Raw genomic sequence first — 57,112 nt, forward strand, 5'->3', positions numbered from 1 at the left:
ATCCGGGCATGAGCAAACCTGCCTCAGCCCGCTACAAGACAACAAACTGGGCGAGTATGATGCCGCGCTCAAAGCAGTATTCTGATGGCGTGAATAGTTCAGACGGCGCAGATGCAAACGCTGCATGTCCCTTCCAACACGCTGCTCTCAGCGTATTTCAGACAAAAGCATCAGGCACGCTAGAAACGAAAATCGGCCTAGCATTCCAATGCTGCGAAGTGCTGCCGTACCCATTGCTCACAGCGTTCCCATAGCGCAGGTGCCCCCCGCTGGATGGTGGGGCCGTAGCGTTCCAGTACCTGCTCCAGAGTGACGTTATTTTCTGTCCAGGTTCCCCCGCCGGTGCGGACATTGATCAATAGTGGCTGCACCCGATCCAGTGCCTTGGCAAATTTCGCATCGGCAGAGATGCCTTGCTCGAACTCCCGCCACAGTGCCAACAGCTCAGGTCCCTGCGCCCCCGGGATCATGCCGAACAGCCGCTTGGCCGCCAGCTCTTCCTGCGCGGCCTGTAACGTAGCCGAAGGCATCTGGTGGATAGGCATGTCGCCAACGTCAACCTCGACAATGTCGTGGATCAACAGCATCTGGATCACCCGCGACAGGTCGGCCTGCTCGTCTGCATAGTCCTTCAACAGCAAGGCATACATCGCCAGGTGCCAGGAGTGCTCGGCACTGTTCTCCTTGCGGCGACCATCCAGCAGCGGCGACTGGCGGATCACGTTCTTCAGTTGATCAATCTCGCACAGGAAGGCGAGTTGCTGGTCCAAGCGGCTGGTGGGCATGTGTGGTTTCAAGTTATTGAGATGAAAACGGACAGCCCTATGCCTTCAACCTCTGGCTAACCGGCAGGTCATCGTGCGAGGCGCGGTCGTATCGCTCCACGCGAACAACCTCAAGCTCGGTGGCGGCCCCGTGGCGCTTTTGCATGATGGGTGCCATCGCCTTGGCGAAGCGATGGGCTAGCAACTCGTTGGACAGAAATGCTCCCTTCTCGCAGCCACAGATCCGCGTCGACGCCGACAGGTACGCCGCTCCTTGCATCAGCAGGGCGGCGGCAGGGCCACGTGGGTTCGGCGTATGGATGGCGACCATCCAACCAAGCAGACGGCGGGTCGGCATCCGTCTAGCGCCCCGGCAGCGCGGCGGCCACGTCGCGAAAGGCAGCCAGCGCGGCCTCCAGGTGTTCGATGATTTCCTGCTGCAACACGTCGGGCGGCGGCAGGTCATCGAGGTTGTCCAGGCTATCATCCTTCAGCCAGAAGACATCCAGGCTCGCCTTGTCGCGGGCAACCAGCTCATCGTAGCTGTAGTACTTGAAGCGCTCGGTCTCGTGACGCTCATGGCGGTTGGCCGGGTGGTAGCACGCGATGAAGTCCTGCAGGTCGTCAAACTTGAGCGGACGCGTCTTCAGCGTGAAGTGCTTGTTGGTGCGCAGGTCGTAGAACCAGACCCCCTTGGTGTGCACATGGCCATCCTTGGGCGCGTTGTCGAAGAACACCACATTGGCCTTGACCCCTTGCGCGTAGAAGATGCCGGTCGGCAGGCGCAAGATGGTGTGCACATCGCAGGTTTCCAGCAGCTTGCGGCGGATCTTCTCGCCGGCCCCCCCTTCAAACAGCACGTTGTCGGGCAACACCACGGCTGCCTGGCCGTTCACCTTCAGCATGCTGACGATGTGCTGCAGGAAGTTAAGCTGCTTGTTTGACGTGGTCTCCCAGAAGTCCTGCCGCTGGTAGACCAGTGCTTCTTTGTCCTCTTCACCCTCTTCGTTGGTGATGAGCATGCTGCTTTTCTTGCCGAAAGGCGGGTTGGCCAGCACGTAATCGACCTTGCGCGCAGGCTCGGCAATCAACGCGTCCGAACGCTCCACCGAAGGCTCGCCCTCCAGTTCTCCGATGTTGTGCAGGAACAGGTTCATCAGGCACAGCCGGCGCGTATTGGGAACGATCTCGTTGCCGTAGAAGGTCTGGTCGCGCAGGAATTCCTTCTGCCGTTTGTCGAGGCGGGTACCGGGGCGGGTCAGCCAGTGGTACGCCCCCAGGAAAAAGCCGCCGGTCCCGCAAGCCGGGTCGGCGATGGTCTTCATCGGCTCGGGCTGTACGCAGGTTACCATCGCCTCGATCAGCGGACGCGGGGTGAAGTACTGGCCGGCGCCGCTCTTGGTGTCTTCGGCGTTCTTCTGCAGCAGCCCCTCGTACAGGTCGCCCTTGGTGTCCGCGTCCAGGCTGATCCAGTTTTCGGCGTCGATCATCTGCACCAGCCGGTGCAGCTTGGCCGGGTCCTGGATCTTGTTCTGCGCCTTGAAGAAGATCGCGCCCAGCATGCCATCCTGCTGGCCGAGCTGATAGAGGGTCGCCAGGTAGTGCGCCTCCAGCGGCTCACCGGAGCGGGCCACCAGGTTGGGCCAATCGTAGCCGGCCGGAATGCGGGTATTGCGGCTGTACGGCGGCTGGGCGTATTCGTGCGCCAGCTTCAGGAACAGCAGGTAGGTCAGCTGCTCCAGATAGTCGCCGTAACCGACACCGTCGTCGCGCAGGGTGTGGCAGAAGTTCCAGACTTTCTGGACCAGGGAAGAGGTATTCATGGGGTCATCCTGAATTTTGGGTGAACGCGGTCACCTGCTTGCCCGTCACCGGCCGGCGACGGACACACGCAGCAATTTTTAGGCGGTCTTGGCCCTGCGCCCGCGCGGCTTCTTCACTGCCGCCTGTTCGGCGCGCACGGCACGGATGCGCGCCAACAACACGCTGGCAGGCTCGTCGTTCGGGTCCTGCGGCACCAGTTCGCCGGCGAAGGCAGCACGCAGGATGTTTTGGCGTTGGGCGGAGGCTTGCTTGATGGAAATCTCCGCCGCCTGAACTTGATCCGCTGCCGCGCTAAGTTGCTCCTCCAGCAACTCAGAAATGACATGTTGTTCAGCTTCTGGAGGTAGGGGAACTGGAGTCCGTTTAACGTCCTGTTGATTAATGCTGGCTTGATTAACAGCCCATTTGGAATCACGAATTAGCCTGTTACGCCCAACATCTGATCCTAAGTAGTGAGAAACGTAACCTCCAGAGACTGAGCTAGCCAAGCTAAATCGCATCATATTAGACTCAAAAAGAACACCATTAAGAACCTTCCCAACCAGCAAAGATTTACCAAGGTGCGTCATGCTGTTCACACGGTTGATGACTAGATCGCCAGCAACTAGTGAGTAAGTATTTTTTGTTTCTTCATCGGCATCAACGAGATTCAGATCAGATTTATTGCGACACCAACCTATCTGGTAATCGTCGATACGTAGGATTGGCACTCCAAAACCATAGCGGCTTGCGGGTAAGTACAAACCATTTTGAGGACCATCACTGATCAAAGAATCTAAGCTCGCCCACACCCACCCTTCCGGCAGCGCCGGCAGGCCGGTGGTGTCCGGGGTGACGGGTTCGGGGTACTTCTGTTGCCAGTTCTTGGGTGGGGTCTTGCCTTGCTCGGCAAACTTGGCCAATTGCCTGGCTTCCCAACGGGCGCGGCGCTCGCTGAGGATGCGCGCCAGCAGTTGCTCGCCGCTCTCGCTGACCGTGTGCTGCGCTCGCCAGTCGGCGGTGAGCGCCCCTTCGACGGCCGCCTTGAGCAGCGACTGGCGGTATTGCGCCAACTTCTGCTGCGCGGCCTTGAGCTCGGCCACGCCGGCGTCGAGGTCGGACAGCAGCTCTTCGAGCTTGGCGACGATGCGGGTTTGTTCTGGCAAGGGACACAGTCGCGCCTTGAGAGTTCGTATCTTCGTGAGATTGACGCGAGGTCGTGTCGTGCCTTTGGTTTGCCCCTTAAACTGTTCAACCATGTATTCGGCATTGATCTGATAGCAAAGGTAATCACGATCAATCCACGGATGCGTCAGGCGGGCACGAACAACGTCTGCAACCAGAACGCCTCTCGGAATGCTACTCGGAGCAAGGCACGCTTTTCCAAGTGGGTCGCCCAGCTTCGTGATGAGGATGTCGCCCGGTGCAAATGTATGGCGAGCCAACTCCTCAGCCTTGTGGTCGGTTACATACTGAATGTTTTTGGCGATGAACCGATTCCGATCAATGTTTTGCAGCCGCGCAATTGGAATACCCGCAGAGACATACTCGCTTGCCTTGAGGTTCGAGCCAAATGGGCCATCAACGATGTCGTCGCCGGGCTGCGAGAACAAATCCCCGAACTCCAGCTCAATCCATCCGTGTGGCAATTCTTGATTCTCACTCACGCGACCAACTCCATATTCATTTCATTCATTAGCGTATCCAGTTCTGTGCCGAACAGTCCCCACGCCTTCTGCAAGCCGCCCTTGTCCGCCAGTTCGGCGTAATCAAAATCGTCTCGGCTGATGCTGCAACTGCTGGCGATATGGTCTTTCATGCTGCGCAGCCAGTCGGTCTGCTCCGGTGTGAACGAAGTGCCGCGCTGCGCGTTGTGGCGGAAGATCCACGCCTGGAAGCGGCGGTCTACCTCGTCGGCAAACGGTTTCAATTCGCCGTCAAGCCCTAGCGCGAAGCGCACCAGCGACACCAGGTCGGTCAGCTGGCGCTTGCGGTCGGCGCCTTTCACCTGCGCGGCCTGCACCCGGGCGTACGCGCTCCACAGCCGTTCGCTGGTGAGCATCAGCGGGGGTTTGCTCAGGTGTTCGTGCAGCGCTTCGAGCATGTCGAAGGTGAGTGCACGGCGCTGGTAGGGCTGCTGGTAGAAAAAGCCGAGTGCGGCGATTTCGTCCTTGTGCTGTTGCAGAGTGTCGGCGAACTGCTGGATCGTGGCGCGGGCCTGCGCTTCGGCCTGCTGGGAGAACCCCGAGAAGGTTAACGTATCGGGGTTGGTATGGTCGATGATCTGCTCGCGCTCACGGCGAGCATTTTCAATCTCTTCACGCAGTTGCGGCGCGTCGAACGGCTCGCATGCCGCCGCGACCCGCTCGGCACGGGCGGTGGCAATTTCTTCCGGCAACAAGGTGTCTTCGCTGCGGCTGATGCCCTGCGCTTTGGCGGTGGCCAGCGCAGTCTCAATGATGGCGTCCGGGTTGAGCGCGCTGATCAGCCCCTTGCCCAGTTCGGCAACCGGAATGCCCTGGCTCGCCTGTGCGATCCGGGCCTGCGCCTTGGCGTCCAACTGCTTGGCCAGCCTGATCAAGCGGTTGCCCAGGCTCAGCACAGTGTCGTCGTCGCGGCTGCCCATGGCGACGCCTTGCAGAAGGTCTTTCAGCGCCACGCCAGGTTTTTTCTCCAGCGGGCGACTTTCGGTCTTCAGCGATTTCTCCACACCTACCGCGTCAATCAGCACGAAACGGGTCTTGGCACCGTCCGCCTTGCCGCTGACACGCTTCAAGCCATCTGCGTCCAGGCTGCGCACTCCGCGCCCCTTCATCTGTTCGTAGTAGCCCCTGGAGCGCACGTCGCGCATGAACAGCAGCACTTCCAGCGGTTTGACGTCGGTGCCAGTGGCGATCATGTCCACCGTCACCGCGATGCGCGGGTGGTAGTCGTTACGGAAACTGGCCAGCACGCCGTCGGCGTCTTTTTCGCTGTACGTCACCTTGCGGCAGAAGGCGTTACCCTGGCTGTAGACCTCGCGCACGATGTTGATGATGTCGTCTGCGTGACTATCTGTCTTGGCGAAGATCAGGGTCTTGGGTACTTCGTTGTCGCGTGCCGGGAAGATCTGCGTTTCCACCGCCGTTTTCATGGCCTGGATCACCTGCCGGATCTGGCTTGGGTTGACCACCGAACGGTCCAGCTCCTTGCCGCTGTAGACGACGTCTTCGTCGACTTCTGCCCAGCGCTTCTTGCGGGTAGCGCGGTCGCGATGATCCACCCATTCGCGGGCCTTGAGTTCGGCGCCCTTACGGGTGACCTCGGTTTCGATCTCCCACACGTCGTAACCGACGTTGACACCATCCACCACCGATTGCTCGTAGGTGTATTCAGCGACGATGTTTTCGTTGAAGAAGCCGTAGGTGCGCTTGTCCGGCGTTGCCGTCAGCCCGATCAGCTTGGCGTCGAAGTAGTCGAGCACCTGCTTCCACAGGTTGTAAATGCTGCGGTGGCACTCGTCGATCACGATGAAGTCGAATGTCTCCACCGGTACCGCCGGGTTGTATCGGACGAACTTTTCCTGCTTGGCTGTTTGCTGCACTTCGTTGAGCGACATATCTTCGGCCGACTCGTCGATCGGCTCGCCACTCAGAATGGCGTACATACGCTGGATGGTGCTGATGCACACTTGCGCGTGTGGGTCGATGTTGGGGGAAGCCAGTTGCTGCACGGCGTAGAGCTCGGTGAACTTGCGATGGTCGTCCGGTGGGGTGTACGCCATGAACTCCTGATGCGCCTGCTTGCCCAGGTTGCGGGTATCGACCAGGAACAGGATGCGCTTGGCACCGGCGAACTTGAGTAGGCGGTACACCGCGGTGATGGCGGTGAAGGTCTTGCCGGCCCCCGTGGCCATATGCACCAACGCGCGGGGCTTGTTCTGCGCCAGCGATTTCTCCAGGCCGGTGACCGCGCTGATCTGGCAATCGCGCAGCTTGCTGGTGGGCAAGGCCGGCATCTGCTCGGCCAAGCGGCGACGCAAGGTTTGAGCTTGCCGTAGCCACCCCTGTAGCGTTTCAGGCTTGAAGAAATGAAACAGCTCGCGTGAGCGCGGGAGCGGGTCGGCGTTATCGGTAAAGCGAATGACCTGGCCCGTTGCCTCGAACAGGAAGCGCAAAGGGGTATCGTCCTTGCGCCATTTCAGGCTGGACGCCGCGTAGCGCTCTGTCTGGCTCTCGGTCGCCGTCAGGTTCTCGCCAGCCGTATCCTTCTTGGCCTCGATGACCCCCACGGCTTCACGGCCCACAAACAGCACGTAGTCAGCCGGCCCGCTGTCGGTCGGGTACTCGCGAATGGCGACGCCTACACCGGCAGACAGGTTGAATTCCTTCATGTCCTGGATGACCCAGCCGGCTTGTTGCAGCCGCTCGTCAATGTACTGCCGTGCTTTGGCTTCAGGCGTCACGCGATGACCTTTCCGTGCTGAATGCCACACAGTCAGAGTGAACGGGTGGCCGCGATGATGTAACCAATCTAGGGTCATAGATGGTACCTCAAGATGGACATCATCAATAATGACATTGGTTTTTTCGTCGTCGACTTAACGCAAGGAAAATCCACATGAGGGCAGTGATACTCAGCCTGTGCACCGAACTGGCCTGGCTGCTGCTCGGCGCGCTTCCATTCCTGCTGACTGCCTGGTGGATCTACGGGCCAGACCCGCTCGACGTTCTGCTGGGCAGCTTTGTGCTGATGATGTTGCTCTTAATGCCATTGCTGGCGCTGCTCGCCCTCAGCAGTCTGCTGGGCTGCATCTTTGCACGGCAGGTGCACGGGTTAGGGCAGTGGTGATGAAAGCCATTCTTTCCTTATTACAGTTCTGTGCAAGGCTTAAAGCCTGGGCGCTTTTAAGCGGCCGTCGTCATCGCGACACACTCTAGTCGCCACTTTGCAGAGGCAGCGCAGCCTTGATTTTTGCTACTGCGGCTAGGCTCACGCTTCGGGTGGCTTTGAGAAATTGTCGAGGTATGATGCCTATGCTGCCCCTTGTAGCGTAATGCGTTAACCTAGTGAAGTCGCCATGCAGAGTAGGAAGGAATCGATTGATGTTGCCACCTGATACGCCACGAACTAACGAACAAATCGAAGTTGAGATTGCTAAATTACAGGCCGAGTTGAGGGAGCGAAAACAAAAGGAAAGGAAAGACGCGCTTGTGATGATCAAACCGTTGATCGTCCAATACCAATTCACTCTCAAAGAGCTTGGGCTGGACTCTGGTGAAGCTCCTGCGGCCATGAAGACAAAGGCTACTCCAGGGATGACTTACCAAAACCCTAAGAATCCAGATCAAATTTGGAAAGGCCATGGTCGTCAGCCAAAGTGGATAAAAGATGAACTCTCAGCAGGCAAGACGATGAAAGATTTGGAGGCGAAGCAGTCATAACTGTCCACCTCTTCATCTTAGATTAGTTAGGCCCGGCTGGCACCAAATCCATGGCTTCCATCCCCATAGACTTTGGTGTCTGCCTTGCAGAGATAGCTGGTTCTGTAGAAAAAATCTGCCTGGCTGTCTCTATCATCACGTCGCAGCCTATAACAGGCATTACGTGGTATCTCTACCAGTCCTCTCACTTCCCCTACGTGCAAGCACAATGCACTTGCCCAAGCCTCTTCTAGCCTATGGAACATGTTTCTGCTTTCAGAGCAGAAGTTTCCTAATGTGCAGAATGCGTCATTGTTCAGCAGAATTGCTATGTGGTAATGCGGATTTCTCTCCTCGCTAAACTCTCTTGCCCAGACGTATCTTACGTTGCTGTCATGAGCGTATGGACGCTCCTGACGTACCTTGTGTCGATTGTGTCGTATCTTTGCTTTGAACGATTCGATAAATCGTTCCATTACAATGTTGGTCAGAAATGAATTGTGAATTAGAATTCCTGTCGGAAGTCTTAAGTCAACCCGAAAGGCAAATGTACGAGGATGTTGATTGATAGAGTTGACCATTGTCTGGTATAGGCGTTCCAGATAGTTGCGTATGAATGGTCCTTTTTCTGTCTGGATAGGAAGTCCCTTGTAAGCGTGCTCGTAATGAAGAATCAGATTTGTGTTGTGTGGGTGGCGAATCATGTTTGTACTCCAGTGGTGATGTTCATATGTTCACCTAGCTGGGTAATTTTTGACTGATAACGATAGGTGTAGTTTTTGTTTCTAGAATGTAATCGATAATCCATTTAGTAGTGTTGTTTAGTGCCGTGAGTATGTCTTGTGTCTATATATTACCAATACAGAAAGAAAGCGTATTGCGGTCTTGGTTATTTGTACTTGAATAGTTCGGTAGGACTTCAGATTTTTCTGTTGTTTCTGGTCTGGAAAATTATCATTGCCGGTTGGTAATCGATCGTGACGATTAGGCAGGGTAATGGGTTGTAAATGTAATGGTGTTGTTTCATTTGTTTCTTTCATTGGTTATGTGGTTGAGTCCCTTTCTTCAACTTTTCTCATGATCCAATCCAGAATTTCGCTCTCCAGCCAACCGACACAGCGATCACCTAGTGGAATTGGCTTTGGAAACGTTCCTTGTGAAATGAACTTGTAGATGGTAGATCGTGCCAGGCCTGTAGCATTCATTACCTGATCTAAGCGATAGATTTTCATGGCAAGCTCCTTACGTTGAGTCATGTAAGGTGGGGGGGTGATATTTTTTAAACTTTAATGGCTCGGAACGTTAGTCTTCTTTCATCTGGTGACAAAAAGAATAAGTGAGCAAGAGGCCTTGTGGTCTTCCGCTATTTGGTAGCTATGTGAGAGGTAAGATCACATCGTTTCTATCGAGGTGAATGATCTGTTTGAGGGGCGCTTTGGTGGCTCGGCAGCGGGAGAGCACTGCTTGAAGGTTGGCGATAGTTCACCCTGGGGTTGACTCAAGGCGGGCATCGCCTGATGGTCTGCCGTGTGTCCGCGCTGTAAACCTTGCAAGGTCATGTGGCATCGTGGGGGTTATCGCCGTGCTGAGCCTGCCACAGCGCAAATTTCCTGTACTAGGAAGCATGTAAAACCATGTACAAATGCATCAGTATTTAGTGTAGATTTCTACTAGAAGTACTCGTGTTATCATTTGCATGTTGTGATAACTAAATGCGGAGTATGTTTAATTAACTGGGACGGGTATGGCTGTTAATTTCTCTAAAGATGCGTTGTCTAAAGTCTTGCAAGAAACGGCACGTAGCAAGCGCCTTGATACGTGGTTGTGGTTCTACTTGGAATGTCGTGGTGCGAATCTAGATCAGGGCTATTTTTACGCTTCTGGAATGAGGGATTATATGGCAGCTCGCATCACTAGTATGCCAGGGATGGCTGATGAAATTAATGGTATGTTAGGTATTAATTTCTTGCCTAGAGAGATGCTGGAATGGATAGGTGAAAGTGAAAGGCAGTGTCAGTGGTTGGTGTCATTTTTGAGTAGTCATAAAAGTAATTTGTTGACGAATCCTCCTGTTCGTTTGCTAAATAGGGATTTGGTTGTAGCAATGATTGATATGTTGGGATTGGATGTTTTAAGCAAAAAAACGGTTGTTGATTTGATGAGGTGTGCTTGGGTTGAGCACATAAAAAATGATGGTGCTTTGCTTTGGTTTAAAGGTGACAGTGAAGAGGATAAGTGTGAGTTGGCCTCGAGATGGATCATGAAAAATGATGGGGATGGCTCAGCGTTTCAGATTAATCCAATTCGAACTCATCAAGAGTTATTGATGTATTTTGACCGGTTTAAGTTTAGCGATGATAGGAAGTTGCTTTGTCTTTCTGCAGTTAAAAAGAGTTGGAGTCAGAAGAAGTATCGAGGGAATTTAAATGGTAAAAAGCAACACAATTTTATTTTGACGGACAAGGCTATTAATCGTCTTGATAAGTTGGCAAAAAAGCATGACTTAAAGCGGGTGGATGTTCTTGAGATTCTTCTGCAAATGGAGTCTGAAAAGAATTTGTACATAGCAGAAAAGATGAAAATTTTTAAAGGGCTAGAGGAGTTGTGATTATTTGTGAATAATGCCTGTATGCTGGCTTCAAATCTTTTCGAGAACTGTAATAATGCTTGTTGGTATGTGAAGTATTGTAAATTATTGAACGATAAATTGGAGTGTGGCTCTCTCGAAAACAATCAGACATGAAGCAATTTAAGGTGAAGTTTTTCTCATAATTTTAAGATGTTTTCAACAATTAATTGATAGATTTTAGTGTGCTGCATTGTGCTATATTGTCGATCGTTTCTGTTTTGCGTAAATAATTTTAAATCACGGTTATTGCTGGAAGATATCGGCACGGTGCAATGCGGAGTGAGGCTATTTTTTGAAAGAATCTGAGTGGGTTTTGCGCGAAGTAATTGTGGGTTTTTGGCAGAAAGTAGAGAGGTAATTCGTGGGGCTTTGCGGCGTTAAGTTGCGGAATTAATTGGCATTTCGAAAGCCTTTTGTTGACCAGTCCTGACTGAGATGCGCTGATTGATTAGCCTGTTTTTTTCCGAAGCTTGGCGAGCTAGTTGTCCAAGATGTACGACACAATCGGTTGCTTTTGCACGCTTTTGATAGCTGGCATTATCAATGCTGCCTTGCCTTAGGGATTGGTGCAGACGTAGTGCGAACGAGCTGAGAATGCCAGACCATGAATGGTGCTGCAGATCCAGGGGAATTGTTAGGAACGATGCAGGTGCATAAGGCTACCGACACCAAATGGACGAGAATGGCAAGCAGACCTTCGACTGTAAGCATTCGGTGTTGACTAACTGCCGTTATAAGCTGATCCGCACCGTGCTTGTCAGCCCGGCCAACGAAGACGACCTGCCCTATCAACGAGTAGGGGCTCGACCGGAGCGATGCGATACCAGCCGGGATCTGTATGCGACCGTGACTACTCCACGTGGGACATCCCCAATGTGTGCGGTTGGCGGGAACACATCCAGCGCAGCGCAAAGCCGAAGCAGGCATTACTGACCTACAACCACAAGCGGATATGCAGACGGAAGGACAGTAGGGTGACCGATTCCTGATGCACAAAGAGTGTCCGCAGCCTGCGAAATACGGGCTTTAGAGGCAATGCTGCAGCTTCTTGGGCGATAGCGGCGTCAGATTGTTGCCTGCTGATAGAATTATTAAACCGGGTATGTAGTCGGGTTTTTTTATGCTTTGTATAATTTAATGCATTGATAAATAAGGTAAATATCAACATTTTCCTGTTCAACGTCTAAGCCGCGCCGCTTGGCGGGCCACGCAAGAACCACCCTCACGGGTGGTTTTTTCGTATCTGCATGTCGCGTTTGACCGGGTTCGGGTGCTGGAGGGCGCACGGTCGTTTTGTTATATTTCGCTTTCGCAAATATTTGCGACTGCAAATAACTAACAGATATAAAGATATGACCATGAAACGACTGATTCCCATCCTGCTCTCCGCCTTGCTGGCCGGCCAGACCCTCGCCGCCGACCTGATCGACACCGTCCGCCAGCGGGGCACGCTGAAGATCGCGCTGGAAGGTACCTACCCGCCGTTCAACTACCGCGAAGGCAAGACGCTGACCGGCTTCGAGGTCGAACTCGGCCAGGAACTCGCGCGCCGGCTCGGTGTGCGTCCCGAATTCGTCACCGGCGAATGGAGCGGCCTGCTCGCCGGCCTGCAAGGCGGCAAGTTCGACGTGGTGATGAACCAGGTCGCGGTCAACGAGGCGCGAGCGCGCGTGTTCGACTTCAGCCGCCCGTACACCATCTCCAGCGCGCAACTGGTGGTGCGTAAAAACGAAACGCGCACTCTATCGGGTGCCAACCTCAAGGGCACCAAGGTCGGCGTCGGCCAGGGCAGCAACTACGCGGACCTTGCACGCAGGCTGGACGGGGTCGAGGTCAAGGTCTACCCGGGCGCGCCCGAGTACCTGCAGGATCTGGCCAGCGGCCGCATCGACGCCGCGCTCAACGACAGCCTGCTGATCCCGTTCGCGATCCGCGAGTCGCGCCTGCCGCTGAAGGCCGGCGCGCCGGTCGGCAGCACGGCGACGATGGCGATCCCGTTCGCCAAGGGCAACCCGGGCTTCAAGCGCGCGATCGACCAGGCGCTGTTGGCGATGCAGCAGGACGGCAGTTTCGCCCGCATCTCGAACAAGTGGTTCGGCCAGGACGTATCGCAGCCGCCGGCCGCGCGCAAGGCCGACTAATCTCAAAGCGCCCGGGCCCTGACGAAAGGATGCGTGGATGCCCCTGACCGAACTCATGGAACTGGCGTGGCCGATGCTGTTGCAAGGCACGTTCTACACGCTTGTTTTCGCCTTCTCGAGCATGGTGCTCGGCCTTGCGCTGGGCTTCTTGGTCGCCTTGCTGCGCGTCGCGCGCGTGCCGGTACTGGGGGCGGTCGCGACCTTCTACGTCAGCCTGATGCGCGGCACGCCGCTCTTGGTGCAGATCTTCGTGATCTACTACGGCCTGCCGTCGGCCGGCGTCGAGTTCGACCCGGTGACGGCGGGGGTACTGGCGCTGACGCTGAACGTCGCCGCCTACCTGTCCGAGAGCATGCGCGGCGCGATCGCCGGCGTCGGCGCCGGGCAGTGGGCGGCCGCCCGTTCGCTGGGGTTCACCTGGTGGCAGGGCATGCGCTTCATCATCGCGCCGCAGGCGCTGCGGCTGGCGGTGCCTAGCCTGTCCAACAGCCTGATCTCGCTGATCAAGGATACCTCGCTGGTCTCGGTGATCACCGTCAGCGAGCTGATGCTGTCGACCAAGGAGCTGATCGCGCAGACCTTCGAGCCGCTGCCGCTCTACCTGATGGCCGCGCTGATCTACTGGGCGCTGTGCGGCGCGTTCGAGCTGGCGCAGCGCTACCTCGAGCGGCGGCTCGCCTTGCCCGGCCACCGTCAGTGATGGCACAGATTGGGCAATGACCATGCTATAGGCATTGTTTTTGGCGTTAGAATGTCGGCTCGAACGACTTTCTGCGCCGCCCATGCGTCCGTTGACCCGCCGCGTCTTCCTGTCTGCCCCGCTCGCCCTCGCGACGGCCGCGTGCGCGCGGCCGCAACCGCCGCTGGTGGTCGCGACCAACCGCTGGATCGGCTACGAACCCTTCTACATTGCCCGCGAACTTGAAGCCTACCCTGGACGGGCGCCGCACTTGGTCGAGTACGGCTCGGCGTCCGAGGTGGTGCGTGCGCTCGCCAGCGGGGTGATCGACGCGGGTGCGCTGACGCTGGACGAAGCGCTGCAGCTGATGCAGCACAACCCGGATTTCGCGGTCGGCCTGGTCCTCGACGAATCGTTCGGCGCCGACGCGCTGGTCGCCTCCGGCGGCCTGAAGTCGCCCGCCGCACTGCGCGGTCGGCGCGTCGGCGCCGACAGCCTGGCGCTCGGCGCCTTCATGCTGGGGCGCGCGCTGCAATACGGCGGCCTCGCGCCATCCGACGTGAAGCTCGTCCATGTCTCCTACGAAGCACAACTCGAGGCGCTGGATGCCGGCGAGGTCGACGCGCTGGTGACTTTCGAGCCGGTGCTGGGGCAGCTGACGGCGCGCGGCGCGCGCGTGCTGTTCGACAGCAGCGACATTCCCGGCGAAGTCGTCGACGTGCTGGTGGTCCGCCAGCAGGCGCTGGCCGACCGCGACGGGCGGCTGGCCGCCTTGCTGCAGGGCTGGTTTGCCGGGCGTGACGCGCTATTGGGCAGCGAGCCTGCCGCGCTGGCGGCAGTCAGCGCGCGCCAGCAGATCGCGCCCGACGAGGTCAAGCCGGCCTTGCAGCAGTTGCGCTTTCCCAGCCTGCAAGAAAACCGGCACCGCTTCGCCGAAAAGACCACGCTGCTTGAATCGATGCGCCGCATGCACGCGCTGCTGGCAGGCTTCGGCCTGGTGGAGGGCGCGCCGCCGGGCGCTCGGCAGATCGTGTCGTTGCCGGAGGTCCTTGCATGAGCCGCTGGCTGACCCGTTTTCCGTTGCGGCTGGCGATGCCGGTCGCGCTGCTGTTGCTCGGTACGCTGCTGCTGGGCGGCTTCTGGTGGATGCACTGGCAGCAGAGCCGTGATGACGAACTGGCGCATGCACGCACGCAGGCGGGGCGCAGCGTCGAGCAGGTGCAGGGCATCGTCGCCGAGGAGTTGGCGCGCGGCGCCTTGCCGCAGGTGCAAAGGCTGATCGCCGCGGTCAGCGTCGACCCCGGCGTGCGCCGCCTCCTGCTGGTGACCCCGCAAGGGGAGGTGCTCGCGGCCAACCGGCTCGCCTGGGTCGGCCGGCCGCTGGCCGGACTTGGCGGGATGGCCGGCGTGCTGGACTCCGCCGCGGCACGCTCGGCGCTCAGCGCGCAGCGCCTGGAATATGGCCAGGCAGGGGACGGGGTGATCCGCGTGCTCGCCGGCGTGCTGCAGAGCGCGACCCCCGGGCAGCTACGCTCGGCCAAACCTGCCTTGCTAGTCTACGAACTGGACATCTCCGACCGCCTTGCGGCGTCCCGCGCGCTGGCGTTTGAGCGTGCGCTGGAGAGCTTCCTGTTGTTGGCCTTGGCGGCAGCGGCACTCCATTACGCATTTTTCCGTACGCTGGCGCGGCGCAGCCACGCGCTGGACCGGGTGCTGCAGCGCATCGCGGACGGCGAATTCGGCTTGCAGCCCGAGCTTTCCGGCCGCGACGAGTTTGCCACGTTGGCGCGTCGCGTCGGCTGGCTGTCGACCCGGCTCGCCACGATGCGCGACGCGGTGGATGAGCGCGAGCAGGCGCTACGCGCAGCATCGGCCAGCTACCGCGCGCTGTTCGACAACAGCCCGGACGGGCTGGTCGCCTTCAGGCGTGACGGCAGCGCGGTACTGGCCAACCAGGTTGCGACCCGCCTGCTGGGCGGCATGGCGGCGCCGGCGATCCGGTTTGACGCGCTTGGCTTGCCGGGCGAGGTGTGGGACGCGTTCTGTGCCGGGCCCGGCGGTGTCCGCGAGTTGGAGAGCCGGCTTGCGACGGGTTGCGAAGTCGAGCTGACGCTGATCAACGCGCTCGCGGGCGAGGCGGCGGTGCTCTGGTGCCGCCTGCACGACTTGACCGCCGAGCGCGCCGCGCAGACCGGGCAGCGCCTGGCGCGGCGGGTGTTCGAGGACGCGGGAGAGGGCATCTTCATCGCCGACGCGACCGGGCAGCTGATCGACGCCAACCCCTCGTTCGCGGCGATGGCCGGCTGCGCGCCCGCCTTGCTGCACGGGGAGATGCTGGATGCGCTGTTCGACCCGGCCGGCCTGGCCGCGCGCGTCGACGGCAGCGGGCATTGGCACGGCCAGGTCTCACTCAGGCACGGCGGCGGCCGGCCGACGCCTCCCTTGCACCTGTCGCTGGCGGCAAGCCTGGACGCGCAGGGGCGGCTGACCCACTACATCGGCCTCGCCAGCGACATCACCGAGCAGGTGGCGGCCGAGCGGCGATTGCAGCAGATCGCCGACCACGACGCGCTGACCGGCCTGCTCAGCCGCCCGGCGTTCAAGCGCGAGCTCGACCTGCGCCTCGCCCGTTCCGCGCACGGGCGGATCGCCTTTGTCGACCTCAACCGCTTCAAGCAGATCAACGACGCGCTCGGCCACTCGGTCGGCGACGCGGTGTTGCGCGAAGTCGCGCAGCGCCTGCGCGACGCCTTGCCCGCCGGTGGGCTGGCCGCACGGCAGGGCGGTGACGAGTTCCTGCTCGCCCTGCCCGAGTTCGACGACGAGGACGGCAGCCGCTGGGCCGGAGCGCTCGCGCATGCGCTGGAGGCGGTCATCCACGTCGAGGGGCGTTACCACCTGAACCTGTCGTGCAGCGTCGGCTTCGCGCGCTGGCCGGAAGACGGCACCGACGCCGATACGCTGATCCGCCACGCCGACATCACCATGTATTTCGCCAAGGCGGCCGGCCCCGGCCGTTACGAGGTGTTCGCGCCAGAGATGCGCGCGCAGATGGAACGCCGCGCGCGGGTCGAGGCCGCCCTGCACGAGGCGCTGGCTGCCGGCCAGTTCTCGCTGTTCGTGCAGCCGCAGCGCGCGCTGGGCAGCGGACGCACCTGCGGGGCCGAGCTGTTGCTGCGCTGGCAGCACCCCGAGCTCGGGCAGGTCAGCCCGGCGGAGTTCATCCCGCTGGCCGAGGACAGCGGCCTGATCACGGTGATCGGCGCGTGGGTGCTGCAGCAGGGCTGCCAGCTGGCGGCCGCCTGGCGCGAGCAGGGCTGGCGCGGCAGCGTGTCGGTCAACGTGTCGGCCCTGCAGCTGCGCAGCGCGCCGCTGATCGAGCAGGTCGACCGTGCGCTGCTCGCCAGCGCCCTGCCGGCCGAGGCGCTGACCATCGAGCTGACCGAATCGGTGCTGATGGACGACGTCGACGCGACGGCCGACGTGCTCGCCGCGCTGGCGCGCCGCGGCGTGCGCATCGCGATCGACGACTTCGGCACCGGCTACTCCAGCCTCGCCTACCTGCAGCGGCTGCCCTTGCACGAACTGAAGATCGACCGGGCCTTCGTCTGTGGCATCGGCGTCGACGGGCACAGCGAGGCGATCATCGAGACGGTGCTGGCGATGGCCGGCACGCTGGGAATGGAGACGGTCGCGGAGGGGGTGGAAACGGCCGCGCAGGCGGCCTTCCTAGCCAAACTGGGCTGCGACGCGATCCAGGGTTACTGGCTGGCGCGGCCGATGCCGGTCGCCGAGTTCCCGCGCTGGCTGGCTGCGGCGCCGGCATACAGCACTTAGACAATCCGCCGGTTTTTTGCCATTTTTCAGACGAAAACTTGATAATAAGCAAATTATTTAATAGCTAACTTCTGCATAGTAGGGGCCGACCCCAAGGCAGCGCACACCGTTGCGTTGCCGTGCACGTCATTCGAACCGAGTTAACCTCATGGAGAGAAGCATGCGTAAGTTGGCATTTGCAGTCAGTCTGGCCCTCGGCAGTGTTGCCGCCCACGCCGCCACCGTTTACACCGGCGACAAGGTACAGGGCGTTCCCGTCATTTCCCAACTCGACATTGCCGACCTCGCGCCGGGCAAGACGCACCGCTTCATGTTCCAGGGCACGACCGACGGCATCGGCCAGCACTTCTACGTGCCGGTTGTCGTCGCCAAGGGAGCCAAGGCCGGCCCCAAGCTGGTGCTCAACAGCGGCAACCACGGTGACGAAGTGAACGGCATCCGCGCCGTGCAGAAGGTGATGGCAGGCCTCGACGCCGCCAAGCTCTCCGGTACCGTCGTCGCGGTGACCGGCTCCAACCCCAACTCGATCAACCGCGTGACCCGTGAGTGGGCGACCTACAACGACGGCGGCGCGTCGACCAACTTCAACCGCGTCTTCCCAGGCAAGGAAAAGGGCACTGCGCCCGAGCAGCACGCGTGGCTGATGTGGAACAAGCTGTGGCAGGGTAACGTCGACTACGTGCTCGACTTCCACACCCAGTCGACCGGCACCGACTTCCCGTTCTTCATCTACGCCGACTACCGCGACCCGCGCATCGAGCGCATCGCCGAGCTGTTCCCGGCCGACCAGATCAAGAAGGACCCGGGCGAGAAGGGCTCGACCGAGACGACCTTCGTCGATAACAAGATCCCGGCGGTGACGCTGGAACTGGGTTCGCCGCGCAAGTACGACAAGGACATGATCGACCGTGGCGTGGAAGGCACCCGCAACGTGATGGTCGACCTGAAGATGATCGACGGCAAGATTGGCCGCACCGCCAAGACCGCCAAGACCTTCGTCGGCAACGACATGACGACCGTCCGCGCCGAGCAGGGCGGCTACGCCGAGATCCTGGTCAAGCTGGGCGACATGGTGAAGAAGGACCAGGTGGTGGCACGCCAGCTCAACGTATTCGGCGACACCGTCAAGGAGTACAAGGCGCCGGCAGACGGCAAGGTGCTCTCCACCGGTACCGACGCGGTGCGTGAACCGCGCGCGACCCTGGTCCGCCTGCTGATCCAGAACCCGGACGCCCAGTGCGCCAAGGGCTGCTAAGCCTTTACCTCTGAAAGAAAGCCCGCCGTCAGGCGGGCTTTTTGCTTTTCGGACGCGCCATCTAGACTGAAAGGACTTTCAGACAAGGAGAGGGCGATGGGACTTCTGGATCAACTGGCCGGTGCGGCGGGCGCAGGCGAAGGTGAAGGTGAAGGTGGGGGGCAGGGGATGGCCGGCGTGCTCGGTTCCTTGCTCGAACAAAGCGGCGGTCTCTCCGGCCTGCTCGACAAGTTTGGCCAGCAGGGGCTGGGCGATGCGGCCGCGTCGTGGGTCTCAACCGGCGAGAACCAGCCGGTCAGCGCCGAGCAGATCGAGTCGGTGCTGGGCGGCTCCCAACTGGGCGAGTTGGCCGGGCGCTTCGGGCTCGATAGCGGTACCCTCGCTCAGGGGCTTTCTACAGCACTGCCGCTCTTGGTCGACAAGCTGACGCCCGACGGGCAGGTGCCGCAGGGCGGCGACCTGCTCTCGCAGGGCGTTGGCCTGCTCAAGGGTCTGCTCGGGCGCTAGGAGGACGCGATGAAGTGCTTCGACCGTTTGGGAGAACTGAGCAACGGCGAGCCGCGCCACGACGCGGCGATGCGCGCGCTGGCGGCGCTGGTCGACGACCACGGGGGGCTGGCCGGCCTCGGCCAGCGCTTTCGCGATATCGGCCTGGGTACCGAGCTTGACTCGTGGCTCGCCAGCGGCGAGAACCTGCCGATCACCGCTGCCGACGTCTATGTCGCGCTGGGCGAGGGCGCGGTCGAACAGTTTGCAGACATGACCGAGACCACCTCGCTGGCTGCGGCGCGGCTGATGGCCGAGTCGCTGCCCGAGCTCTTCGACCGGCTGACGCCGGGCGGTGTGCTACCGGACTCGGACGACGCGATCACCCGCTGGTTTTCCGCGCTGGGCGTACTGTTCGAGCGCTAGGCGGGGTTACAATCTCAGCAGGACCCGACACGGCCCATCCGGGCCGTGTTTTTATTTTCGGAAAGATTGCATGACTTCCAGCAGCAGACCCCGAGCGGTGGTGATCGGCGGCGGCCCGGCCGGGCTGATGGCCGCCGAGCGCATCGCCGCGGCCGGTTTCGAGTGCGCGGTGTACGACGCGATGCCGTCGGTCGGCCGCAAGTTCCTGCTCGCCGGCGTCGGCGGGCTCAACATCACCCACAGCGAGCCGTGGCCGGCCTTCGTCGCGCGCTACGGCGAGCGTGCCGGCGTGCTGCGGCCCTGGCTGGACGCCTTCGACAACCGGATGCTCTGCGACTGGGTGCACGGGCTGGGCGTCGACACCTTCGTCGGCAGCTCGGGCAAGGTGTTCCCCAGCCAGATGAAGGCGGCGCCGCTGTTGCGCGCGTGGCTCGCCCGCCTGCGCGGCGCCGGGGTGACCTTCCACCCGCGCGCGCGCTGGCAGGGCTGGGCGGACGACGGCACATTGCTCTTTGATGCGCCGGATGGCCGGCAGACGGTGGTGGCCGACGCGGTGGTGCTGGCGCTGGGCGGCGGCAGCTGGAAGAAGCTGGGTTCGGACGGCGCGTGGGTGGGGCTGCTCGAGCAGGCCGGCGTCGCGGTGGCACCGCTTGCGCCGGCCAACTGCGGCTTCGAGCGGCGCTGGTCGGACTTCCTGCTCGAGCGTTTCGCCGGCGAGGCGGTCAAGTCGGTCGGCTTGGCGGTGGCTGACGCGGACGGCAAGCTGGCGTTCCGCCGCGCGGGCTTCGTGATCAGCCGCTACGGGGTCGAGGGCGGCGGCGTGTACGCGCTGTCGGCGCGCCTGCGCGACGCGATCGCGCGGGACGGCCACGCGACGCTGTGGGTCGACTTGCTGCCCGACTTTTTGCCCGAGCGGGTGGCGGCCGAGGTGGCGCGCCCGCGTGGCGCGCGTTCGCTCGCCAGCCACCTGCAAAGCAGGCTGGGCCTCAAGGGCGCACGCATGGCGCTGGTGCACGAGTGTCTGGACAAGGCGGCCATCGCCGACCCGGCGAGGCTCGCCGCCGCGCTCAAGGCGCTGCCCGTTACCCTTGACGCACCGCGTCCGCTGGACGAGGCGATCAGCAGCGCGGGTGGCGTGCGTTTTGAGGAGCTTGACGGACAGTTGATGCTGAGAAAGCGCCCCGGCGTGTTCTGCGCGGGCGAGATGCTCGACTGGGAAGCGCCGACCGGCGGCTATTTGCTCACCGCTTGCTTTGCCACCGGCCGCGCCGCCGGCGATGGCGCCGCGCGTTATCTTGAGGGGCAGGCCTAGTTCAGGTAGCGCAGCGGGTCGACCGCTTGGCCACGCACGCGCACTTCGAAGTGCAGCTTGACGCGGTCGGCGCCGCTCGAACCCGCGGTCGCGATCTGCTGGCCGCGGCGCACCGTCTGCCCTTCGCCGACCAGTAGGCGTTGGTTGTGCGCGTATGCAGTCAGGTGGTGTTCGTCGTGCTTGATGATCAGCAGGTTGCCGTAGGCGCGGATGCCTTGCCCCGCGTAGACGACCTTGCCTGGTGCCGCCACGCGCACCGGCTCGCCGAGCTTGGCGCCGATGTCGACCCCCTTGTTGCGTCCCGAGAAGCGGGCAAGCAAGGGCCCTTTCAGCGGCCAGTCGAGCCTGATGGCCGGGCGTGCCGGGGCGGGCTTGGCGGGCGGCTTGGGCGGGGCCACCGGGCGGCTGGTGTTTGGGTGCTTGGGCGGGGTGGTGGCTGACGGTGTGCCCGCGTAGGTCGGCGGCGGGATCACCCGCAGCACCTGGCCCGCGTTCAGCGCCGCCGGGTTGGCGATGCGGTTCCAGCGGGTGAGTTCGGCGACGCTGCGCCCGTGGCGGCGTGCGATGCTGTACAAGGTGTCGCCGGGCTGCACCCGGTAATGGCCGGCGCTGATGGGCGGGTACGCGCTCGTGCCCGCGCAGGCGGTGAGCAGTGCAGCGAGCGAGAGCGGGACGAGGCGAAGCAGGGCAGGACGGAACAGCATTGGCCGATTCTACACTGAGCCACCTTCCAAACGGACAAGGCGCCGGGGAAACCGGCGCCTTGCTTGCTCAGGATCAAGCCAGCGGGCGAAGGCCCGCCAGCCCGTCCGGTCTTACCACACCTGCAGGTAGGCGAGCATGCCCTCGGCGGCCTGGCGGCCTTCGAACACCGCGCGTACCACCAGGTCGGCGCCGCGCACCATGTCGCCGCCGGCGAACACCTTGGGGTTGCTGGTCTGATGCTTGAACGCGGCGCGCGCCGGCGCGACGGTGCGGCCGCGCTCGTCGGTGACGATGTTGGCCGACTCGAACCAGTTCGCCGCTTCGGCCTGGAAGCCGAAGGCGACGATCACGTGGTCGCACGCGAGTTGCGTCTCGCTGCCCGGCACCACCTCGGCGCTGCGCCGGCCCTTGGCGTCCGGTGCACCCAGCCGCGTCTCGGCCAGCGTCAGCACGAGGCTGCCGTCATCCGCCGCGGCAACGCCCACCGGCTGGCGGTTCCACAGGAACTCGACGCCTTCCTCGCGCGCGTTGGTCACTTCGCGCTTGGAGCCCGGCATGTTCGCCTCGTCGCGGCGGTACGCGCAGACCACCTGGCGCGCGCCCTGACGGATCGAGGTGCGGTTGCAGTCCATCGCGGTGTCGCCGCCGCCGAGCACGATGACGCGCTTGCCGGCCATGTTGACGGCTGCCTCGTCGCCCAGCGTGCCCATGCCCTGGCGCACGTTGTTGATCAGGAAGGGCAGCGCCTCGAGCACGCCCGGGGTGTCTTCGCCGGCGAAGCCGCCCTTCATGTACTTGTACGCGCCCATGCCCATGAACACCGCGTCATAGTCGGCGAGCAGGGTGTCGATGGCGATATCGCGGCCGATCTCGGTGTTCAGGCGGAACTCGACGCCCATCCCCTCCATGATCTCGCGCCGGCGCTGAACCACGCTCTTTTCCAGCTTGAATTCGGGGATGCCGAAGGTCAGCAGGCCGCCGATCTCCTCGTAGCGGTCGAACACCACCGCGCGCACGCCGTTGCGTGCCAGCACGTCGGCGCAGGCGAGGCCGGCCGGGCCCGCGCCGATCACCGCGACCTTCTTGTCGGTCCACACCACCTGGCTCATGTCGGGGCGCCAGCCGGCCTTGTACGCCTCGTCGGTAATGTATTTCTCGACGCTGCCGATGGTGACCGCGCCGAAGCCGCCCTGCTCGAGCGTGCACGCGCCTTCGCAGAGGCGGTCCTGCGGGCAGACGCGGCCGCAGATCTCCGGCAGCGAGTTGGTCTTGTGCGACATTTCGGCCGCCTCGAAGAGGCGTCCTTCCTTCACCAGCTTCAGCCAGTTCGGGATGTAGTTGTGGACCGGGCACTCCCACTCGCAGTAGGGATTGCCGCAGGCGAGGCAGCGCCCGGCCTGGTCCGCCGCGTCCACCGGATGCAGCGGCGCGTAGATTTCCTTGAACTCGACCTTGCGCACCGCGGCTTCGACCTTGTCGCCGGGGTTGCGGCTGAGCTTCATGAACTGGAAGACATCGTTTGCCATGTTCTTTTCCTTGCCGGCGCCTGCGGCAGGCGGGCGCCGTCCGCGGTCAGTCTTTCAACAGGGATTCCAGCTTCGCCGCCTTGGGCTTGACGAGCCAGAAGTAGTCGACATAGTCGTCGAAGTTCTCCAGCATCGCGCGGCCGGTCTCGGAACCGGTCAGCTCGACATGCTTGGCGATCTTCTCCAGCAGGAAGGCGCGGTACATGCCCATCGCCTCCCCGTTGATCAGGTGGATGTCGACCAGTTCGTTGTTGTAGCGGTACGGGAAGCGCTCGTTCCTGTCGTAGACGAAGGCGAAGCCGCCGGTCATGCCCGCGCCGAAGTTGTAGCCGGTCTCGCCCAGCACGACGACGGTGCCGCCGGTCATGTACTCGCAGCAGTGGTCGCCCGCGCCTTCGATCACCGCCAGTGCGCCCGAATTGCGCACGGCGAAGCGCTCGCCCGCGACGCCGGCCGCAAACAGCTGGCCGCCGGTCGCGCCGTACAGGCAGGTGTTGCCGATGATGATGGACTCGCTCGCCTTGTAGCTTGCATTTTTAGGCGGGTAGATCACCACGCGGCCACCGGCCATGCCCTTGCCGACGTAGTCGTTGGCATCCCCTTCGAGCTCGAGGTGCAAGCCCGGCGCGTTCCACACGCCCAAGCTTTGCCCGGCCGAGCCGGTCAGCTTGACCTTCAGGCAGCCGAACGGCAGGCCTTCTGCGCCGTGCACACGGGCGATCTCGCCGGAGAGGCGCGCGCCGATCGAGCGGTGGATGTTCTCGACCGGGTACTCGAGCTGCAGCATCTGCTTGGCCGCGATCGCGCCTTGCGCGTCGGCCAGCATCTGCTGCGCGAGCTCGCCCTTGTCGAACGAGGGGTTGGACTCGCTGACGCAGAAGCGCGGCTCGCTGTCCGGCACCTGGCCCAGGCTGATCAGCGGGGTGAGGTCGAGCTTCTGCTGCTTGGCGGTCTCGCCCTCGGCAAGCTCGAGCAGGTCCATGCGGCCGATCAGCTCTTCCATGGTGCGCACGCCAAGCTTGGCCATCCACTCGCGCGTCTCGCGGGCGATGAACAGGAAATAGTTCATCACCATCTCGGGCAGGCCGATGAAGTACTTTGAGCGCAGTTTCACTTCCTGGGTGGCGACGCCGGTCGCGCAGTTGTTCAGGTGGCAGATGCGCAGGTACTTGCAGCCGAGCGCGACCATCGGGCCGGTGCCGAAGCCGAAGCTCTCGGCGCCGAGCGCGGCCGCCTTGACCACGTCGAGGCCGGTCTTCAGGCCGCCGTCGGTCTGCACGCGCACGCGGCCGCGCAGGCCGTTGGCGCGCAGCACCTGCTGCGCCTCGGACAGGCCCAGCTCCCATGGCGTGCCGGCGTACTTGACCGAGGTGAGCGGGCTCGCGCCGGTACCGCCGTCGTAGCCGGAGATGGTGATCAGGTCGGCGTAGGCCTTGGCCACGCCGGCGGCGACGGTGCCGACGCCCGGCTCGGCGACCAGCTTGACCGACACCAGCGCCGACGGGTTGACTTCCTTCAGGTCGAAGATCAGCTGCGCCAGGTCCTCGATCGAGTAGATGTCGTGGTGCGGCGGCGGCGAGATCAGGCTGACGCCTTCCTTGGCGTGGCGCAGGCGGGCGATCAGGCCAGAGACCTTGTCGCCAGGCAACTGGCCGCCTTCGCCGGGCTTGGCGCCCTGCGCGACCTTGATCTGCAGCACCTCGGCGTTGACCAGGTAGTGCGGGGTGACGCCGAAGCGGCCGGAGGCCACCTGCTTGATCTTCGACATCTTCTCGGTGCCGTAGCGCGCCGCGTCCTCGCCGCCTTCGCCGCTGTTCGAGCGGCCGCCCAGGCGGTTCATCGCGATCGCCAGCGCCTCGTGCGCCTCGGGCGAGAGCGCGCCCAGCGACATGCCGGCGGAGTCGAAGCGCTTGAGGATGGCCTCGATCGGCTCGACTTCGTCCAGCGGGATCGGCGTCGGCGCGAGCTTGAGCTGCATCAGGTCGCGGAACATGGCGACCGGACGGGTGTTCACCAGGTGCGCGTAAGTCTGGTACGCGTCGTAGTCGTCGTTCTGTACCGCCTTTTGCAGCATGGTGACGACGTCCGGGTTGTACGCGTGGTACTCCTCGCCGTGCACGTACTTGAGCAGGCCACCCTGCGTCAGCGGACGCATCGGGTTGAACGCGTAGCGGGAGAGCTTCTTCTGGTCGTCCTCGAAGTCGTCGAAGCTGGCGCCGCCGATGCGCGAGACGGTGCCCTTCAGGCACAGCTCGACCACGTCGCCGTGCACGCCGACCGCTTCGAACAGCTGGGCGCCGCGGTAGGACGCGATGGTCGAGATGCCCATCTTGGATAGCACCTTCAACAGGCCCTTGTTGATGCCCTTGCGGTAGTGCTGCAGCGCCTCGTTGACCTTGCACTTGACCTCGCCGCTTTGCACCAGCTCGATGATGCTCTGGTAGGCGAGGTAGGGGTAGACCGCGGTCGCGCCGTAGCCGATCAGGCACGCCATCTGGTGCGCGTCGCGCACGGTGCCGGTCTCGACCACGATATTGGTCTTGCAGCGCAGGCCGGCGTCGATCAGCGCGTGGTGTACCGCGCCGGTCGCGAACAGCGCGTGGATCGGCAGGCGGTTCGCGCTGAGGTTGCGGTCGGACAGCACGACGACCACGGTGCCTTCGCGCACCGCGTCGGTCACGTGCTGGGCGAGGCGGCGCAGCGCGTCTTCCAGCGCGCCTTCGGCCGGGTCGTAGCACAGATCAAAGCTGGTCGACTTGAGGTAGGCCTCGGGGCGGGTGGTCACCCGCACAAACTTCTCGTGGCTGAGCACCGGGCTGCGCACTTCGAGGCGCTTGGCGTGCTCGGCGCTCTCCTCGAACATATTGCGCTCGGGGCCGAACACCGAGTTGAGCGACATCACCACCGCCTCGCGGATCGGGTCGATCGGCGGGTTGGTCACCTGCGCGAACTGCTGGCGCAGGTAGTCGTACGGCGAACGCACCTTTTCGCTAAGCACCGCCATCGGGGTGTCGTCGCCCATCGAGCCGACCGCCTCCTGGCCGTCCTCGGCGAGCACGCGCAGGATCTGGTCGCGTTCCTCGAAGCTCAGGTTGAACAGTTTCTGCAGCGTCAGCAGCTGCTGCTTGGGCATCGCCTCGAGCTGGCTGTCGTCCTCGATCGACAGCTCGAGGTACTGCGCGGATTCCTTGATCCACTGGCGGTACGGCTTGGCGCTCTTGAGCTGGGCGTCGATCTGTTCGGGCAGCAACAGCTCGCCGGTGGCGAGGTCGGCCGCGAACAGCTGGCCGGGCTTGACCCGGCCCTTCCTGACCACGTCCTCGGGCTTGTAGTCCCACACGCCGACTTCGGAGGCGATGGTCAGCACATTGTCGCGGGTCAGCACCCAGCGCGCCGGGCGCAGGCCGTTGCGGTCGAGCATGCACGCCGCGTAGCGGCCGTCGGTCAGCACGATGCCGGCCGGGCCGTCCCACGGCTCCATGTGCATCGAGTTGAATTCGTAGAACGCGCGCAGGTCCTTGTCGGTCGAGTCGACGTTCTGCCACGCCGGCGGCACCAGCAGGCGCAGCGCGCGGAACAGCGGGATGCCGCCCATCAGCAGGCCTTCGAGCATGTTGTCGAGGCTCATCGAGTCGGAGCCGTCGGTCTGCACGATGGGGCGCACCGCGTCCATGTCGAGGTGCTCGGACGCCATGATGCGTTCGCGCGCGCGCGCCCAGTTGCGGTTGCCCTGCACGGTGTTGATCTCGCCGTTGTGCGCGAGGAAGCGGAACGGCTGCGCGAGCTTCCATTGCGGCCAGGTATTGGTCGAGAAGCGCTGGTGGAACACCGCGAGGCTGGACTCGAAGCGCGGATCCTTCAGGTCGAGGTAGAACTCGGGCAGGTTGTCCGGCGTGACCAGACCCTTGTACGACAGGGTGTGCGGCGACAGCGTCGGCAGGTAGAAGTAGGCGTCGTCCGCCTTGTTCGCCTTCTCGGCCATGCGGCGCGCCATATACAGGCGGCGCTGGAAGGTCGGCTCGTCCATGCCGAACGGGCAGTTGACGAAAACCTGGACCATCCCGGGCAGGGTCTCCAGCGCGACCTTGCCGCAGGCGTCGGTGTTGACCGGCACCGTACGGAAGCCGGCGACCTCGAGCGACTGCTCCTCGAGGTATTCCTTGAGGCGGCGCAGGCTCTTCTGGCCGGCAGCCTCGTCAGGGTGGTGGAACACCAGCCCCGCGGCGTACACTGCCTTCAGCGAGAGCCCCGCTTCCTGCGCGACCGCGCGCAGGAAGCCGTCCGGTTTACGGAAGAGGAGGCCGCAGCCGTCGCCCGACTTGCCGTCGGCGGCGACCGCGCCGCGGTGCGTCAGTTTGGCGAGCGAGGAGATCGCGGTGCCGACCAGCCAGTGGCTGGGCTTGTCGTCCAGCTGGGCGATCAGGCCGAAACCGCAGCTGTCCTGCTCGAAGTCCGGGCGATACAACGTGCCCGCTAGCCAGCGCTGTCTGTCCATGTGGTTTGCCTGCTATTAATGTGAAACGAATGACTTGATTCTAAAGTCATAAGTGGCAAGGCCGCAACACGTATTTGTGCGGTGCGAAACCCAATATAAAACAAATACTTGTGCGTGTTTTACGGGGTTTCCCTAGGGCGCGTTGCCGCAGTTGCATTTGTGTTTTTGAGACGCCAGATTTAATTAAGGCGACGGTTTGACCGGGCGCAGTGACGCCTGTCATCAATTGTGTTTTGCATATTGTTCGACATGAAAACTCCCGATCCCGCCGTGGGCATGGCCGGCCGCGCACTCGCCGAGCAGGCGCTGTCGCGCGCAGCCGGCACGCCTCTGCTCGGCGGTAACCAGGCGCGCCTGCTGTACGACAGCGGCGAGAACTTCCCGGCCTGGCTCGCGGCGATCCGCGAGGCCCGCGCGAGCGTCTACATCGAGATGTATTTGTTCGCCGACGACGCGTTCGGGCGTACCCTGCGCGACGCGCTGGCCGAGCGCGCGCGCGCCGGCGTCGACGTGCGCCTGCTGGTCGACTGGTTCGGCTGCGCGCGCGAGTGCCTGGGCGGGTTTTTCCGGCCGCTGCAGGCGGCGGGTGCTCAGGTGCGCTACTACAACCCGCCGTCCCTGTCGGTCGGGCTCGGCTTTGTCGGGCGCAACCACCGAAAGCAGATCATCGTCGACACCGATCGGGTGTTCGTCGGCGGCCTGTGCGCGAGCAGCCGCTGGGAAGGAAACCCGGACGCCGGCGTCGAGCCGTGGCGCGACACCGGCGTGGTGCTGGCAGGGCCGGTGCTCGCCGAGGCGCTCGCCGCGTTTTCGGACAGCTGGGCAAGTTGCGGCGGCGAGCCGCTACCGGCGGCCAGCGCGCCGGCGGCACAAGGCGGCGTCGCCGCGCGGCTGATCGCGACGACGCCCAGCCGCGCCAACCTGATGCGGCTCGACCTGATGATCGCGGCGTTCGCCCGCGAGACGTTGTGGATCACCGACGCCTACTTCATGGCGACCGGCACCTACCTCTCTGCGCTGCAGAACGCCGCGCGCGACGGCGTCGACGTGCGCCTGCTGGTGCCGCGCTCGAGCGATATCGGCTGGATCGCGACGGTGTCGCGTACCCAGTACCGGCCGCTCCTGGAGGCCGGCGTGCGGGTGTTCGAGTGGAACGGCCCGATGATCCACGCCAAGACCGCCGTCGCCGACGCGCGCTGGGCCCGCATCGGCTCGAGCAACCTCAACGTGTCGAGCTGGCTGGCCAACCGCGAGCTCGACGTGTCGATCGAGGACGCGGCGCTCGCCGGCGAACTCGCCGCGCGTTTCTACCAGGACCTAGACCACGCGACCGAGGTGGTGCTCGGCGGCAAGCGCGGCCGTCCGGTGCTGTCGCAACCCAGGCGCGGTGACGGGGTGCCTTTGCTCAGCCCGGCGGCGGGTGCGGTGCGCGCGCGCGCGACCGCCCGCGCCGCCGCGCGCCAAGCCGTGCGCATCGGCGACACGCTGGGCGCGGTGGTGCGCGGCACGCGCGAGCTGGAGGCGAGCGAGGCGTCGGCCTTGCTGACGCTGGGCGCGTCGCTCCTGCTGGTGGCGATCGCGGTCGGCTTCTTCCCCTGGCTGGCTGCCGCGCCGCTGGTGCTGCTGCTTGCTTTGGGCGGGGTGACCATTGTTGCGCGTTCGCTACAACTTTACCGGCAGCGGCGCGCGCGCGCCGACGCCGCTGCGGGCGGCAAGAATGCTGCGGTGCAGGGCGGAATGCCGGCCAAAACAGGCGGCGGGGAGACCTTCGCCGGCGAAGCTGCCGCCCCTGCTGCGGATCAGGTCTTTACACGGGACGACACGCGTCTATAATGCGCGCCCACAGGGTTATTCGAAGGCGAGCCGCAAGGCCTGCCCTAAGCCGGCAGACGTGTGAGATGGCTAGCCATCCGGGGCGGACCGCGGTGCAAAGCTCCCAAATGAACCGGCGTGGTAGCGCCGGAATTTGACGTGACAACGCGCCTCAAGGCCAGCCTTCCCGGGCGGCGGCTCCGCAAGGAGCGCTCGTACAGAACTGTGCCCCAACGCGCACCGAGTGACACTTCTGGCGTCTACGCCGAAGGCCGCAAGGCGTTACAGGTGCCCGGCCCCGACCCCGCCCGCCGGCGGGGGACGACCCCATCCTTGCCGTAGTGCGACTTCGCCCGACGCCAAGTGTCCTGGATTGACTCCCAAGGGGACCCAGGCATGCGTTTTCGTTTTCCCATCGTCGTCATCGACGAAGACTTCCGTTCCGAGAACACCAGCGGTTCCGGCATCCGCGAGCTCGCCTCCGCGATTGAAGAGCGCGGCATGGAGGTGGTCGGTTACACCAGTTACGGCGACCTGACCGCGTTTGCGCAGCAGCAAAGCCGCGCCGCCGGCTTCATCCTCTCCATCGACGACGAGGAATTCCAGACCCAGGACAGTACCGACGCCGCGCTGGGCAAGCTGTACGGCTTCGTCGCCGAGATCCGCCGCCGCAACCCGGACATCCCGCTCTACCTGTACGGCGAGACGCGTACCGCACGCCACATCCCGAACGACATCCTGCGCGAGCTGCACGGCTTCATCCACATGCACGAGGACACGCCGGACTTCGTCGCCCGCCACATCATCCGCGAGGCCAAGTCCTACCTCGATAGCCTGGCGCCGCCGTTCTTCCGCGCGCTGGTCGACTACGCGAACGACGGCTCGTACTCGTGGCACTGCCCGGGCCACTCCGGCGGCGTCGCCTTCCTGAAGAGCCCGGTCGGCCAGATGTTCCACCAGTTCTTCGGCGAGAACATGCTGCGCGCCGACGTGTGCAACGCGGTCGACGAACTGGGCCAGCTGCTCGACCACACCGGCCCCGTGGCGGCATCCGAGCACAACGCCGCGCGCATCTTCAGCTGCGACCACCTGTTCTTCGTCACCAACGGCACCTCGACGTCGAACAAGATCGTCTGGCACAGCACCGTCGCCGCCGGCGACATCGTGCTGGTCGACCGCAACTGCCACAAGTCCAACCTGCACGCGATCATGATGACCGGCGCGATCCCGGTGTTCCTGATGCCGACGCGCAACCACTACGGCATCATCGGCCCGATCCCGAAGAGCGAATTCTCGCTGGAGAACGTCCGCCGCAAGATCCTGGCCAACCCGTTCGCCCGCGAGGCGCTCGAGAAGAACCCGGACGCCAAGCCGCGCATCCTGACCATCACCCAGTCGACCTACGACGGCATCCTGTACAACGTCGAGGAGATCAAGGGCCTGCTCGACGGCGAAGTCGACACCCTGCACTTCGACGAAGCCTGGCTGCCGCACGCGAGCTTCCACGACTTCTACGGCGACTTCCACGCCATCGGCGAGGACCGCCCGCGCTGCAAGGAGTCGATGATCTTCTCGACCCAGTCGACGCACAAGCTGCTGGCCGGTTTGAGCCAGGCGTCGCAGATCCTGGTGCAGGACCCGCAGAACCGCCAGCTCGACGTGCCTTCGTTCAACGAGGCCTACCTGATGCACACCTCGACCAGCCCGCAGTACGCGATCATCGCCAGCTGCGACGTCGCCGCGGCGATGATGGAGCAGCCGGGCGGGCGGGCGCTGGTGGAAGAGTCGCTGGTCGAGGCGCTCGACTTCCGCCGCGCGATGCGCAAGGTGGACGAGGAGTACGGCAGCGACTGGTGGTTCCGCGTGTGGGGGCCGCAGGCGCTGTCGGACGACGGCATCTGCGACCCGGCCGAATGGCAGCTCAAGCCCGACGAGCGCTGGCACGGCTTCGCCGGCATCGAGGAAGGCTTCAACCTGCTCGACCCGATCAAGGCGACCCTGCTCACCCCAGGCCTGGACGTCGACGGCAGCTTCGAGGAGATGGGCATCCCGGCGGCCATCGTCACCAAGTACCTGACCGAGCACGGCGTGGTGGTCGAGAAGACCGGCCTCTACAGCTTCTTCATCATGTTCACCATCGGCATCACCAAGGGCCGCTGGAACACGCTGATCTCGCTGCTGCAGCAGTTCAAGGACGACTTCGACAAGAACCAGCCGATGTGGCGGATCATGCCCGAGTTCGTCGCCAAGCACCCGCAGTACGAGCGGGTCGGTCTGCGCGACCTGTGCCAGAAGATCCACCAGCTGTACGCGCGCCACGACATCGCGCGGCTGACCACCGAGATCTACCTGTCCGAGATGGAGCCGGCGATGAAGCCGTCCGACGCGTTCTCGCGCATGGCGCACCGTGACATCGAACGGGTGCCGGTCGACGAACTGCTCGGCCGCGTCACCGCCGTGCTGCTGACCCCCTACCCGCCGGGCATCCCGCTCCTGATCCCGGGCGAGCGCTTCAACAGCACCATCGTCGACTACCTGAAGTTCGTGCAGGACTTCAACCACGAGCTGCCGGGCTTCGAGACCGACGTGCACGGCCTGGTGCCGACCGAGGTCGACGGGCGCAAGGTGTACTGCGTCGACTGCGTGCGCTGAGTCCGCGCTGCAAATAGCCGTTAAAAAGGGTGGCCGGAAGGCCACCCTTTTTTGCGTGCGCGGCGTTGCCTTGGCACGGCACCGGCGAAGGCGGACGTGTAGCGTCGGGCGCACGGGCATGGCCGGAAGCGGAACGTCCCGTCGGGCGGCCAGGCGTGTGGGCGGGGAGGAGGGCTCGCGATAGCCGGCAGCAGAGGGTGGCACCCGCAATGAGGACCAGCGGCGGAAAAAACAAAACCCCGCCAAAGTTTGGCGGGGTTTGCGGGCCGGCTTGGCTGACTTAGGCCGGGTGGTGCTGGAACAGGCGCTCGATCAGCGCGCTGCAGCGCTGGGCGATCACCTTGCGGCGCAGCTTGAGGGTGGGGGCCAGCTCGCCCGCGTCGACACACCAGGCGCGGTCGACCAGCGCGACCTTCTTCACATGCTCCCAGCTGCCGAAGTAGCGGTTGAAGCGCTTCACCTCGCGCTCGATCAGCGCCTGCACCTTGGGGTTGCGCGCCATCTCGGCGTCGCTGGTGTAGGCGATGCCTTGCTGGCTGCACCATTCCTTGATCTTCTCGAAGAGGGGTACGATCAGCGCGGCGGCGTACTTCTGGCCGTCGCCAACCACCATCACCTGGTCGATGAACGCCGATTCCTTCAGCTTGTTCTCGATCACCTGCGGCGCGATGTACTTGCCGTTCGACGTCTTGAACATTTCCTTCTTACGGTCGGTAATGGTCAGCACGCCGTCTTCGAGCTTGCCGATGTCTCCGGTGTGCAGCCAGCCGTCGATGATGGTCTCGGCGGTCTGTTCGGGCTCCTTGTAGTAGCCGACCATCACGTTCGGGCCACGCACCAGGATCTCGCCGTCCTCGGCGATCTTCACTTCGCAGTGCGGCATCGGCACGCCGACCGAGCCGATGCGGACACGAGCAGGGTCGAAAAGGTCGGCGGAGATCACCGGCGAGCATTCGGTCATGCCGTAGCCTTCGGCGACCATGATGCCGGCCGCCCATAGCAGACGGGCCAGGCGAGGCTGCAACGCGGCCGAGCCGACGTTGACCCACTTGAGCTCGCCGCCCATCGCCGCGCGCCACTTGCTGAAGATCATCTTGTCGGCGAAGGCGAGCTGCGCCTTCTGCCACAGGCCAAGCTTGGCGTTCGGGTCGTAGTTTTCGGCCAGCTCCAGCGCCCACTTGTACAGTTTCTGCTTGGAGCCGGTCAGCTCGGTGGCCTTGCCGGCCAGCTTGTCGTGCAGCTTTTCCAGCACGCGCGGTACCGCACTGAAGGTGTGCGGGCGTACTTCCTGCATCGCGCTGGAGAGCTGTTCGACGCCGGCGAAGTAGACGCCGGTGCACGAGGACATGTAGTAGTACACGCCAGCGCGCTCGAAGATGTGCGACAGCGGCAGGAAGGACAACGCGCGCAGCGTGCCGACCGGCAGTTTGGTATGCTCGGCGATGGCAACCACGGTGCTGACCAGGTTGCGGTGCGACAGCATCACGCCCTTGGAGCGGCCGGTGGTGCCCGAGGTGTAGATGATGGTGAACACCTCGTCGGCGCGGATGCTGTCGCGCAGCGCGGCGAGCATCACGTCGTCGCCGCCGTCGCCCAGCAGCTCGATTTCGCGCCACGAGCGCACACCGTCGATGTCGGTGAACGAGTAGATCGGGCTGCTCATGCGGCCCAGCGCCTCGTGGACTTTGCTGTGCTGCGAGGCGTTGCCGACGAAGGCCATCTTCACGTCGGCGTGCATCAGGATGTAGCTGGCGTCCTCGACGGTGACCGTCGGGTAGATCGGCACGCTGATGGCGCCAATCTGCTGCAGGGCGAGGTCGACCAGCACCCACTCGATGCTGTTGTCGGCCATGATCGCGACGCGGTCGCCTCGGCCGATGCCGAGACGGAGGAAACCATGACTGACGCGGTTGATCGTTTCCACTACCTCTGGCGTAGACAGCTTGACCCACTGCTTGCCCTTGCGGGCGCTCAGACAGTCGGCACGGGGATGGCTTTCCAGTTGGCGGTAGAGGATGTCAAAGGCGCGTTCAAGCTTCATGTTCTGTCGGGTTCGAATGCGAAAGGACGCACCTTAGCCCCATTCGCAGGGGCTGTAAAGCCTTGATCCGGCTTGGGTTTGTTCAATATCAACTTGGAATTAGCCGCCTGCTGGCGTTAGAAAGATACCATTGGGTATCGATTAAAAGGCGGTCTGCTGGCGGTTGCCGATTCGTCCATATCAAACGTTTGTCTTAAAAATCTGAGGCTTAAGATGAAGTTTTCCACTCGTGCCGTCCACGCAGGCTATGACCTTCACGGCCACCGCAACGCGGTGATGCCGCCGATCTACCAGACTTCGGTGTTCGCCTTCGACGAGATCGGCGAGGCACGCGATTTTTCCTACGCGCGTAGCGGAACGCCGACCCGCGCGGCGCTGGAGGGGGCGCTGGCCAGCCTGGAAAACGCCCGCCACGGCATGGCGTTTGCCAGCGGGATGGCGGCGATCGACGCGGTGCTGCGTGCGTGCCTCAAGCCCGGCGACGAGGTGGTCGCGGTGGCCGACCTGTATGGTGGCGCCTGGCGGCTGCTGACCCGGGTGATGGTGCCGTGGGGCGTCAAGGTGAGCTTCGTCGACCTGACCGACCCGGCGCGGCTGGAGGCGGCGCTGAACCCGGCCGTGAAGCTGGTCTGGCTCGAGTCGCCAACCAACCCGCTCCTTAATCTGGTCGACATCGGCGCGTTGTCGGCGATCGCCCGCGCGCACGGCGTGCCGGTCGCCGTCGACAACACCTTCGCGACGCCCTACCTGCAGAACCCGCTCGACCTGGGCGCCGACATCGTCGTCCATTCGGCGACCAAATACCTCGGCGGCCACTCCGACGTGCTGCTGGGGCTGGTCGCGGTCAACGACGACAAGCTGTTCCAGGCGATCCGTTTCGTGCAGAACTCGGCCGGCAACGTGCCCGGCCCGCAAGATTGCTTCCTTTGCCTGCGCGGCATCAAGACGCTGGCGCTGCGCATGCAACGCCACTGCGAAAATGCGCAGCAGGCCGCGCGCTTCCTTAAAGAACATCCGGCGGTCGAGAAAGTGTTCTACCCGGGGCTCTCCGACCACCCGCAGCACGCGCTGGCGGCCCGGCAGATGCGTGCGTTCGGCGGCATCGTGTCGATCTATCTAAAGGAAGACACGCGCGAGGCGGCCAACCGTGTCGCCACATCCTTAAAGCTGTTCGCGCTGGCCGAGTCGCTGGGCGGGGTCGAGTCGCTGGTCAACCATAGCTGGACGATGTCGCACGGCTCGCTGCCGGTGGCGGACAAACAGGCGCTGGGCCTGCGCGAAGGCGGCCTGCGCCTGTCGCTCGGCATCGAGGACATCGACGATATCCTCGCGGACCTGGCGCGAGCTTTGGGCTGAGGCGGAGAGCGGGGCAGGGCTTGTGCTGGCGCAAGCCTGCCCCGACAATGGTTAAACCTGAGTAAATCACTAACGAATAGCCATGAGTGCACCCGCCGCAGAATCCTTCACCCGCGAAACCGTGCTGTGGCGCCAGCGCTGGAGCGACAAGCTGTTCAGCTTCCGCATCAGCCGGCCGGACAACTGGCGCTTCACGGCCGGCCAGTTTGCCCGCATCGGCCTGGAAGACGGCACGGGCAAGCTCTGGCGCGCGTATTCGATGGTGAATGCCGAATGGGACGACTACCTCGAGTTCTACTCGATCGTCGTCCCCGACGGCCAGCTGACGCCGCGCCTGTCCCGGCTGGAAGTCGGCGACACGCTGCTGCTCGACGCGCGCGCCAACGGCTTCTTCACCGCCGACCGCCTGCCTGACGGTGAGGTGCTATGGCTGCTCGCCACCGGCACCGGCCTTGCACCCTACCTCTCCATCCTGCAGCAACCCGCGATCTGGCAACGCTTCGGCGCGATCCGCCTGGTGCACGGCGTGCGCGATGCGTCTGATCTTAACTATCAGGGCTTCATCGCCCAACTGCCGAACCACCCGCTGTGGCAGGCGCACGCGTACAAGTTCGGTTACCTGCCGGTGGTCACCCGCGACGTGCCGCCGGGCGTGCTGTCGGCACGCCTGCCTGAGTTGATCGCAAACGGTGAACTCGCCCGAGCGGCAGGTGTGCCGCTGGAGCCCGCAGGGGGCAGGGTGATGATCTGCGGCAACCCGAAGATGGTCGCCGACACCTTCCGCACGCTGGTCGGGCAGGGTTTCAAACTGTCGCGCCTGCGCGAGCCTGCGCAGGTGGTGTTGGAGAACGGGTGGTGAGTACCTGGCTGGCAATCAATAGTGGTAGCGGCACATCAGGATATGCAGGGTGCCATCCTGCACGGCGTAAACGAGGCGATGCTCGTCGTCGATCCTGCGTGACCACAGCCCCGCGTACTGGTACTTCAGCGGTTCTGGTTTGCCGATGCCTTCAAACGGGCTGCGCTGGATGTCCTTGATCAGGGCGTTGATCCGCCTGAGTAGCGTCTTGCTGTTGGCTTGCCAGTACAAGTATTCCTCCCACGCGCCTTCATCAAACCGGATCTGCATCGCTGTCCTCGGCCAGTTCGCGGGGGACGGTCTGGCCGGTGCGCAGGTTGCGTACGGCGGCATCCAGCCGGCGGGCGTTTTCTGGCGAGCGTGTCAGGTAGGCGGTTTCTTCCAGCGCGTTGTAGTCATCGAGTGACATGATGACGACAGGCTTGCCGCGCTGGCTGGTGACAATCACCGGTGCCCGGTCATCGTTGACCTGGCGCATCAGTTCGGCCAAGTGTTGGCGGGTATAGCTGTAGGTAACGGCGTCCATGGTGGGCTTTCGCTGAGGATAAGAATGTACAAAACATTGTACACATGATTGCGGTCGCCCATCTGTCAAACTGAGTCGGATCATCCGGCGAAGCAGTCCTGCTTGCCTTGTCTATAGTGCTTGGGCGGTCGATGTGACCGGTTGATAAGGAGCAGCACCATGTACCAGAAACTGGCCGCTTTGCTCGGCGCACTCTTGCTGTCCGCCTCGGCGCTGGCCGCCGTCAACCTCAATAGCGCGAGCCAGGCTGAACTCGAGTCGCTCGATGGCATCGGCCCCGCCAAGGCCAAGGCCATCGTCGACTACCGCACGAAGAACGGCCCGTTCAAGAGCGTCGACGACCTCAACAAGGTGCCGGGCATCGGCGACAAGACCATGGAAGCGCTGCGCAAGGACGTGACGGTCGGCGGCGGGATGGCCAAACCGGCGGCCCCACCGGCCGCCAAGCCACCTGCGGCGGCGGCGGGCGGCAAACCGGCGGCGCCTAAGCCCTGAACGCAAAACCGGCCCGGATGGGCCGGTTTATTATTACTAGTGTATTGCCGTCCTTGATGCAGGAATGAGAGTAATGCCCTAGAATTGTTAGGCTTTCAATTCTAAATTCATATTAATTCGACTATTTTTGGATGTTTATATGCTGTTGACGATTTTCTTTTGTTCGTTGTTGGCTTCTCTGTTGGTCGGCATCCTGCTGATCCGTACCCAGCACCTGCACGCCAAACTGTCGATGGACCACGACCTAGGCGGCGTGCAGAAATTCCACGCCACCCCCACCCCGCGCATCGGCGGCGTGCCGATGCTGGGCGGTTTGCTGGCGGGTGGCGCCGTGCTGATGTGGGTAGCGCCGGCTGAGCGCGCGCTGTTCTGGGGCGTGCTGCTGGCCGCCGCGCCGGTGTTTGTCGCCGGCCTGGTTGAAGACCTGACCAAGAAGGTGAGCCCGCTGGTACGCCTGTTGGCCGCCTTTGCATCGGCGGCGATCGCGCTGTTCAGCGTGGACGGCGTTTTGCCTGGATTTGGTGTGCCCGGCTTGGATCAATTGCTTGCCATGCTGCCTCTGCTGGCGATGGTGTTGACGGTGTTTGCCGTGGGTGGGGTGTGCCATTCGGTGAACATCATCGACGGCTACAACGGGTTGATGGGCGGCGTGGCGCTGTTGGCCTTCTCTGCGATTGCCTATGTCTCGCTGGCCGTGCAGGACTTGCCGCTCTTGGCGTTGAGCCTGTCTGCAGCGGCTGCCGTATTGGGGTTTCTGGTCTGGAATTTCCCGCGCGGGATGATTTTTGCCGGCGATGCCGGCGCGTATCTGGTCGGTTTCCTGCTGGCCGAACTGGCCGTGCTGCTGGTGGCGCGCCACCCAGGCGTGGTGTCGCCGTGGTTCCCACTGCTGCTGCTGATCTACCCGGTGTTCGAAACGGTGTTTTCGATCTGGCGGCGCAAGAAGCGCAAGGCTGCCGCCGGCTTGCCGGACAGCATGCATTTTCACCAGATGGTGTACAAGCGGCTGGTGCGCTGGATGGTCGGCAGCAAGGAAGCCCACCAACTGACCCGCCGCAACAGCCTGACCGCGCCTTACCTGTGGGGCGTCTCGCTGTTCTCGATCATGCCGGCCCTGCTGTTCTGGAAGGTGGAGTGGGCACTGCAGCTATGCGCGCTGCTGTTCGTGGCGGGCTACGTGTGGGCGTACCGCCGGCTGGTGACCTTCCGCGCACCGCGCGTGCTGGTGCTGCGCAAGGCCCGCCCGCACGCCAAGCCTGTGCTGGTCAAACACAACAAGGCAGCTTGAGACCGAAGCCGTGGGATGGGATAGCCGCTGACCGAGCGCGGAAAGCGAAGCGGCGCGAGGGAATGGGCGGCGTATCCCATCATCTCGCGCAACTGTCGGTAATCCCTTCTCCCGCCTGCGGATCAAAGGCACCGCGCAGCGCCGGATGAGGGGCACCCGCCGGGCCGGGGTGTCAGTAGCCCCTGCCCTGCAGCAGTTGGCGCCAACGCCTGTACAGCACCAGCATGTCGCCGGCAGCCATCACCGCCTGCTGCAGGTTAGCCCAGCAGCCGGCGACATCATCCGGGTATTCGTGTGCAAGGCGGTTGCACAAGTCCCACCACATCAGCCACTGGATCGCGTCCAGATAGCCCAGTTTTTCCAGCCGGCTGAGCCTGTCCTGCATCGGCCAGCCCTCGTACGGTTCGGCCAGCATGCCGAGCGTCGCCGGGATCAGCCGCAGGCCGAGTGCGTCCTGTAGGTTCATCAGGCGGAACCGGATCTGGTCCGCCAGCCGCTTGAGTGCCTTGTCGGCTGCAAGCTGCGCCAGGCTGTCCACCGGCTGGGTGGCTTGCCAGTCGGCCAACGCCTCTTCCAGTGCCGCCTGATGGGCGTCGGCCTCGTGCAGGGCCGCCCGCAGGCGGGCTTCCAGCAGTGTGCTCATGCCAGTTTCACGCCATTGCGGCGTGCCTCCTCAATGATTAGCCGGTCGTCCGCCTCTCCCGCCGCGGAAAACACCACGTCGATGCGTTGCCTGCCAACCTGTTGCCAGATTGCCGCGACAAAACGGCTGCACAAGGCTGCCAGCGCCAATGCGTCGAGCGGGGAGGGAAGTTCCAGCCACAGGTCGATGTCGCCGCCACGCCGCGTATCGTCGACCCGCGAGCCGAACAGGTAGACATGGCTTCCTTCAGGCAGCAAGCGGGCAGCGTGGTGGATGGCGGACAGGGTGGTTTCAGGCAGGCGCATGGGGCGGATGTTCGCACGGCATGGTTGCAGGGCCGACGCCCGCACCCGTAGATGGGACACCCGCCGCCAGGCGGTGAATAGGCGAATGCCCTGGCGGCATCCACGCCACTTTGCCCACCCAATCAGTGCATCGGAAACCAGTGCTCGCTGTCGCCGGTAATCCCTTCTCCCCGCGGGGAGAAGGTGGCGCGAATGCGCCGGATGAGGGGGCTACCCCACCAGCGCCGCGCAGCGTTTGGCCAGATAATCCTTGAAGCCCGCGCCTACTTCGTGGTGCTTGAGCGCGAAGTCGACGGTGGCCTGCAGGTAGCCAAGCTTGGAGCCGCAATCGTAGCGGCGTCCGGAGAGCGGCAGCGCCAGCACCGGCTCTTCCTTCAGCAGCGCGGCGATGCCGTCGGTGAGCTGGATCTCGCCGCCGGCGCCGGGCTGGGTGGTCAGCAGCTTGTCGAAGATACGCGGGGTGAGGATGTAGCGGCCGATCACCGCCAGGGTGGAAGGCGCCACGTCCGGGTGCGGCTTCTCGACGATGTTGGTCACCCGCTGCTGGCCGTTATCCTCGGAGACTTCAACAATCCCGTAGAAAGATGTCTGCGCGCGCGGCACGTCTTCCACGCCGAGCACCGACGCGCCGGTTTGCCGGTACACGTCGACCATCTGCGCGATCGCGCCAGGCTCGCTGTCCATCAGGTCGTCCGCCAGGATCACCGCGAACGGCGCGTTGCCCACCGCCGGGCGGGCGCACAGCACTGCGTGGCCCAGCCCAAGCGCCTCGGCCTGGCGGATGTACTGGCAGCTGACCGTCGGCGGCAGGATGCCCTGCACCGATTCGAGCAGCGCCTTCTTGTTGCGGTACTCCAGTTCGGTTTCCAGCTCGTACGCCTTGTCGAAGTGGTCTTCGATCGCCCGCTTGTTGCGGCCGGTGACGAAGATCAGCTCGGTGATGCCGGCGGCGACCGCCTCTTCCACCGCGTACTGGATCAGCGGCTTGTCGACGATAGGCAGCATCTCCTTGGGGCTGGCCTTGGTGGCCGGCAGAAAACGGGTGCCCATCCCGGCGACCGGGAAGACGGCTTTGCTGATTCTTACCTGGTTTGTGTAACCGTTCTTTCAGAGGCGCTGAGGGGCTGACAGTGTATGGACGATTTGCGAGGCTGCTGATTCAACCGAGAACTTCTCGTGCAGCAAGCGGCGGGCTTGCTCGCCCTGCCGCCTGCGCAGCTTAGGTTCTGTCATCAAGCGCGCTGCCGCAGCCAGCAGCGCATCGTCTGCGCCGTTTTCCAGTGCAGTACCGGCATCTGCAGCGTTGATGACCGCCATCAGGTCGTTGCCCGGGTTGACGCTGCCGAGGATGGGTAGGCCGTTGACCATATACCCCAGCAGCTTGCCCGGAAAATTGTGTGCCTTGTGCGAGCGGGCGAGGCTGAACAGGCCGACGTCCACTTCGCACAGCACCTTCTTGAACGCCTCCTGTGGAATGGAAGGCAACAGGGTGGTATTGCCCAGCCCATGTTCGCGGATATAGCGCTCAACCAGCTCGTATTCGTCGCCCTGCCCGATAAACAGGAAGTGTGCGTCCGGGTGGTGCTGCATGCTCTTGGCTAGCCGCATCAGGTTGGCCATGTCCTGTGCGTGGCCGATATTGCCGCCGTAGAAATAAATCACCTTGCCCTGCAGGCCCAGTTGCTTGCGCAGGCTTTCTTTCTCGGATGGCGCAGCAGCCGGGGCAGGGCTGGCCCAGTTGTACAGAACCCCGGTCTTGGACAGATGGGGGTTCATCTGCCGGAATACGTCCAGGTTTTTTTGCGACATCAGGCCGATGTGGTCGGCCGCCCGATAGCTTTTCTGTTCGAAGTAGTGGAAGTAACGCGCAATGGGCGAACCCTCGCGGATCATTCCTTCGTCGATCACCCATTGCGGGAACAGGTCGCGCAGGATCAGGTAGGCGGGGCAGCCCCACAGTTGCTTTATGCGGCGCACCAGCGGGCCGAAGAAAATGGATGGGGAGTAGTACACCACCCCGTCGATCTTGCGGCTGCGCAGGGTCGGCGCCAACGCCCGCCATGCGCGTGCCGAAAGCAGCGATTCGTTGATGGCCCGTTTGGCCTTGGGGATATCCTTCAGCGGGCCACTGCGAAAGCGCAGGATGGGGATGCCGTCCATCCTGTCTTCCACCAGCAACGCCTGCTGGCCATCGACGCCGGGGGTCAGCACGAAAGGTTCGTGCCCTTGCCGTTTAAGCTCGACGGCCAGTTCGTGCATCATCTTCGGACTGACGCGGGTGCTGTGCGGCAGGTAGTCGTCGATGATCAGTGCCAGACGCATCAGTACTGCCTCCACACCACGCGGCGCACGTAGTCGGTGTAACTGTGGAGGATGCGTACCACCTTGTCGCTGACGTTCGGCATGCTGTAATCGGCGACTAGCCGCAGCCCCCGCGCGTCACCCCGCGGTTGCGAGGCCAGGATGGCCAAGCCCTGACGCACCCGGTCGGCTTCCAGTCCGACCATCATCACTGCCGCTTCTTCCATGCCTTCCGGCCGCTCATGCGCTTCGCGCAGGTTGAGCGCGGGGAAGTTCAGGATCGACGATTCTTCGTTGATGGTACCGCTGTCCGAGAGGACGGCCTTGGCGTTCATCTGCAGGTTCACGTAGTCGTGAAAGCCCAGCGGCTTCATCAGGCGGACTTGCGGGTGGAAGCGGGCATCGGTCATATCGACACGCTTCTGGGTGCGCGGGTGGGTCGAGACCACCACCGGCAGCCCGTGCTCCTCGGCCACCATGTTGAGGATGCCCACCAGCTTGCCGAAGCAGCGCTCGGACTCGATGTTTTCTTCGCGGTGAGCGCTGACCACGAAGTACTGCTGTGCATTCAACTCCAGACGCGCGAGCGCGTCGCTCGCCTTGATTTGCGGCAGGTAGTGGTGCAGTACCTCAAACATCGGGCTGCCGGTCTTGATCACCTGATCCGGCGGCAAGCCCTCGCGTAACAGGTAGTCGCGCGCGATGGTGCTGTAAGTCAGGTTGATATCCGACGTGTGGTCGACGATGCGGCGGTTGGTTTCTTCCGGCACCCGCATGTCGAAACAGCGGTTGCCCGCCTCCATGTGGAAGATCGGGATCTTGCGGCGCTTGGCGGGGATGACCGACAGGCAACTGTTGGTGTCACCCAGCACCAGCATCGCCTCCGGCTGCACTTGCGCCAGCACGCCATCGACCGCCGTGATCAGGTTGCCGATCGTATGCGCCGCGCTGCTGCTGCCTTCGGCGCTGTTCAGGAAGAAGTCAGGCTTGCGTACGCCCAGGTCGTCGAAAAAGACCTGGTTGAGTTCGTAGTCGTAGTTCTGGCCGGTGTGTACCAGCACGTGATCGCAGTGCTGATCCAGTGCGGCTAGCACGCGGGAAAGACGGATGATTTCTGGCCGTGTCCCGACCACCGACATGACTTTGAGTTTCTTCATTTTCAAACCTTGCTGCTGATCGTATCCGGGCGTTCCCGGTCAAAATTTTCGTTGGCCCACAGCATGACCACCATTTCGTCATCGCCGACATTGGTGATGTCGTGCGACCAGCCCGGGATGGTGTCGACTACCTGCGGCGCCTCACCGCTAGTGCGCAACTCGAACAACTCGTCAGTCAGCAAATGGCGGAAGCGGAACAGGGCCTGCCCCTTGATCACCAGGAATTTTTCCGTCTTGGTGTGGTGGTAATGGCCGCCACGGGTGATGCCGGGGTGGGCGGTAAAGTAGCTGAACTGGCCGCAGTCCGGCGTTTTCAGCATTTCGACAAACACGCCGCGCGGGTCTTCATGCTTGGTAAGCGGATAGGTAAACCGCTCGTTGGGCAGGTAGCTGACGTAAGTGGCGTAAAGCGCGCGTGTGAAGCCGGTGCCGACCCGTTCGCTCAGCAAACTGCTACGGCACGCAGCAAACGCTTCAATCTGTGCGGCCAGTTCGCCAAGCGTCGTGCTGTACTCGGGCTGCACCACGCCTTGCGCAACACCGGGCAGCGGCTTGTCCAGCGCGGCAATCAGCGCGGATACCACGTCGTCGACGTAGGCCAGTTGCAGGGTGGTAGCCGGGTTGTTGATCTGGATCGGCAAGCCGCGGGCCAGATTGTGGCAGAAGGTGGCCACCACCGAGTTGTAGTTGGGCCTGCACCACTTGCCGAACACCCCGGGTAGGCGGAACACCACCACCGGATTGCCGGTCTCTGCTGCCAGCAAACGCACCGCCTGTTCAGCCGCCAGCTTGCTGTGGCCGTAGGGGTTGTCCTGCACGGCCTGGGTAGAAGAAGCCAGCAGCAGCGGAATCGAGCGGCCAGTGGCGCGGATGGCGTTACACAGGGCGACGGTCAGCCCGGTATTGACCTCGGCAAACGCCGACACATCCTGCGGGCGGTTTTCCCCGGCCAGATGCACGACTGCGTCAACATCAGCCAATCTCTCGGGAAGGGTCGCAGGCGCGTCGTCCCGGTCAAATTCGCTCACAACAACGTTGGGCAATTCTCGCAAACGGGTGACCAAATTCTTGCCGATGAAGCCTTGTGCGCCGGTGACCAGAATAGTGCGCTGGGTTTGAGTCATCGCATTACTCCTCCGCTTCCACCTGCTCGCCACGCACGATGGCCTGCATGAAGCGCAGTTTCATCAACAGGGCCTGCATGCCCGCTTTGTCCAGCCGCTCGGTATTGTGCGAGTTGTAGTCGATGGCTTCGGAGATGCCGACTTCACCCTGTTCGACGTACTTGCCGTAGTTCAGGTCGCGCAGGTCTGGCGGAACGCGGTAGTAGCCACCCAGATCCTGTGCGGCCACCATTTCCTCGCGGCTCAACAACGCCTCATACAGCTTTTCGCCATGGCGGGTGCCGATGATGTTGATCGGGTGGTCTGGGACGCCCAGCAGGTCGGTCAGCGCGCGGGCCAGCGTCTCGATGGTGGCGGCCGGCGCCTTCTGCACGAAGATGTCGCCCGGGTTGCCGTGCTCGAACGCATACAGCACCAGGTCGACCGCGTCGTCCAGCGTCATCATGAAGCGGGTCATGGCTGGGTCGGTAATAGTCAGCGCTTGGCCGGCGCGGATCTGCTGGGTAAACAGCGGAATCACCGACCCGCGCGACGCCATCACGTTGCCGTAACGCGTCGCGCAGATCACCGTATTGCTGCTGGAGCGGGATTTGGCGACCACCACCTTTTCCATCATCGCCTTGGAAATGCCCATCGCGTTGATCGGGTATACCGCCTTATCGGTACTCAGGCAGACCACGCGCGACACGCCGCAGTTGATCGCCGCTTCCAGCACGTTCTCGGTACCCAACACGTTGGTCTTGACCGCTTCCATCGGGTGAAATTCGCAGGAGGGTACCTGCTTGAGCGCGGCAGCATGGTAGATAAAGTCGACCCCACGGACAGCATTCAAGACAGACTGGTAATCGCGTACATCCCCGATATAGAACTTGAGCTTCGGGTTGTTGTAGCGCTTGCGCATGTCGTCCTGTTTCTTTTCGTCCCGGCTGAGGATGCGAATTTCAGCCAGGTCAGAATCCAGGAAGCGGCGCAGTACGGCATTTCCGAAAGAGCCAGTCCCACCTGTAATAATTAATTTTTTATGTTCAAACATGTAAATTTCCGATTTAATTTATTTGGAGTGTTTGTTGATATTTCGTGAACTGTTGAATATTTCAAGTATGTATGAAAAAGTCTCTTGACTGCAGCGATCCCATGAAAACCTATCCGAAATTTCTTTGGCATCCTGGGCGAGCTTTTTCCCATATGAAGGGTCTTTTAATATGCATTCGATTGCAGATGCTATTGATTTTGGATTTTCTGGATCGAAAAACACTCCTGCCGCCCCCAGTATTTCTGGCATCGGTCCTCTATTAGAACTCACAATTGGTAGCGTCGATGCCATTCCTTCTATTAGGGTGTTCGGCATGTTTTCGCAACTGGATGCATAGATGAAAATATCTGCCTTAGCAAGGAGTTTAGGGATTTCCTCATGTGGAGTTGCTTTGATTGCGCGTGCAAAATTGCCATTTGGATCATGCCGGGCTATGGCATCGTTCATTTTTTTTAGCCCTAGACCACTCCCACCGCCTATAAAATCGATAGTTATAGGGTGTCCATTTTTTCGAAGCAATGCAATTGCCTCTGTGACATGCCACTGATGCTTGTAAAGGTCAGCGTTAGATATGTACACACATTTTATTTTTTTTCGTGCTCCATCCCAGTATCCCGGCGCGGGTTCTTGTCTGAAATTGTCACTAATACCATGCGGTATTACTCTAAAATTTTTTGTACTCCCAGTAAAGGTTTGTAATGCATTTTTTGCATAATGAGTAAGAAATATAACGGCAGTAGAATTTCTTAGTGCGTATATCTGTAGGTGTTTAATTAGTAATAGTCTTAGGCGTGATTTTGAAAAAAACGGGTAGCGTTCCATCTCGCCGGGTTCAAAAGATAGCATATCTCTACACATTGTGATGGATGGCTTGAACCTGCAAAAGGTAGCAGCTCCAGTGTTGAGTATTATGTTGCAGCCAAAATTATTAGCCTCAATGTGTAATTTATTGAATTGCCACCAGATTTGATTGAAAATACCTAATTCAAGTTCTGGGGGGCTATGCTTTATGAGCCAAGGTTCGTCTGGAAGAGCGGAAATTAATTCCGGATAGGACCATACATGAACCTCTTTTATTCCAAATTTAGCAGGGTTAAGTGACCTTAATAGGCCAATTAAATGGGCTTTTGCGCCTCCAGATCGATTTCTAGATGCGTCAATGCCAATTGAGATCCCGTAGTAATTTTTTTTATTGGCCATGATATAAGTTATGTTGATTTGTTTGGCTTTACTGTGTTTAGGGGTGGTTGCCAATTCTAGAAATAAAATTTAAGAATAGTTTTTCTATGGATGGTGCGGTGAAATTGTGTTGAATTTTACTTAAACAATACATTCGCATGGATGCCAGATGGTCGGTGTTGATGGAATCCAAGGCGCATACTAAATCTTCTTCTAGCTTGTCAATTCTAACAATAATTGAATCTTGCATGTGTGTGGCGATGTGGCCTATGTCGCCAACCTTGTTCAAAATAATGGGACACCCCATAGACCAACTCTCGACGGCCTTGGTGGGAAATCCTGCATGCGCATAACGTTTTTCTTCTCGAAATAAAATGGAAAAATCTGCTTTTTCATAAAGCGCCGGGATTTCGTCATTTCTTATTCGGCCGTGGCAGTGTACGTATTCTAAATATGCATCTGGATTTAATCCGGATGACTTAATTTGCTGTGCTAGATCATCCCATGTTGAGCCAGCAATATCCAGTCTTACTTTTTTATTTAGACGATTTTGTAGTTTAGGGAGCACTCGAATAAAAGGGATTAATAAATCTTTCTTGCCCGCATTTCCAGCGTATAGGAAATTAATTTTTAAATTGTTGATCTCTGACGATGCCGAGGGGAGGGGGAAGGTTGTAAGTGGTGGAATGTTGATTGTGTTGCTGCCAGTGTAATGCTTCTCTAGGAAGCGACTGATGCAAATTATATGTTTGAAACGTGGGTATACCCAGTGCATTCGCACCCAGTTTTCGATTGCGGCGACGCTATATTTCCCTCCAGGGAGGTGTTCGCTTTCAAACCATTCGGTGCTGTCAAGGATTAATGTAAATCCATGGAGTTTCTGCAGGACAAATAGTCCAAGACAAAATAATGCAGGAGGGTTATAGACGATAACTGTTTTGTAGGTGTTGTTGTTGTAAAGCCAGCGTAGTGTGTGGTGCCCTCTGAAAAGAAAGCCTATTGCTCTTTTATAAGGGGGGAGAGGCTTTTCCCTGAATTCAGCCATTGGGAAACAACTATGGCCGCGATAATGGTATTTTTTTTTCCCATCCTCCGGTGATTCCCATCCTGCAAAAGAAACGTTAAAGCCTTGCTGTGCGAATAACTGCGCCACAGAATATACTCTTGACGCTGCCGCATCTTTATTTGGGAATCGAAAAGCCCCGGTGTATAAGAGTGTGTTCATTTTTAGAAGTGGATGTTTGTATTTTTGTGTAAATCGCAAGAATGGTTATTGATGGTAAAATAAGCATTACATATCTTGCATTTATCGTTGGGTTCATTAGCCAAGTGAGTGTAAATGCTATGATTGATGAAGTTATTGCCCTGGCGCTTTTGCTTCGCCATAGGGATAGGTGCCTTTTTGTTGGTATTAGGTTTTTTGAAATGCACAATATAAATAAAACAGGGGGGGTTCTTAATATTTTTGCAAAATCAATAGAGTTTGACTCTGTGATTGGATTGAGCACTAGTAGTGCATCTTGAATGAATTGAATGATCCGAATTGGATTAAGTAGCAAGTACCCAATATAGTATTTGTGGTTTATTTCACTTACTAGACTGCTGAATCCGTCGCCAAGAGTTTCCTGTTCGATAAATGGTATATTGATGGCAACTGCAGTAGCCAAAAGGCTTGTAATTATGTAGCACACTATTATGGTGTGCCTAGGTTGTCGAGAGAACTGTATCGCGGCGTATAGAATTATGTAAATAACAAGTTGTTGCCGTACAAGAGCAAATAGAGGAATTAGTAAGAGTAATGTCCACTTTCTATTGGTTAGTCCGAATTGAATGGTTGTTAATATCAATAGAATGGTGAAGAGGTCTTTGTTGATAAGTTGGGTAAAATAAAGGAGGGATGTATTGATGAAGAAACTAAGTCTTCCGAACGCTCCTAAATTGAGTCTATTACATATTGATCTGTATGTTACGTAGCAATAAATAAGAGTTGTTGTATTTACTATTGTAGCGAGAAAAGATATGTTTTTTGTTAATTCGTTAGGGAGTATTATAGAGAGGGTCTTGTAAATTGCGGCGATGCCGATGTTGTTATCTGCAAGTGTGATTGCGGAGTTGTTGTCAATGTTTTCAAGATATGTTGTGTAAACGCTATGATCATGTAAGTTTGTGGCGTTTTCAACTCCAATCTTTGTTGAGTTGTTTGGATTCTCGACAAATATTTCAAAGTATATTAACGATGTTAATATTGTTAATATTACTAATATTATCTCGTATGGCAGTGTTTTTTTAATCGTTACCATTGAAATTACTCGCGTTTTGATGGTTGCTTTAGTTTGATTTGCAATTTATTTATTTTTTTCACTATCGTGAATATTGTGATGATCTGTAGTGCTGCAGCTATGCTTGCGATGGTTGTGACTGTATTTAATGCGGAGGTTTTTGCGAGGAATGATGCAATGATGCCAGTTAATAGTAATGAGTCAAATATTAGAAGTGTTTTTTGTAGTTTATATGTTCTGTATAAAACGCGGAAAGGGGTGGCTATTAGAAATGCTAAAGCCCATATGGATATTATTGGGGTTATCTTTGCGGTCAGTTTCCATTCATCTCCGATAATAATTGGTATTATGTGTTCGCTACATGAGATAATAATTAAGATAATTGGTATAGCGAAAATGATTTTCCCATTTGATTTTATGTTTTTTATGCTTGGCAGATGGAAGGGCGTGGGTTGTGCTGATCTGTGATAAACGACCTGCGCGATGTTCTTAGAGATGAGGACAGTTGGTGCCCAGATCAATCGACTAGCCATCGCATATTGGCCAGTGATAGAAGAGTCGAAATAAATCCCAAACAAAATTAGCGGGGCATAAAAGGCAGCTACGGAGACAAGTTCTTGGCTGGTCCCATACAGGCAAAATGATTTGTGTGTTCGTGCTGTATTTGCTAGATCGGGAAGGTGCATGCTGAATTTAGTTCTATGGTCAAGTCCAAATTTCATGAGAAATATGGCTGTAATAGTTTCAGCAAGCAAGGTTCCCAATACTAATCCATCTTTTACTTTGAAAAGTGCAAAAATTAGCTGTAGGAACACTACAAAACCAGCTCGCACAATGTAATATTTCGATATTTTTGCAAAGCAGCCTCTGTAAATTAGGTAACCGTTGCAGGTGTTAATAATGGCGATGGATAGTGTTAGCCAGAGTGTATAGATGCCTAGGCTGCCAATAATGAGCGATGGTACTAGAAATAAAAAGGCAAAAAATAAAGCAATGCTTTGGGTGTGGTTAGTGAGTGATCTGGCCTCATTTTCGTTGTGGCTTAGCGGGATTGCAAGGTGTAACTGCAATGTAGCAATAATAGTGCTAAAGGTTGCGAAAGCTTGAATTTGCGCTAGGAAACCGAAATCACTAGCGGAGTATATGCGAGATAGGATTAACAGGGACGATAATTGAATGGCTTGGGCGATACCATTGCCAAAAAGTAGTTTCTTGATGTGATTTAGCATTTTTGATGGGGTGTGGTTGGCTTAGGCTTTGTTGCACAACTCCCTCATGCTGACCTTGTCGGGTAGCATCCGGGCATGAGCAAACCCGCACCAGCCCGCTACAAGACGACCAACTGGGCCAAGTATGATGCCGCGCTCAAGGCGCGCGGCTCACATCTGATCTGGCTGGACACCAACTTGCAATGGCAAGCCGAACCTTCCGGCAAGCCCGGCCGCTCTGCAACCTTCAGCGATGCAGCCATCCAGTTCTGCCTGTCCATAAAATGCCTGTTTGGTTTGGCGTTGAGGCAGACCATCGGCTTGGTCGAAAGCCTGATCAAACTGGCGGGCCTGGACTGGCAAGTGCCGAATTTCAGCAGGCTCAGCCGTCGCCAACACTCGATCTCCGTCACAATTCTGGCTCAGAAGCACGGACGAGGACTTCAGTTGCTGATCGACAGCACAGGCATCCAATTTCTTGGCGAAGGCGAGTGGAAGCGCAAGAAACATGGCGCCGAATACCGCCGGCAGTGGCGCAAGGTCCATCTGGGAATCGATGCAGACACGCTGGAGATCCGCACGATCGAAGTGACCGGCAATGGTGTGGGTGATGCCCCGATGTTGCCAGAGCTACTCAATCAGATCCCGCCTGACGAACCGATTGCGAGTGTCAGCGCCGACGGCGCCTACGATACCAAAGCCTGCCACGCGGCTATTGCGGCACGTCACGCCGAAGCCATCATTCCGGTTCGCAAGAATGGCCGACGGTGGAAGGAGGATGGCGCAGGGGCCAGGGCGCGGAACGAAATTCTACGTGCTGCCCGCAGGCTGGGCGCGACGATCTGGAAGAGCTGGAGTGGCTACCACCGGCGTAGCCTGGTCGAAACGAAGATGCGCTGCTTCAAACGACTGGGTGAGCGCGTCATGGCGCGGACGTTTGAACGTCAGGTGGCCGAGTTGCAGATTCGCGCAGTACTCCTCAACCGCTTCACGCAGTTGGGCAGGCCAGTTACGGTGCGCATGGGGTAACTGCATTTGGGGAAAGGGGAAGCCTAGCCTTCAGGCGATTTGTGCAACAAAGCCACGAGGGCAAGCCCTTGAATTGAAGGGCTTGCAGGTCGTTGCACTTACATTTTGAATCCGCCCGACAAGTTTTGTTAGCGGCTCTAACTCAGAATTTTCCAAGCATTGCAGCGTACCACGGCATAGCATCTTTAATTCCATCTGCTAGGCGGTGCGTATGAGCATAACCCAGCAGGTATTGTGCTTTTGTGATAGAAGCCTGACTGTGTCGAACGTCTCCGGATCGGAAGTCTCGATAGAGTGGTTTGGATATTGAGGGTACCCCATAGTCTTGGAGATTTTCTCGCAGAAGCTCGAACAATATATTGAGAGAAGTTTGATCACCTGCTGCTACATTGTAAACTTGATTCTTAGCTTCTGGATTTGTGGTGGTTGCGGCGAGAATGTTAGCTTGTACCGCATTGGCTACGTAACAGAAGTCCCGACTGGTCTCTCCATCTCCATTGATGTAAACCTGCTCTCCTTTTATTAGTGCTGATGCCCACTTCGGTATAACTGCGGCATATTGGCCATCTGGGTCCTGCCTGCGTCCAAATACATTAAAATAGCGTAAGCCGATACTTTGAAAGTTGTAGTTGCGTGCAAATACATCTGAATATAACTCGTTGACGTACTTGGTTACTGCATAGGGCGAGAGTGGCTTACCAATGCGATCCTCCACTTTGGGGAGTCCTGGATGGTCACCATAGGTGGAACTGGATGCGGCATAAGTGAAACTTTTTACTTGTGCGTCACGTGCAGCGACCAACATATTCAGAAAGCCATCGATGTTCGTGCTGTTGCTTGTGATCGGGTCGTCGAGCGAACGTGGGACCGAACCGAGTGCCGCCTGATGGAGCACGTAGTCAATCCCGGTGCATGCTTTTCGGCAGTCCTCCAATTTCCGGATATCACCGTTGATAAATTGAAATCGTGCCCACTGCTGTGGAGAGACCAACGATTGAACTTCGTCAAGGTTGCGCTGATGGCCCGTAGCAAAATTGTCCAGGCCGACGACCTGTTGGTCCAACCGCAGCAGGGTTTCGAGCAGGTTGCTGCCGATAAACCCTGCTACGCCGGTGATCAACCAGCATTTTGGCGATTTTGGTAGGGTGGAGCAGATAGATTCGTAAGTGGTCGTCATGATTGATCAAAGTCTAATGTCGGATTGGCTGGCATTCAGCACGTATTTCAAATCGTAAAGCACATGGTTGTCCATTTTACCGAATGTCCGAATACCTTCCGCCCCTAGTTCCTTGAATTCCCGATGTGCGACAGCAAGAACGATTGCATCGTACGTTCCGGCTTCCGGGTGGGTGACAGGACTGATTCCGTATTCCGCCTCTGCTTCTTCCGCATTCACCCACGGGTCGAAAACATCGGCTTTTACATTGTATTCCTGTAGTTCGTGCAGGATGTCGATGATACGTGTGTTGCGAAGGTCCGGACAGTTTTCCTTGAAGGTCAGTCCCATCACCAGTACCCTTGCCCCTTCCACATGAATGCGACGCTTGGTCATGGCCTTGACCAGCTGAGATACAACGTACATGCCCATGTTGTCGTTCAGGCGACGGCCCGCAAGGATAATTTCCGGGTGGTAGCCGACAGACTGCGCCTTGTGGGTCAGGTAGTAAGGGTCAACTCCAATACAGTGACCACCGACTAGGCCAGGACGAAATGGCAGGAAGTTCCATTTTGTGCCTGCAGCCTGCAGGACTGCTTCTGTATCAATTTCCATTTTATTGAAGATCAATGCAAGCTCATTGATTAGGGCAATGTTTACATCGCGCTGCGTGTTTTCAATGACTTTTGCAGCTTCTGCGACACGAATGGATGGCGCCTTGTGCGTGCCGGCGAAAATAATTTCCTGGTACAGTGCATCAACCAGATCGGTAACTTCTGGGGTGGAACCTGAGGTTACTTTTTTAATGGTGGTGACGCGGTGCTCCTTGTCACCTGGATTGATGCGTTCTGGGCTGTAGCCTGCATAGAAATCCTTGTTGAATTTTAGCCCGGAAAATTTCTCTAGTATGGGTACGCAAACCTCTTCTGTTGCGCCCGGGTAGACGGTAGACTCGTAAATAACGATGTCACCCTCTTTCAGAATTTTACCGATCGTTTCCGATGCTTTTTCAAGTGGAGTAAGATCCGGCTGCTTATGCTCATCGATAGGGGTGGGTACTGTGACTATGAACACGTTGCAGTTGCGCAGAGACTCCAGGTCTGTTGTGAAACTTAGATTAAGTGCCTTCTTGAGTTCTTGTGGGTCTACTTCCAGCGTGTGATCCTGCCCAGATCGCAGTTCCGCAACACGTTTGGCGTTAATGTCAAAGCCGACTGTAGAGCGTTTTTTTCCAAACTCTACCGCCAGTGGTAACCCTACATAGCCAAGGCCGATAATTGCAAGTTTAGTGTTGTTTAAATTAAGCATTTTATGTGTAAGATTTTCTGGATTGATTTTATTGAGTTGTAAAGACTATTGGGGGCTGCACTTGCCTAAGTGCTAATCTATTGCGTAAAATGTTTCATTTTTAAGCGTATTTATCACTACTTTCAAAATAATGCCCTTGTTCGTCCTTGGCTGAAACGATCGGTGTCTGGCTAAGCGGCCAGCGGATGGCGATGGCCGGGTCGTCCCAACGCAGGGTGCGTTCGCCCTGCGGGTACCAGAAATCGGTGGCCTTGTAGTGCAGGTCGGCGGTGGAGGAGAGCACGTAAAAGCCGTGGGCGAAGCCTTCCGGGATCCATAGCTGGTGATGGTTCTCGGCGGAGAGGATGCCGCCGGTCCATTGCCCGAAGGTGGGGGAGGATTCGCGCAGGTCGACCGCCACGTCGAATACCTCGCCCTGGGTTACGCGGATCAGCTTGCCTTGGGGCTTGCCAAGCTGGTAATGCAGGCCGCGCAGCACCTTATGGACCGAGTGCGAGTGGTTGTCCTGCACGAAATGCACCGGCCGGCCGAGTTGCTGTTCGAAACGGGCCTGGTTGAAGCTTTCCAGAAAGTAGCCGCGCTGGTCGTGATAGACCTGCGGTTCGATCAGCAGTACGTCAGGGATCGACAGGGGGGTGATTTTCATCGGCTTGCCTCTCTCGACAGTGTGGGTCAGGCCAATTATTGCAGCAGGTACTGGCCATAGGCGTTTTTCTTGAGCGGGGCGGCCAGTTTTTCCACCTGCGCCGCGTCGATCCAGCCGCTGAGGAAGGCGATTTCTTCCGGGCATGCCACCTTCAGGCCTTGCCGGCTTTCGATGGTGGCGATGAACTGGCTGGCTTCCAGCATCGATTCATGGGTGCCGGTATCCAGCCAGGCGTAGCCGCGGCCCATGGTCTGCACGTCGAGTTGGCCTTGTTGCAGGTAGACGTTGTTGACGTCGGTGATTTCCAGTTCGCCACGATGCGAGGGCTGGATGGTCTTGGCGATGTCGACCACCTGTTCATCGTAGAAATACAGGCCGGTGACGGCGTAGCTGCTTTTCGGCTGTTTGGGCTTTTCTTCTATCGACAGCGCCTTGCCGGTGGCGTCGAACTCGACCACGCCGTAACGCTCCGGGTCGTTCACGTGGTAGGCGAACACGCTGGCACCGCTTGGCTTGGCGCTGGCGTCGCGCAGCAGCGAGGCGAAGCTGTGGCCGTAGAAGATGTTGTCGCCGAGCACCAGCGCGGCAGGCGCGCCGTCGAGGAAGGTCTCACCAATCAGGAAGGCCTGGGCGAGGCCGTCCGGGCTGGGTTGTACTGCGTAGCTGAGCTGCAAGCCCCACTGGCTGCCGTCGCCCAGCAACTGCTCGAAGCGCGGGGTGTCTTGCGGGGTGGAGATGATCAGGATGTCGCGGATGCCGGCGAGCATCAGGGTGCTCAGCGGGTAGTAGATCATCGGCTTGTCGTAGATCGGCAGCAGCTGCTTGCTGACGGCGAGCGTGGCCGGGTAGAGGCGGGTGCCGGAGCCGCCGGCGAGGATGATGCCTTTGCGGGCTTTGCTCATGTTGTGCTTTCCAAGATTGGGTGTTGCTTGCGTGTTGTTGTGGGCTGCCTTCATCTGGCGCTGCGCGCCAGATTCTTCCGCTGGCGGGAGATTACTGTGCTGGTGGGTTACGCCGACGGTGTCGGCTAACCCACGCTACGATAGGGCTGCGCGTGCTGATAAAGGGTGTCGGGTGCAATGTCCAGATCTTCGGGCCAGCATACGGTATCGAAAGCCACGTATGCTTGTCGGAATCGGGCAGGGTCTTTCAGGATTTTGAACACGCCTCGCTCAAGAAACGGGCTTGCATCAAAAATTCTTTGTTCGCCTGCATTAAAAGTCAGCAACAGTCGAGTGTTGTCTAATACAGTGAGCTGCGTCACTTTGTGCATGGTTCACCTGAGCGGGTCTATCGGGAACGGGCGCTCGCCGTTGACGGCGAGTTCCCAGTCAGCCAGCAAGGCCTCTTGGTGGATTTCAATCCACGCTTGCACCATGCGCACCTTCCCAGTGGGCAGGCTGCCCGCTAGGATTTCGCCATCCAGCAAGGAAAAGGCGGCCTCCATGCCTTGGTAGCGGGCATGAATATGCGGTTACTTGTGGGTTGAGTCATCATAGAAATACATGTAGATCACGATGCCAAAAAACATGCTGATGGTTGGCATGGGTATTTCCTTTGTTTGTTTTCGCTTGTCGCGCTCAGTCAGCGGCTATCCACCCTACGTTTGGCTGCCCTGATCCGGCGGGCTGCCGTGCTGCGCCTTCACTTCCGCGCGCAGCGCCTCGATCTCGTGGCTGAGCGCTTCGTACTCTTCAAGCTTGCGTTGCAGGAAGCTCTTGGTGAGCTGCGCTTTCTCGGCGACCCCGCTGGGCGTGAGCACGTAGACGTAACCGAACTTGTTCTTGGCGCGCGCGAAGTTCTGCATCTTGACCCAGCCCTTTTCCATCAGCGCCTTCATGCAGTAGTTGAGCCCGCCGACGCTGATGCCCAACTGGCTGGCCAGTTCGCGCTGGGTCAGGTCGGGGTTGTCCTGCAGCAGGCGCAGCACCCGGTAGTAGGTGTCTTCCTGCAATCGGCTCTGGCGGCTGGGCATTTGCTGAAGGGTGGGATAGGGGGTTGTTTCGGGCACGCTACCGCCCTGCCGTGTCACGTTCAGCAAGCGCGGATTGGTATAAACGGACAGTGGCCGTTACCGGCCACTGTTCAAGGTTGAACAAGTTTACCCCTGTACCGAGCTAGTACCAAGCATTCCGGCTGGTTTTGTGGGCATGGTTATGCAACCTGTGGCAGGTCGGCCGTAGAGGCCGGCTCAAGCAGATTTGCCGAGCCGGGCGGTATCGATCCGTAGCTTCACCTGCTTGTGCAGGAGTTCCAGCAGCACCAGCGAGCGTTGCTCGGCGTCGCTGCACTGATAAACGGCGTTCAGCCCGGTAAACGGGCCTTCGGTGATGCGCACGGTTTCTCCGGGCGCAAACAGGGTGGCGGCCGGAAGCGCTGCTTCGTGTGTGCGCAGCTGTTCGATCAGCGCGTCGTCCACCTTGGCCGGTTGCCCGCCGAACTGCACCAAGGTGCTGACGCCGAGGGTGGAGCGGATCGGCGCCCAGCTGCGGCCGCCTTCGCTGCTGTCCAGATGGATGAACAGGTAGCGCGGAAACAGCGCTTCGCTCACCTGCTGCGCCTTGCCGCGGCGCAGCTTCTCCACGCTGATCAGCGGCAGGTAGCAGGTGTAGCCCTGCTGCGTAAGGTTCAGCAAAGCCTTGGCCTCCTGGCGAGGCTTGGTGTGGACCAGATACCAGGCGAGTTGCGGTGCTGGGTTTTGCGGCATGGCGTTGCTTCAGATGCGGTTTAGTGCCGGGCAGGCACCCGCCGGCAGGGGCGGGTGCCCGGTAGCTTGCAGGCGGGCTCAGCCGTACTGCTTCCCACCCAGTCGCGGTATGCGCCGCTGCTCACGTTTTCCACCCACGGCTGGTTTGCGAGGTACCACTCAACCGTCTTGCGGATGCCGGTCTCGAAGGTTTCGGCCGGCTTCCAGCCCAGTTCCTGCTCCAGTTTGCGCGCGTCGATCGCGTAGCGGCGGTCGTGGCCGGGGCGGTCGGTGACGAAGCTGATTTGCGTGGCGTACGAGGCGCCATCCGCACGCGGGGACAGTTCGTCGAGGATCGCGCACAGGGTGCGCACCACTTCGATATTCGGCTTCTCGTTCCAGCCGCCGACGTTGTAGGTCTCGCCCAGACGGCCGGCGGCCAGCACGCGGCAGATTGCGCTGCAGTGGTCTTTAACATAGAGCCAGTCGCGCACTTGCATGCCGTCGCCGTAGATGGGCAATTCTTTACCCGCAAGCGCGTTGAGGATCACCAGCGGGATCAGTTTCTC

General features: G+C 60.1%; 50 protein-coding genes (1 of these 50 cut by a window edge). 18 read left to right on the forward strand and 32 right to left on the reverse strand.

Going from position 1 to position 57,112, the window contains the following annotated elements:
- Positions 1-197: 197 nt before the first annotated feature.
- From E5K04_RS14405 to E5K04_RS14425, 5 genes are all read right to left on the reverse strand, one after another.
- Positions 198-785, reverse strand: coding sequence for an HD domain-containing protein (locus E5K04_RS14405; protein WP_136555371.1), 588 nt, complete (start codon positions 783-785; stop codon positions 198-200).
- A 37-nt stretch (positions 786-822) separates the two neighbouring features.
- Positions 823-1,122: a hypothetical protein gene (locus E5K04_RS14410; protein WP_136555373.1), complete on the reverse strand. Its 300-nt coding sequence runs from the start codon at positions 1,120-1,122 to the stop codon at positions 823-825.
- A 4-nt stretch (positions 1,123-1,126) separates the two neighbouring features.
- Positions 1,127-2,587, reverse strand: coding sequence for a class I SAM-dependent DNA methyltransferase (locus tag E5K04_RS14415; protein WP_136555375.1), 1,461 nt, complete (start codon positions 2,585-2,587; stop codon positions 1,127-1,129).
- A gap of 78 nt (positions 2,588-2,665) precedes the next feature.
- Entirely contained in the window at positions 2,666-4,234 is a 1,569-nt protein-coding gene (locus E5K04_RS14420) for a restriction endonuclease subunit S (RefSeq protein ID WP_136555377.1), read from the reverse strand.
- Entirely contained in the window at positions 4,231-7,089 is a 2,859-nt protein-coding gene (locus E5K04_RS14425; RefSeq protein ID WP_136555379.1) for a type I restriction endonuclease subunit R, read from the reverse strand. The genes E5K04_RS14420 and E5K04_RS14425 overlap by 4 nt, the downstream gene beginning before the upstream one ends.
- A 77-nt stretch (positions 7,090-7,166) precedes the next feature.
- Here E5K04_RS14425 and E5K04_RS14430 point away from each other — a divergent pair, with 77 nt between their 5' ends.
- Together E5K04_RS14430 and E5K04_RS14435 are read left to right on the forward strand one after the other, a co-directional pair.
- Positions 7,167-7,397 carry a hypothetical protein gene (locus E5K04_RS14430; protein WP_136555381.1) on the forward strand — a complete coding sequence of 77 codons (231 nt, stop codon included), beginning with the start codon at positions 7,167-7,169 and terminating at the stop codon, positions 7,395-7,397.
- Between the two features lie 254 nt (positions 7,398-7,651).
- Positions 7,652-7,990, forward strand: coding sequence for an H-NS histone family protein (locus E5K04_RS14435; RefSeq protein WP_136555383.1), 339 nt, complete (start codon positions 7,652-7,654; stop codon positions 7,988-7,990).
- Positions 7,991-8,016: 26 nt separating this feature from the next.
- Here E5K04_RS14435 and E5K04_RS17100 read toward each other — a convergent pair whose 3' ends face one another.
- Both E5K04_RS17100 and E5K04_RS14445 read right to left on the reverse strand, forming a co-directional pair.
- Complete coding sequence (locus E5K04_RS17100; protein WP_136555385.1) at positions 8,017-8,673, reverse strand: inovirus Gp2 family protein; 657 nt, start codon at positions 8,671-8,673, stop codon at positions 8,017-8,019.
- A gap of 339 nt (positions 8,674-9,012) precedes the next feature.
- Positions 9,013-9,201, reverse strand: coding sequence for a helix-turn-helix transcriptional regulator (locus E5K04_RS14445; protein ID WP_136555388.1), 189 nt, complete (start codon positions 9,199-9,201; stop codon positions 9,013-9,015).
- Positions 9,202-9,713: 512 nt separating this feature from the next.
- Here E5K04_RS14445 and E5K04_RS14450 point away from each other — a divergent pair.
- From E5K04_RS14450 to E5K04_RS14490, 9 genes are all read left to right on the forward strand, one after another.
- Positions 9,714-10,577, forward strand: coding sequence for a hypothetical protein (locus tag E5K04_RS14450; RefSeq protein ID WP_136555390.1), 864 nt, complete (start codon positions 9,714-9,716; stop codon positions 10,575-10,577).
- Between the two features lie 1,379 nt (positions 10,578-11,956).
- A complete protein-coding gene (locus E5K04_RS14455) occupies positions 11,957-12,739 on the forward strand; it encodes a transporter substrate-binding domain-containing protein (RefSeq protein ID WP_136555392.1) in 783 nt (260 codons plus the stop codon).
- 37 nt (positions 12,740-12,776) lie between these two features.
- Positions 12,777-13,439 (forward strand): amino acid ABC transporter permease, encoded by a 663-nt coding sequence (locus E5K04_RS14460; RefSeq protein WP_136555394.1) that lies wholly within the window; start codon positions 12,777-12,779, stop codon positions 13,437-13,439.
- 82 nt (positions 13,440-13,521) lie between these two features.
- Positions 13,522-14,475, forward strand: a complete 954-nt coding sequence (locus E5K04_RS14465) for an ABC transporter substrate-binding protein (RefSeq protein WP_136555396.1) — start codon at positions 13,522-13,524, stop codon at positions 14,473-14,475.
- Positions 14,472-17,255: an EAL domain-containing protein gene (locus E5K04_RS14470; protein ID WP_136555398.1), complete on the forward strand. Its 2,784-nt coding sequence runs from the start codon at positions 14,472-14,474 to the stop codon at positions 17,253-17,255. Before E5K04_RS14465 ends, E5K04_RS14470 begins: the two co-directional genes overlap by 4 nt.
- Before the next feature lie 160 nt (positions 17,256-17,415).
- A complete protein-coding gene (locus E5K04_RS14475) occupies positions 17,416-18,510 on the forward strand; it encodes a M14 family metallopeptidase (protein WP_136555400.1) in 1,095 nt (364 codons plus the stop codon).
- A gap of 96 nt (positions 18,511-18,606) precedes the next feature.
- A complete protein-coding gene (locus tag E5K04_RS14480) occupies positions 18,607-19,017 on the forward strand; it encodes a YidB family protein (protein WP_136555402.1) in 411 nt (136 codons plus the stop codon).
- 9 nt (positions 19,018-19,026) lie between these two features.
- Positions 19,027-19,422: a YidB family protein gene (locus tag E5K04_RS14485; protein ID WP_136555404.1), complete on the forward strand. Its 396-nt coding sequence runs from the start codon at positions 19,027-19,029 to the stop codon at positions 19,420-19,422.
- A gap of 70 nt (positions 19,423-19,492) precedes the next feature.
- The gene (locus E5K04_RS14490; RefSeq protein WP_136555406.1) at positions 19,493-20,734 is read left to right on the forward strand and encodes a TIGR03862 family flavoprotein; all 1,242 of its coding nucleotides are present in this window, start codon (positions 19,493-19,495) and stop codon (positions 20,732-20,734) included.
- On the opposite strand, the gene E5K04_RS14495 is transcribed toward E5K04_RS14490, so the two are convergent.
- From E5K04_RS14495 to gltB, 3 genes are all read right to left on the reverse strand, one after another.
- The gene (locus E5K04_RS14495) at positions 20,731-21,438 is read right to left on the reverse strand and encodes a peptidoglycan DD-metalloendopeptidase family protein (protein WP_136555408.1); all 708 of its coding nucleotides are present in this window, start codon (positions 21,436-21,438) and stop codon (positions 20,731-20,733) included. The genes E5K04_RS14490 and E5K04_RS14495 overlap by 4 nt on opposite strands.
- A gap of 111 nt (positions 21,439-21,549) precedes the next feature.
- A complete protein-coding gene (locus tag E5K04_RS14500) occupies positions 21,550-22,965 on the reverse strand; it encodes an FAD-dependent oxidoreductase (RefSeq protein WP_136555410.1) in 1,416 nt (471 codons plus the stop codon).
- A gap of 46 nt (positions 22,966-23,011) precedes the next feature.
- Positions 23,012-27,460: a glutamate synthase large subunit gene (gene gltB, locus E5K04_RS14505; RefSeq protein WP_136555412.1), complete on the reverse strand. Its 4,449-nt coding sequence runs from the start codon at positions 27,458-27,460 to the stop codon at positions 23,012-23,014.
- A gap of 249 nt (positions 27,461-27,709) precedes the next feature.
- On the opposite strand from gltB, the gene E5K04_RS14510 reads away from it, so the two are divergent.
- Both E5K04_RS14510 and E5K04_RS14515 read left to right on the forward strand, forming a co-directional pair.
- Entirely contained in the window at positions 27,710-29,293 is a 1,584-nt protein-coding gene (locus E5K04_RS14510) for a phospholipase D-like domain-containing protein (RefSeq protein WP_136555415.1), read from the forward strand.
- 375 nt (positions 29,294-29,668) lie between these two features.
- Positions 29,669-31,924, forward strand: coding sequence for an arginine/lysine/ornithine decarboxylase (locus E5K04_RS14515; protein ID WP_136555417.1), 2,256 nt, complete (start codon positions 29,669-29,671; stop codon positions 31,922-31,924).
- Between the two features lie 280 nt (positions 31,925-32,204).
- On the opposite strand, the gene E5K04_RS14520 is transcribed toward E5K04_RS14515, so the two are convergent.
- A complete protein-coding gene (locus tag E5K04_RS14520) occupies positions 32,205-33,965 on the reverse strand; it encodes an AMP-dependent synthetase/ligase (protein WP_136555419.1) in 1,761 nt (586 codons plus the stop codon).
- A 213-nt stretch (positions 33,966-34,178) separates the two neighbouring features.
- On the opposite strand from E5K04_RS14520, the gene E5K04_RS14525 reads away from it, so the two are divergent.
- Both E5K04_RS14525 and E5K04_RS14530 read left to right on the forward strand, forming a co-directional pair.
- The gene (locus E5K04_RS14525) at positions 34,179-35,321 is read left to right on the forward strand and encodes a trans-sulfuration enzyme family protein (protein ID WP_136555421.1); all 1,143 of its coding nucleotides are present in this window, start codon (positions 34,179-34,181) and stop codon (positions 35,319-35,321) included.
- Positions 35,322-35,403: 82 nt separating this feature from the next.
- Positions 35,404-36,180 (forward strand): ferredoxin--NADP reductase, encoded by a 777-nt coding sequence (locus E5K04_RS14530; RefSeq protein WP_136555423.1) that lies wholly within the window; start codon positions 35,404-35,406, stop codon positions 36,178-36,180.
- 15 nt (positions 36,181-36,195) lie between these two features.
- Here the strand turns inward: E5K04_RS14530 and E5K04_RS14535 are convergent, their stop codons facing one another.
- Positions 36,196-36,411 (reverse strand): Txe/YoeB family addiction module toxin, encoded by a 216-nt coding sequence (locus E5K04_RS14535; protein ID WP_328591045.1) that lies wholly within the window; start codon positions 36,409-36,411, stop codon positions 36,196-36,198.
- A gap of 22 nt (positions 36,412-36,433) precedes the next feature.
- Positions 36,434-36,706, reverse strand: a complete 273-nt coding sequence (locus tag E5K04_RS14540) for a type II toxin-antitoxin system Phd/YefM family antitoxin (protein ID WP_136555427.1) — start codon at positions 36,704-36,706, stop codon at positions 36,434-36,436.
- 159 nt (positions 36,707-36,865) lie between these two features.
- Here E5K04_RS14540 and E5K04_RS14545 point away from each other — a divergent pair, with 159 nt between their 5' ends.
- Together E5K04_RS14545 and E5K04_RS14550 are read left to right on the forward strand one after the other, a co-directional pair.
- A complete protein-coding gene (locus E5K04_RS14545) occupies positions 36,866-37,201 on the forward strand; it encodes a ComEA family DNA-binding protein (protein WP_136555429.1) in 336 nt (111 codons plus the stop codon).
- Between the two features lie 139 nt (positions 37,202-37,340).
- Positions 37,341-38,489, forward strand: coding sequence for an MraY family glycosyltransferase (locus tag E5K04_RS14550; protein WP_136555431.1), 1,149 nt, complete (start codon positions 37,341-37,343; stop codon positions 38,487-38,489).
- 172 nt (positions 38,490-38,661) lie between these two features.
- Here E5K04_RS14550 and E5K04_RS14555 read toward each other — a convergent pair whose 3' ends face one another.
- The 10 genes from E5K04_RS14555 to E5K04_RS14600 form a co-directional block, all read right to left on the reverse strand.
- Positions 38,662-39,132, reverse strand: a complete 471-nt coding sequence (locus E5K04_RS14555; protein ID WP_205700384.1) for a hypothetical protein — start codon at positions 39,130-39,132, stop codon at positions 38,662-38,664.
- Positions 39,129-39,437 (reverse strand): nucleotidyltransferase domain-containing protein, encoded by a 309-nt coding sequence (locus tag E5K04_RS14560; RefSeq protein ID WP_136555433.1) that lies wholly within the window; start codon positions 39,435-39,437, stop codon positions 39,129-39,131. Before E5K04_RS14560 ends, E5K04_RS14555 begins: the two co-directional genes overlap by 4 nt.
- 210 nt (positions 39,438-39,647) lie before the next feature.
- Positions 39,648-40,517 (reverse strand): UTP--glucose-1-phosphate uridylyltransferase GalU, encoded by an 870-nt coding sequence (galU, locus tag E5K04_RS14565; RefSeq protein WP_268907639.1) that lies wholly within the window; start codon positions 40,515-40,517, stop codon positions 39,648-39,650.
- Positions 40,518-40,544: 27 nt separating this feature from the next.
- Entirely contained in the window at positions 40,545-41,759 is a 1,215-nt protein-coding gene (locus tag E5K04_RS14570; protein ID WP_136555438.1) for a glycosyltransferase family 4 protein, read from the reverse strand.
- Positions 41,759-42,895 carry a non-hydrolyzing UDP-N-acetylglucosamine 2-epimerase gene (gene wecB / locus E5K04_RS14575; protein ID WP_136555440.1) on the reverse strand — a complete coding sequence of 379 codons (1,137 nt, stop codon included), beginning with the start codon at positions 42,893-42,895 and terminating at the stop codon, positions 41,759-41,761. The genes E5K04_RS14570 and wecB overlap by 1 nt, the downstream gene beginning before the upstream one ends.
- A gap of 2 nt (positions 42,896-42,897) precedes the next feature.
- Positions 42,898-44,019 (reverse strand): UDP-2-acetamido-2,6-beta-L-arabino-hexul-4-ose reductase, encoded by a 1,122-nt coding sequence (gene wbjC / locus E5K04_RS14580; protein ID WP_136555442.1) that lies wholly within the window; start codon positions 44,017-44,019, stop codon positions 42,898-42,900.
- Positions 44,020-44,023: 4 nt separating this feature from the next.
- Positions 44,024-45,052, reverse strand: a complete 1,029-nt coding sequence (locus tag E5K04_RS14585; RefSeq protein WP_136555445.1) for a polysaccharide biosynthesis protein — start codon at positions 45,050-45,052, stop codon at positions 44,024-44,026.
- Positions 45,053-45,070: 18 nt separating this feature from the next.
- The gene (locus E5K04_RS14590) at positions 45,071-46,252 is read right to left on the reverse strand and encodes a glycosyltransferase (protein WP_136555448.1); all 1,182 of its coding nucleotides are present in this window, start codon (positions 46,250-46,252) and stop codon (positions 45,071-45,073) included.
- A 37-nt stretch (positions 46,253-46,289) separates the two neighbouring features.
- Complete coding sequence (locus E5K04_RS14595) at positions 46,290-47,384, reverse strand: glycosyltransferase family 4 protein (protein WP_168929244.1); 1,095 nt, start codon at positions 47,382-47,384, stop codon at positions 46,290-46,292.
- A 1,152-nt stretch (positions 47,385-48,536) separates the two neighbouring features.
- Complete coding sequence (locus E5K04_RS14600) at positions 48,537-49,739, reverse strand: lipopolysaccharide biosynthesis protein (protein ID WP_136555452.1); 1,203 nt, start codon at positions 49,737-49,739, stop codon at positions 48,537-48,539.
- Between the two features lie 75 nt (positions 49,740-49,814).
- On the opposite strand from E5K04_RS14600, the gene E5K04_RS14605 reads away from it, so the two are divergent.
- Positions 49,815-50,747 (forward strand): IS5 family transposase, encoded by a 933-nt coding sequence (locus tag E5K04_RS14605; protein WP_136555454.1) that lies wholly within the window; start codon positions 49,815-49,817, stop codon positions 50,745-50,747.
- Between the two features lie 142 nt (positions 50,748-50,889).
- Here the strand turns inward: E5K04_RS14605 and E5K04_RS14610 are convergent, their stop codons facing one another.
- The 9 genes from E5K04_RS14610 to rfbB all read right to left on the reverse strand — a co-directional run.
- Complete coding sequence (locus E5K04_RS14610; protein WP_136555456.1) at positions 50,890-51,924, reverse strand: NAD-dependent epimerase/dehydratase family protein; 1,035 nt, start codon at positions 51,922-51,924, stop codon at positions 50,890-50,892.
- 6 nt (positions 51,925-51,930) lie between these two features.
- A complete protein-coding gene (tviB, locus tag E5K04_RS14615; RefSeq protein ID WP_136555458.1) occupies positions 51,931-53,211 on the reverse strand; it encodes a Vi polysaccharide biosynthesis UDP-N-acetylglucosamine C-6 dehydrogenase TviB in 1,281 nt (426 codons plus the stop codon).
- 100 nt (positions 53,212-53,311) lie between these two features.
- Positions 53,312-53,857 (reverse strand): dTDP-4-dehydrorhamnose 3,5-epimerase, encoded by a 546-nt coding sequence (rfbC, locus tag E5K04_RS14620; protein ID WP_136555460.1) that lies wholly within the window; start codon positions 53,855-53,857, stop codon positions 53,312-53,314.
- Positions 53,858-53,892: 35 nt separating this feature from the next.
- Entirely contained in the window at positions 53,893-54,759 is an 867-nt protein-coding gene (gene rfbA, locus E5K04_RS14625; RefSeq protein ID WP_136555463.1) for a glucose-1-phosphate thymidylyltransferase RfbA, read from the reverse strand.
- A gap of 125 nt (positions 54,760-54,884) precedes the next feature.
- On the reverse strand, positions 54,885-55,130 hold the full coding sequence (locus E5K04_RS14630) for a DUF2442 domain-containing protein (RefSeq protein WP_136555465.1): 246 nt from the start codon (positions 55,128-55,130) through the stop codon (positions 54,885-54,887).
- Between the two features lie 3 nt (positions 55,131-55,133).
- Complete coding sequence (locus E5K04_RS17020; protein ID WP_268907640.1) at positions 55,134-55,325, reverse strand: DUF4160 domain-containing protein; 192 nt, start codon at positions 55,323-55,325, stop codon at positions 55,134-55,136.
- A 132-nt stretch (positions 55,326-55,457) separates the two neighbouring features.
- Positions 55,458-55,832 (reverse strand): MarR family EPS-associated transcriptional regulator, encoded by a 375-nt coding sequence (locus E5K04_RS14640; protein WP_136555467.1) that lies wholly within the window; start codon positions 55,830-55,832, stop codon positions 55,458-55,460.
- A gap of 216 nt (positions 55,833-56,048) precedes the next feature.
- Complete coding sequence (gene rfaH, locus E5K04_RS14645) at positions 56,049-56,564, reverse strand: transcription/translation regulatory transformer protein RfaH (protein WP_136555469.1); 516 nt, start codon at positions 56,562-56,564, stop codon at positions 56,049-56,051.
- A 20-nt stretch (positions 56,565-56,584) separates the two neighbouring features.
- Positions 56,585-57,112: the end of a dTDP-glucose 4,6-dehydratase gene (gene rfbB / locus E5K04_RS14650; protein WP_136555471.1), read on the reverse strand. Its footprint extends 585 nt past the window's final position; 528 of the gene's 1,113 nt are visible here — the last part of the coding sequence; its start codon lies beyond the right edge, outside the window; the stop codon is at positions 56,585-56,587.

This window comes from Crenobacter intestini, assembly GCF_004919095.1.
GTDB classification, from domain to species: Bacteria; Pseudomonadota; Gammaproteobacteria; order Burkholderiales; family Chromobacteriaceae; genus Craterilacuibacter; species Craterilacuibacter intestini.

What these genes read in the sequence shown, in the direction of transcription:
- E5K04_RS14405 (WP_136555371.1), bottom strand. Translation starts at nt 785, where the DNA reads ATGCCCACCAGCCGCTTGGACCAGCAACTCGCCTTCCTGTGCGAGATT.
- E5K04_RS14410 (WP_136555373.1), bottom strand. Translation starts at nt 1,122, where the DNA reads ATGCCGACCCGCCGTCTGCTTGGTTGGATGGTCGCCATCCATACGCCG.
- E5K04_RS14415 (WP_136555375.1), bottom strand. Translation starts at nt 2,587, where the DNA reads ATGAATACCTCTTCCCTGGTCCAGAAAGTCTGGAACTTCTGCCACACC.
- E5K04_RS14425 (WP_136555379.1), bottom strand. Translation starts at nt 7,089, where the DNA reads ATGACCCTAGATTGGTTACATCATCGCGGCCACCCGTTCACTCTGACT.
- E5K04_RS14430 (WP_136555381.1), top strand. Translation starts at nt 7,167, where the DNA reads ATGAGGGCAGTGATACTCAGCCTGTGCACCGAACTGGCCTGGCTGCTG.
- E5K04_RS14435 (WP_136555383.1), top strand. Translation starts at nt 7,652, where the DNA reads ATGTTGCCACCTGATACGCCACGAACTAACGAACAAATCGAAGTTGAG.
- E5K04_RS17100 (WP_136555385.1), bottom strand. Translation starts at nt 8,673, where the DNA reads ATGATTCGCCACCCACACAACACAAATCTGATTCTTCATTACGAGCAC.
- E5K04_RS14445 (WP_136555388.1), bottom strand. Translation starts at nt 9,201, where the DNA reads ATGAAAATCTATCGCTTAGATCAGGTAATGAATGCTACAGGCCTGGCA.
- E5K04_RS14450 (WP_136555390.1), top strand. Translation starts at nt 9,714, where the DNA reads ATGGCTGTTAATTTCTCTAAAGATGCGTTGTCTAAAGTCTTGCAAGAA.
- E5K04_RS14455 (WP_136555392.1), top strand. Translation starts at nt 11,957, where the DNA reads ATGAAACGACTGATTCCCATCCTGCTCTCCGCCTTGCTGGCCGGCCAG.
- E5K04_RS14460 (WP_136555394.1), top strand. Translation starts at nt 12,777, where the DNA reads ATGCCCCTGACCGAACTCATGGAACTGGCGTGGCCGATGCTGTTGCAA.
- E5K04_RS14465 (WP_136555396.1), top strand. Translation starts at nt 13,522, where the DNA reads ATGCGTCCGTTGACCCGCCGCGTCTTCCTGTCTGCCCCGCTCGCCCTC.
- E5K04_RS14470 (WP_136555398.1), top strand. Translation starts at nt 14,472, where the DNA reads ATGAGCCGCTGGCTGACCCGTTTTCCGTTGCGGCTGGCGATGCCGGTC.
- E5K04_RS14475 (WP_136555400.1), top strand. Translation starts at nt 17,416, where the DNA reads ATGCGTAAGTTGGCATTTGCAGTCAGTCTGGCCCTCGGCAGTGTTGCC.
- E5K04_RS14480 (WP_136555402.1), top strand. Translation starts at nt 18,607, where the DNA reads ATGGGACTTCTGGATCAACTGGCCGGTGCGGCGGGCGCAGGCGAAGGT.
- E5K04_RS14485 (WP_136555404.1), top strand. Translation starts at nt 19,027, where the DNA reads ATGAAGTGCTTCGACCGTTTGGGAGAACTGAGCAACGGCGAGCCGCGC.
- E5K04_RS14490 (WP_136555406.1), top strand. Translation starts at nt 19,493, where the DNA reads ATGACTTCCAGCAGCAGACCCCGAGCGGTGGTGATCGGCGGCGGCCCG.
- E5K04_RS14495 (WP_136555408.1), bottom strand. Translation starts at nt 21,438, where the DNA reads ATGCTGTTCCGTCCTGCCCTGCTTCGCCTCGTCCCGCTCTCGCTCGCT.
- E5K04_RS14500 (WP_136555410.1), bottom strand. Translation starts at nt 22,965, where the DNA reads ATGGCAAACGATGTCTTCCAGTTCATGAAGCTCAGCCGCAACCCCGGC.
- gltB (WP_136555412.1), bottom strand. Translation starts at nt 27,460, where the DNA reads ATGGACAGACAGCGCTGGCTAGCGGGCACGTTGTATCGCCCGGACTTC.
- E5K04_RS14510 (WP_136555415.1), top strand. Translation starts at nt 27,710, where the DNA reads ATGAAAACTCCCGATCCCGCCGTGGGCATGGCCGGCCGCGCACTCGCC.
- E5K04_RS14515 (WP_136555417.1), top strand. Translation starts at nt 29,669, where the DNA reads ATGCGTTTTCGTTTTCCCATCGTCGTCATCGACGAAGACTTCCGTTCC.
- E5K04_RS14520 (WP_136555419.1), bottom strand. Translation starts at nt 33,965, where the DNA reads ATGAAGCTTGAACGCGCCTTTGACATCCTCTACCGCCAACTGGAAAGC.
- E5K04_RS14525 (WP_136555421.1), top strand. Translation starts at nt 34,179, where the DNA reads ATGAAGTTTTCCACTCGTGCCGTCCACGCAGGCTATGACCTTCACGGC.
- E5K04_RS14530 (WP_136555423.1), top strand. Translation starts at nt 35,404, where the DNA reads ATGAGTGCACCCGCCGCAGAATCCTTCACCCGCGAAACCGTGCTGTGG.
- E5K04_RS14540 (WP_136555427.1), bottom strand. Translation starts at nt 36,706, where the DNA reads ATGGACGCCGTTACCTACAGCTATACCCGCCAACACTTGGCCGAACTG.
- E5K04_RS14545 (WP_136555429.1), top strand. Translation starts at nt 36,866, where the DNA reads ATGTACCAGAAACTGGCCGCTTTGCTCGGCGCACTCTTGCTGTCCGCC.
- E5K04_RS14550 (WP_136555431.1), top strand. Translation starts at nt 37,341, where the DNA reads ATGCTGTTGACGATTTTCTTTTGTTCGTTGTTGGCTTCTCTGTTGGTC.
- E5K04_RS14555 (WP_205700384.1), bottom strand. Translation starts at nt 39,132, where the DNA reads ATGAGCACACTGCTGGAAGCCCGCCTGCGGGCGGCCCTGCACGAGGCC.
- E5K04_RS14560 (WP_136555433.1), bottom strand. Translation starts at nt 39,437, where the DNA reads ATGCGCCTGCCTGAAACCACCCTGTCCGCCATCCACCACGCTGCCCGC.
- E5K04_RS14570 (WP_136555438.1), bottom strand. Translation starts at nt 41,759, where the DNA reads ATGCGTCTGGCACTGATCATCGACGACTACCTGCCGCACAGCACCCGC.
- wecB (WP_136555440.1), bottom strand. Translation starts at nt 42,895, where the DNA reads ATGAAGAAACTCAAAGTCATGTCGGTGGTCGGGACACGGCCAGAAATC.
- wbjC (WP_136555442.1), bottom strand. Translation starts at nt 44,019, where the DNA reads ATGACTCAAACCCAGCGCACTATTCTGGTCACCGGCGCACAAGGCTTC.
- E5K04_RS14585 (WP_136555445.1), bottom strand. Translation starts at nt 45,052, where the DNA reads ATGTTTGAACATAAAAAATTAATTATTACAGGTGGGACTGGCTCTTTC.
- E5K04_RS14590 (WP_136555448.1), bottom strand. Translation starts at nt 46,252, where the DNA reads ATGGCCAATAAAAAAAATTACTACGGGATCTCAATTGGCATTGACGCA.
- E5K04_RS14600 (WP_136555452.1), bottom strand. Translation starts at nt 49,739, where the DNA reads ATGCTAAATCACATCAAGAAACTACTTTTTGGCAATGGTATCGCCCAA.
- E5K04_RS14605 (WP_136555454.1), top strand. Translation starts at nt 49,815, where the DNA reads ATGAGCAAACCCGCACCAGCCCGCTACAAGACGACCAACTGGGCCAAG.
- E5K04_RS14610 (WP_136555456.1), bottom strand. Translation starts at nt 51,924, where the DNA reads ATGACGACCACTTACGAATCTATCTGCTCCACCCTACCAAAATCGCCA.
- tviB (WP_136555458.1), bottom strand. Translation starts at nt 53,211, where the DNA reads ATGCTTAATTTAAACAACACTAAACTTGCAATTATCGGCCTTGGCTAT.
- rfbC (WP_136555460.1), bottom strand. Translation starts at nt 53,857, where the DNA reads ATGAAAATCACCCCCCTGTCGATCCCTGACGTACTGCTGATCGAACCG.
- rfbA (WP_136555463.1), bottom strand. Translation starts at nt 54,759, where the DNA reads ATGAGCAAAGCCCGCAAAGGCATCATCCTCGCCGGCGGCTCCGGCACC.
- E5K04_RS14630 (WP_136555465.1), bottom strand. Translation starts at nt 55,130, where the DNA reads ATGCACAAAGTGACGCAGCTCACTGTATTAGACAACACTCGACTGTTG.
- E5K04_RS14640 (WP_136555467.1), bottom strand. Translation starts at nt 55,832, where the DNA reads ATGCCCAGCCGCCAGAGCCGATTGCAGGAAGACACCTACTACCGGGTG.
- rfaH (WP_136555469.1), bottom strand. Translation starts at nt 56,564, where the DNA reads ATGCCGCAAAACCCAGCACCGCAACTCGCCTGGTATCTGGTCCACACC.